The following is a 57,262-nucleotide window of genomic DNA, read 5'->3' on the forward strand; positions in this document are numbered from 1 at the left end:
GGAGGATGAAAAAGACAAAGGGCACGGCCTGTCGAAAACAGGACCGTGCCCGATGTTAACCGCCTGCCCCACAAGGAGCCAGACAGTCAGCGCAGCTTAGGCAGCTACGACGACCACGCGTACGGTGGCTTCAACGTCGCTGTGCAGGTGCACGGCTACGTCGTATTCGCCAACCTGACGGATGGTGCCGTTCGGCAGACGAACTTCAGCCTTGGCCACTTCAACGCCAGAGGCGGTCAGGGCGTCAGCGATGTCGTGGGTGCCGATCGAACCGAACAGCTTGCCTTCATCGCCAGCGGTGGCAGTGATGGTCACTTCCAGCTCGGCCAGTTGGGCAGCGCGGCTTTCAGCCGAAGCTTTCTTGTCAGCAGCTGCTTTTTCCAGCTCGGCGCGACGCTCTTCGAACGCAGCCAGGTTGGCGGCGTTGGCAACGGTGGCCTTGCCGAATGGCAGCAGGAAGTTACGGCCGTAACCAGCCTTAACTTTTACTTTGTCGCCCAGGTTGCCCAGGTTAGCGACTTTTTCCAGCAGGATCAGTTCCATTTGGTAAAACCTCTTAACTTTTAACCTTCACCGTTCGCGGAGTCATTCCCCTTGGGGGACTTGCGACCGCGAAAATCAATCAGGCTGTCGACAATGGCCAGAACCACCAGCAACGGATAAATCAGCTGCATGATCAGCGGCAGCGTCACGTACATGCCCACCAGCCAGAACCCGGCCAGTCGACCCTGTGCCACCAGCCCATGCATCAAGGCGATGCCGGCCAGTACCAGTACCAGGCTCGAGGCCGATGCCAGGACGATGAACTGCGGCCCGATGAACGGGGCCACCACCATCACTGCCACCAAGACCGCCATGGTCTGTTTCGGCAACTTCAGGGCGCGAAACTCGCGACCGAAGCCTCCAGGGTTGTACAACGCCGCCTGCCAGTAGCGCGCCAGCACCAAGGCCAGCACACTGAACAATTGCACCGTCACTGCTGTGGAAGCGACCAGCACAGGGCGGATCAGCTCACCGGAGAGCACCGGCTGCCCCTCGATTTTCGGCATGGCTTCGGCAAAGGCCTTGGCCAGTACATCGAAGGTTTGCGCCAGCGCCAGATCGAGCACGAGGCTGAAAGCCACGGCGAACACGGCACTGACCAGCAACACCCGGCTCCAGGGATGCTCGGCGCGCAATAGCGCAGCCAAGCCCAGGGCACCCGCGATCACCAGAAAGGTGATGGGATCGCCCATGACCCACACGGCCAGCCCGGCCAGCAGGCCGCCGGCGATGACCGTTGTAGCATCCTTGAACCCACGCCGCAGCAGCACAAGGCTGCCGGCAGCGGCACTCAACCAGAACAGCAGCGGCAGTACCGCGCTGATGACCACCACCAGGGTGGCCTGCACACGACCGCGCATGATGAAACTTGCTAACGCTCGCATGCTAATCCCTTACTGCTTGTCGACGACCCGGTCTCAGCGGCCGTGGCTGTCGGTGTAGGGCAGCAGGGCCAGGAAGCGGGCGCGCTTGATAGCGGTAGCCAGCTGACGCTGATAACGAGCTTTGGTACCGGTGATACGGCTTGGAACGATCTTGCCGGTTTCGGATACGTAAGCTTTCAGGGTGTTGAGATCTTTGAAGTCGATCTCTTTCACGTCTTCAGCAGTGAAGCGGCAGAATTTACGACGACGGAAGAAACGTGCCATTTAATAGGTTCCTCTAAAGGTCCGTGGATTACTCGTCAGCGTTATCGCTGGAGTCGCTGTCATTGCTGTCGTCGCCGTCGGCGGATTCAGCATGCTCAGGACGCTCACGACGCTCACGGCGCTCGCTGCGGTTTTCTTCAGCCTTCAGCATCTCGGACTGACCGGTAACGGCTTCGTCACGACGGATGACCAGGTTACGGATAACGGCATCGTTGTAGCGGAAGTTGTCTTCCAGCTCGGCCAGGGCCTTGCCGGTGCACTCAACGTTCAGCATCACGTAGTGAGCCTTGTGAACATTGTTGATTGCGTAGGCCAGTTGACGACGGCCCCAGTCTTCCAGGCGGTGGATCTTGCCACCATCTTCTTCGATCAGCTTGGTGTAACGCTCAACCATGCCGCCGACTTGCTCGCTCTGGTCCGGGTGAACCAGGAAGATGATTTCGTAATGACGCATGAATGCTCCTTACGGGTTAGTAGTCTGCCAGCGAATCTGGTCAGACAAGGAGTGAATGACACTGTATGTCTTGCACGGAGGGGAGGCACATGCGCGCCTGCCAGCTCGGCAAGGGGCGCAATTGTAGAGAAGGCGAGGCGTACAAGCAAGGTGATTGGTGAATATTTGAACAGCCTGAAACACATTACAGACTGCCGGCCCTTTCGCGGGTAAACCCGCTCCCACAGATACCCCACATGGCTTAGGCCTTGTGCGATCCCTGTGGGAGCGGGTTTACCCGCGAAGAGGCCGGTACAGGCCGAAGATCAGCGCTTGGCCTGACGCTGACGCACAGCCTCGAACAGGCACACGCCAGTCGCCACCGACACGTTCAGGCTGCTGACACTACCGCCCATCGGCAACTTAACCAGGAAATCGCAATGCTCGCGGGTCAACCGGCGCATGCCCTTGCCTTCCGCGCCCATGATCATCACCAGCGGCCCGGTCAGGTCCTGCTGGTAGATCTCCTGCTCGGCCTCGCCGGCGGTACCTACCACCCACAGGCCACGCTGCTGCAGTTTTTCCAGGGTACGCGCCAGGTTGGTCACCGCCACCAGCGGGATCACCTCCGCCGCGCCGCAGGCCACCTTGCGCACGACCGGCGTCAGGGTTGCGGACTTGTCCTTGGGCACCACCACTGCCGTGGCACCGGCGGCATCGGCGGTACGCAGGCAGGCGCCAAGGTTGTGCGGGTCGGTCACGCCATCCAGCACCAGGATCAGCGGGGGTGTTTCGGTGCGTTCGAGCAACTCCTCGAGCATCAACTCGCCCCAGACCTGGCTCGGGCTCACCTCGGCGACCACACCCTGGTGCACGCCTTCTACCCAGGCATCCATCTCACGACGCTCGGCCTGGCCGACCGCCACGCGATTTTCCGCAGCCAGCGCCAGCAACGCCTGCAGGCGAGGCTCGCTGCGCCCTTCCGACAGCCAGATCTGCTTGACCCGCTTCGGATGGTGCTGCAGCAATGCCTGCACGGCGTGCACGCCGTAGATCTTTTCCAGCTGACTCATGACTTGCTCTTGCTCTTGCGTGGCGCGCCGGACTTCGACGGGCCTTTACGGTGCTTGGTCGGCTTGCCGGAGGCCTTGCCGCCCTTGTCCGACTTGCTGCTGGCATGGCCGCCACTGCGCGCCTCGCTCATCAGCGCCTTCTTCATTTCGCGGCTCTTGCGCACTTCGGCGTTACGCTGCACAGCGTCTTTCGGGAAGTACGCCTCGGCGGTCTCGCTCTTGCGGCTGCGCGGCTTCGGCGTGGCCTTGGCCTCGACCGGGGCCTGCTCGGCCTGGCCGGCAGCCGGTGCGGCACCACGCTGCTTGCGGCCGATCGGGGCGGCGAGGGTCTTTTCCGACACTTCGAAGTCGATCTTGCGTTCGTCCAGGTCGACGCGCATGACCTTGACCTCGATCGTGTCGCCCAGTCGGAAGCTGCGACCGGTACGCTCGCCAGACAGGCGGTGGTGCACCGGGTCGAAGTGGTAGTAGTCGCCCGGCAGCGCACTGACGTGCACCAGGCCTTCCACATAGATATCGGTCAGCTCGACGAACAGGCCGAAACCGGTTACCGCAGTGATCACACCCGGGAAGGTTTCGCCGACGCGGTCCTTCATGAACTCACACTTGAGCCAGTTGACCACGTCACGGGTGGCTTCATCGGCCCGGCGCTCGGTCATCGAGCACTGCTCGCCGAGCTGCTCGAGAGTGTTCTCGTCGTACGGGTAGATACGCGCCTTGGGAATGCTCATGGCGCCAGCACGCTTGACGTGCGGGGTGTCGACCCTGGAACGGATGATGCTGCGGATGGCGCGGTGCACCAGCAGGTCCGGGTAGCGACGGATCGGCGAGGTGAAGTGGGTGTACGCCTCGTAGTTCAGGCCGAAGTGGCCGTTGTTGTCGGTGCTGTACACCGCCTGGCTCAGCGAACGCAGCATCACGGTCTGGATCAGGTGGAAGTCCGGGCGCCCGGCGATGCTCGCCAGCAGTGCCTGGTAATCCTTCGGCGACGGGTCCTTGCCCTTGTGCAGGGTCAGGCCCAGTTCGCCCAGGAAGGCGCGCAGCTTTTCCAGACGCTCCGGCGGCGGGCCGTCGTGCACGCGGTACAGGGCCGGCACGCCATGCTTCTGCAGGAATTCGGCGGTGGCCACGTTGGCCGCCAGCATGCATTCTTCGATCAGCTTGTGGGCGTCGTTGCGCACGGTCGGGCGGATTTCCGCGATCTTGCGCTCGTCACCGAAGATGATGCGGGTTTCCTGAGTCTCGAAGTCGATCGCGCCACGGGTGTGACGGGCCTCCACCAGCACCTTGTACAGGTTGTACAGGTTCTTCAGGTCCGGCACGACTGCCTTGTACTCCTCGCGCAGCGCCTTGCCCTCACGGGTGCGGGAGTGCTCGAGCATGCTGCTGACCTTGTTGTAGGTCAGGCGGGCGTGGGAGTGAATGACGCCTTCGTAAAACTGATAGTCGACCATCTGGCCGGCTTTGTTCATGGTCATTTCGCAGACCATGGCCAGGCGATCGACATGCGGGTTCAGCGAGCACAGGCCGTTGGACAGCTCTTCGGGGAGCATCGGTACCACGCGCTCGGGGAAGTACACCGAGTTGCCGCGCTGCTGGGCCTCGACGTCCAGGGCCGAACCCAGGCGCACATAGCTGGACACGTCGGCAATGGCCACATACAGGCGCCAGCCACCGGAGAACAGGCGCAGCTTGCCCAGCGGCTCGCAATAGACGGCATCGTCGAAGTCGCGGGCGTCCTCGCCGTCGATGGTGACGAACGGCAGGTGGCGCAGGTCGACGCGCTTCTCCTTGTCCTTCTCTTCGACTTCGGAGCGGAACTTGCGCGCTTCCTTGATCACCTCTTTGGGCCAGACGTGCGGGATATCGTAGCTGCGCAGGGCAACGTCGATTTCCATGCCCGGCGCCATGTAGTTGCCGATGACCTCGACCACATCGCCTTGCGGCTGGAAGCGCGGGGTCGGCCAGTGGGTGATCTTGATCTCGACGAACTGGCCGATCTTGGCACCGCCGTTGCGCCCGGCAGTGACCAGCACTTCCTGCTGGATCTTCGGGTTGTCCGGGGTCACGTAGCCGATACCGCCTTCTTCGAAGTAACGGCCGACCACGCTTTCATGGGCGCGGGAGATGATTTCGACCAGCACGCCTTCACGGCGGCCACGGCGGTCGACGCCAGAGACGCGGGCCAGGCCGCGGTCACCGTCGAACACCAGGCGCATTTGCGACGGGCTGAGGAACAGATCTTCGCTGCCGTCGTCCGGAATAAGGAAGCCGAAGCCGTCGCGGTGACCGGAGACGCGGCCGCAGATCAGGTCCAGCTTGTCTACCGGGGCATAAGTGCCGCGCCGGGTATAGATAAGCTGGCCATCGCGCTCCATGGCACGCAGGCGGCGGCGCAGGGCTTCGATCTGGTCTTCGTCGTACAGACCGAACTCGGCCGCCAGCTCCTCGCGTGCGGCCGGTTCGCCACGGTCGGCGAGGCGCTGCAGGATCAGCTCACGGCTGGGAATGGGGTTGTCGTATTTTTCCGCTTCGCGAGCGGCCTCGGGATCGAGGGATTGCCAATCGGCCATCAGAAGGGGTTCACCTTGGGGTATATAGATAGGAATTCTGGCATAGGCGTATTGAAACCGGAAATGTCAGCCTTGGACAGCCCCACCGGCGTGTCTGGCGAGGACGAATAGGCCTGCGGAATCAACAAGTTGAATTTTTTGAAATTTTTTTTGCTTGGGGGGTTTACAGCCCCCCGGACCGTCCGTATAGTGCGCACCACAACGACGGACAACCCCGAAGTTGTAGTAGAGATGAGCGGCGCTGTAAAGCATCAAGTAATCTCGAATGTGTGCCCAGGTGGCGGAATTGGTAGACGCGCTGGTTTCAGGTATCAGTGGCTTAACGGCCGTGGAAGTTCGAGTCTTCTCCTGGGCACCAAATATTTTCAAGTAACAGATGACCAAGGATCTGTTACTACTGTGTGAAAGCGAACGATAGTCGCCTTCCTCAGATGATGTAAAGCTTTGCCCAGGTGGCGGAATTGGTAGACGCGCTGGTTTCAGGTATCAGTGACTTAACGGTCGTGGAAGTTCGAGTCTTCTCCTGGGCACCATACAAAAACCCACTAGCTTGCTAGTGGGTTTTTTCTTGCCTGCGATTTTTGTATCCCTCCTCTTTTCGGTCATAGGTGCAAACCTGTGCCGGCCTCTTCGCGGGCGCGCCCGCTCCCACAGAATCATCACAGGCCTTCCGGCTAGTGAAATACCTGACACCTTCAGACTCTTGCACCATGGTCTGACCATGAATTTCTCGTCACCCGGCCACTTGAGAAACGATTTCGTTTACCATTGTTTCCAAATATGTAGCCGTAAGCGAGGAAGTACCCGCATGACGATCCGCCCGCAACCGCTGATGCGTACCTTGGCCGCCGCCGTGCTGAGCCTGGCCATCGGCGCTCCGGCCGCCATGGCAGACGCACCGGTCACCCTGACCATGTACAACGGTCAGCACAAGGAAATCGGCGAGGCCATCGCCAAGGCCTACGAGGCCAAGACCGGCATCCACATCGATATCCGCAAGGGCAGCAGCAACCAGCTGGCCAGCCAGATCATCGAGGAAGGCGAACGCTCGCCGGCCGACATCATCTACACCGAAGAGTCCCCTCCCCTGAACAACCTGGGCGAACTGGGCCTGCTGGCGAAGATCGATGACGCCACCGCGAACATGATGCCCAAGGAGTATGTAGGCGCCAACGGCACCTGGATGGGCATTACCGCCCGTACGCGCATCGTCGTGTTCAACCCGAAGAAGGTCGACGAGAAAGACTTGCCGACCACAGTGATGGACTTTGCCAACCCCGAGTGGGAAGGCCGCGTCGGCTATGTGCCCACCAGCGGCGCCTTCCAGGAACAGGCCGTGGCTATCCTGAAGATGCACGGGCGAGAAGCCACCGAAGAATGGCTGACCGGCCTGAAGGCATTCGGCAAGACCTACACCAACAACATGGTCGCCCTCAAAGCCGTGGAAAAAGGCGAAGTGGCTGCGGTACTGGTGAACAACTACTACTGGTATGCGCTCGAGCGCGAGCGCGGCAAGCTGGACACCAAGCTCTACTACCTGGCCGATGGCGATGCCGGCAACCTGGTCACCATTTCCGGCGCAGCCGTGGTCAAGGCCAGCAAGCACCCGAAAGAAGCCCAGGCCCTGCTCAACTGGATGGCCAGCGAAGAAGGTCAGCGCGTGATCACCCAGACCACCGCCGAGTACCCGCTGCACAAAGGCATGGTCTCCGACCGCGGCCTGAAGCCGTTCGAAGACCTGCGCCCACCGAAGATCTCACCAGCCGACCTGGGCAATGCCGAGGAAGCCATCGAGCTTGAGCGCGAGGTCGGCCTGCTCTGATGACTGCCGCCCTGTCCGAACCGGTGCCGGTTCGCTTCGTACCACACCGCAAGCGCCCTTCCGCCTGGGTTGTGTTGCCTGTGCTGTTCCTGGTAGCGATGAGCTTGCTGCCTTTGCTGTACGTTGCCATGAAAGCCTGGGAGGCCGGCTGGCGCGAAGCCTTGCACCTGCTGTGGCGGCCGTTTGTCTGGGGGCTGATGCGCAACACCCTGATGCTGATGGTCGGGGTAACGCTGACCTGCATGGTGGTCGGCCTGGCCCTGGCCTGGCTGCTGGAGCGCAGCAACCTGGCCGGCCGCCGGTTGTGGGGCGTGGTGCTGTGCCTGCCGTTCGCCGTGCCGTCGTTCGTCAGCAGCTTCACCTGGGTGTCGCTGAGCTCGGACTTCGAAGGGCTGGGCGGGGCGATCATGGTCATGGCCCTGTCCAAGTACCCACTGGTGTTCCTGCCGGTGGCCGCGACCCTGCGCAACCTCGATACCTCGCTGGAGGAATCGGCACGTACGCTGGGTTGCAGCCGCTGGGGTGTATTCATCAAGGTCACCCTGCCGCTGCTATGGCCATCGATGCTGGGCGGCGCGCTGCTGATCGCCCTGCACATGCTGGTGGAGTTCGGCGCCTTGTCGATCCTCGGCTTGCAAACCTTCACCACGGCGATTTACCAGCAGTTCGAACTGGAGTTCAGCAATGCCAACGCAGCCATGCTGTCCGCCGTACTGTTGGCGATGTGCCTGGTGATGCTGTGGCTTGAACTGCGGGTACGCGGCAAAGCCCGTCATGTGCGCATCGGCCAAGGTGTGGCGCGGCGAGCCCATCCGGTGCGGCTGCGTGGCTGGGCAGTGCTGGCGCAACTGTTCTGCGTGGGCCTGGCGGTGTTGGGCAGCGGTATTCCGCTGGCCATGCTCGGCTACTGGTTGAGCGTGGGTTCATCGGCGGCATTCCCTGTGGCAGCCATTTCCAAGGCGCTGTTCACCTCGTTATCGGTGTCGCTGGGGGGGGCCGGTTTCTGCGTGTTGCTAGCCCTGCCAATCAGCTTCCTGGTGGTGCGCTACAAGGGCCGCCTGGCAATCTGGGCCGAGCGCCTGCCATATCTGTTGCACGCCCTGCCCGGCCTGGTGATTGCCCTGACCCTGGTGTTCTTCGCCCTGCATTACGTGCCAGCGCTGTACCAGACCACGGCACTGTTGCTGCTGGCCTATGCGCTGCTGTTCCTGCCGCTGGCGCAGTCGCCGGTGCGCACCGCACTGAACAAGGCTTCACCTACCCTGGAGGAAGCGGCACGGACCCTGGGCGCGAGCAGCTTTGCCGCGTTCTGCCGGGTGACCCTGCCGATCATCTTCCCGGCCATGGCGGCAGCTTTTGCCCTGGTGTTCCTGGATGCCATGAAGGAACTGACAGCTACCTTGCTGCTCAGCCCGACCGGCATGACCACCCTGGCCACCGAGGTGTGGGCGCATACGGCCAACGTCGAGTTCGCGGCGGCAGCGCCTTATGCGGCGTTGCTGATCGTAGTGTCGGGGTTGCCGGTTTATCTGCTGACTACGCGGATGTATTTGAACAAGGCTTGAAAGCTTGCCCAGGCCGCCATGCGGCCTGGGCATTAAGCCAGCTGGGCAACTCACTTCTTGGACATGATCCGCAAGACCCGCAGAAACAGATTGATAATGTCTAGATACAGCGATGCAGCGCTGTCTATTGCATTATCCACGGTACGCTCAATCTGGTTCGCACGCCCCCAATCAACCCCGATATAGCCACAGAAGATCAGTGCAGTGATCCAATCCATTACCCCGAGATGGATACCGAATAACCAAACCTGCGCCAATTCAACGAAGATCACAGCTATTAAAGCTATGCATAATGACGCCTTGATGCGCTTGAAGAAGCGGGGGAATACAGACCCCAGCAACATCATGGTAACGGTTAGCAAGACGGTCGCCTGCAAGGCATTCACGATGTTTTCATGTGAGTACTTTGGGAGGACGATGACAAGCAGCAACCCGACCGGAATCACGATTAGGTTGTAGCCGAGGAAACTGTACAACGGCTTTTCAGATTTGAAGATGATCGCGACACCCGCTAGCGCGGTGATCAAGTAGCCAACCAGGAACAGCATCATGGGGATGGACCGAACAATATCGGGCGGCACCGTGATTACCAGACACCAGTTGACGAAGAAGCCCCACAGCAGTACTGCGCCGAGGATCAGATTGTAGATGCACGCCGATATTTTATGATTGGTTCCGAGTCGATTGAAGGTTTCGTTCTCCAGCATGTCTGTTACGCCCCCTGGCGTCTATGCTTGTAAATACTGCCCGCGATAACGTGCGCTCAACGCCATCCGGCTAAGCACCTGCTGTTTCGCGGCGGCGGCGCCTTATGCGGCGTTGTAGATCGTGGCATCGGGTTACCGGTGTATTTGCTGACTATACGGATGTATTTGAATAAGGCGGAGAACGAGTCCAGACTGGTGACCAACCCGATTTCATTAATATATACCCGTCATCTCAGAAACCTTATCCAAACACAGAACATAGCCAGCAAGACAAAAAGCAGCACGTGAGCATGCCATAACCAAACCAGTAGCTTTTTAAGGCTTTGAGGGGCATTGCGGACATCTTCACTGTTCAACATACCTTTGCGAATGCAAAAACCCTTCATTGATAGCATCGCGGAAACTGACCCCAAACGCATAATCTGCCCAAGCATACCAGCACGGGCATACATTGCTTTGTTTCCCACAACCATGGGACTATTTGAGAAGCTTGCCTCGACCTTATCAAGGAAGCGGTATGCAATTACAATCCACGTTCCAAACATTAAAAATGGTGATGCAAACAAACACACTCCGAGCACCGCGACCTGCACATTGGTCATTACAGCACCTCATATAAAACTTCTCCAAGAAACTCGCCACCCATTTCTCCTAACGCCCCACCTACACTACCTCCAGCCACCCCGCCGAGCACCACGCAAGCGACAGCCCCTGCACCTGCTGTGATGCAGTTGATCAATCTCCTCTAGCGTTTTCTTGATAGCCTCAAGATGCTTGTTCCAGGCATCACTGGCTGCACCTGCACCTATAGACGCACGGGTCAACAAGCTCTGCAACAGGTCATAGTTCTCTAGGAAGAATCCATCGATTCCCCATCCGTTCAACTCGATATCAAGGTGTATCCCAGCCGCCTTACCCATGAGAAAAGCTTCATGACAAGTGCAGGAGGGGGTGCTTGGATCACCCACGATCACGAGTTCGCCAGGGAAAACGACGCTATTGGCAATATGCGCATTCAACACATCAAACTTGACCCGCTGATTGGCCGACATCGGCGTGCCGGCCTTCAGCGACTCATACGATTGCGCCTGGAGATTGCACTTGCTCCACCGCCGCCGGCACCGTGCTGCCGGCGATCGGCGCAAACTCGCCTACCCACACACCAAATTAATAGCCTTCCAATTTCAACCAACTCCAAAGACCTATGAGCGACAAAAAAATAGCGACATGAACAAACCACAAGCCCACAAGCATACGGCGCAAACCACCAGGAAATTTCTTTACATCCTGAAGATCCAAAAGGCCTTTACGAATGCAAATCGCCCTCATCGACAACATTACGGATGCGGAGCCGGTACGCATCACTTTACCCAGCAAACCCGCCTGACCAAAAATCTTTTTATTACCAGAGACCATTGAACTATTAGAAAGCAACGACTCTATGTAACTCACATAGCGAACTGAAATATAAACCCATATAAATATGACCATGAACATAGCCATCATTAAAGGAAGACCTAACCACCTGGCGTCGAAGCCAATCATTGCGTCACCTCATATAACAACTCACCAAACATCTCACCGATATCACCTACGACCGAACCGCCTGCAGCACCACCCACGGCGCCTCCAATGACAGTACACGCGAGGGCCCCCGGACCGCCTGTCGTCACTCCGAGGAAAAGCACGCATCCAGTTCCCCCTAGAAATCCACCAATCGACCCGCCCGCGATCGAGCCCCCCGTACTGCCGACCAGAGAGACTCCTTCCACATACTTGGCCTTTCTGCAATCTTCAGAGCGTCCAAAGGTACATGCATGATGGATACCTAGCCCTGTTGAAGCCACGTCGAGCCCCAAGCCGATATAAGTGCCCTTCTTAATCAGACTTGCCGCTTTCGAGACGCCAGCAATCTTTTCGGCATATCCAGCAATCTCACCTGTATGTAGGTAGCTCTTGGTAGATATCTCGAGCGCTCTTTTCACCGATCCCTTATTTTTCAGGCCCGAACCATACGCAGCCATGTTGTTCAACTGCCCTTCCAACTTCATAAACAATGCCATTCTCTTGGCATAAAATTCGTCACGCGCTTTTAGCGTGCCGTTTTTCAAATACTCCCGATGTAATATCTCGATTTCTTCCAACGTCCTCTTGATCGCATCGAGGTATCTGCTCCAACCATCGCTCACAACGCCTGCCCCCATGGAGGTATGAGAGAGCAAGCCTTTCAACATCTCATAGTTATCCAGAAAGAAGTCATCCACCCCAGCGCCATTGATCTCAAGCTGATGGTGTATCCCCGCCGCCTCTGCCATCAAATATGCTTCATGGCTCGTACACGATAGGGTACTGGGATCTCCAACAATCACCAGCTCCCCTCCGACAACCACGCTATTGACGATATGCGCATTCAACACATCAAACTTGGCCCGCTGATTGGCCGACATCGGCGTGCCGGCCTTCAACGACTCATAGGATTGTGCCTGGGGATTGATGAAGCTACGTGCCTCGGACATGGTCGCACCTCACGCATATTTCTTGTTGCTGATGCGATCCCAGCCGCCGGTCACATTGCCGCCGGCACCGCCATCGAGGCGTTTCTGACGCGTGTAGGTGGTCTTGATGCGGCCATAGTTCAGTTGCACCACCTCCATCGGCACGCCGGCACTGGCGCTCTGGGTGTAGTCGGCGATAATCACTTCTTCGAGGACGACCTCGTAGTACTTGAACTTGTCGCCGCCCGCTCGGCACAGCACCAACTTCACTTCTTTCAGGTGCTGGCCGGCACAACTGGCTTCCAGCAACTTGCAGCTGGCGCTGTCCAGGTGCTTGGTGAAAGAGAAGTTGGTGAGGGTGGTGCGGCCTGATGATGCGCCGCCCGCAGAACTGGCGGTGGCAGAGGTGCTCTGGTTGGCACCAAACTTATAGCCAGCGATCTCGATCCAGTTAGTGAACTGCTCGTCCAGCGCCTCACCAGCGATTTCGTTGATTTGAATATAAGCATCGAAAGCCATGCTTACCTCTCCCTGGTAATGTTTGGGCTGATAACGACAACGCTCTGACATTGTCGTCTTGCGGTTGTGCCTGAAAAGCTCACGGCGGATTAGCGCTGTCGCCTCAAGGCCTGGTTGACACTAGTTCCCTGTGCCAAGCCACGCAATAGCACGCGCTCACCAAGGCAGACTTTGGGAAGTTACCTACAACATCAGGTAAGAATTCTGATTTATCAGGTAAGAATCTGCTGCTTATCGACGCTCGAAACGATGGCCCTGCAAGTTGCTCAGCATCCGCCGCACGATCACGCCATGAACCCATCCAACCGGTACCATGTACAAACGCCCAAAGGTGTTGAAGCACTTCACCGAGGTGGTCACGTTCAACTGCGGGAAGCCGCACTCCCCTGTCGACACATCCATGCAGACCATGACGGCTAGGTGCGTATCGCGCGAGGTCAGCACCAGTTGCTGGTCGCTGATGGCCTCGACAGTGAAGAAGTCCAGACCCTCGCCGACGGCTGGTACATGCTCTGGATCGCGGCGAGTGAAGCCGTGGATATCGGCGACATTGAAACGACGTGAGATGAAGTCGCGAATGTGAAAAGCCAAGGCCAGCCAGCCGGGGACGTCCGAGGTCATGGCGCAGTAGGCTTGCAGGGCGGTCAGCGGTACCGTCAGCTGCACGCTGTCAGTGTGGAGAAAATCAAGGCATGCCTTGGCGGCGACCAGTTGGGCGGACATGAGCAACTCCCTTTGTCATGTGTCGCCGACAGCTTAGCAACATGACTCGCTGTAGGAGCGGCCTTGTGTCGCGAAAGGGCTGCGCAGCGGCCCCGGCAATTTCAGCATTCAAGCAGATATCCCGGGGCTGCTGCGCAGCCCTTTCGCGACACAAGGCCGCTCCTACAGGGACCGCATCAAGCTCTGAATTGGCCCAGGCTGGCACGCAGCTGTGCCGCCAGGTCATCCAGCACCTTGCTACTGGCCGTTGTCTGCATCACCACCTCGGCCGAGCGTTCGGCCTGGGCGTGTATGGTTTCCACCCGTCCACGCACTGCCTGCGCCCCGCTCGCCTGCTGCTCGGCCGCTCGGGTGGCCAGGCCGATGGCTGCATGCACCTGCTCCACCGCCGCCTGCACCGACTGCTGGCGACGTTCGTTGTCGCGCAGCACCAGCAGGCCTTCGCTGGCCTTGAGCCCGGCCTGGCTGATAGTTGCCACAGCTTCCTTGGCGCCCTTTTGCAGCGCGGCGATATGCGCCTGGATATCTCCCGTGGAACTTTGCGTCTTGCTCGCCAGCGCCCGCACCTCATCGGCCACCACGGCAAACCCGCGCCCGGTTTCGCCAGCACGGGCGGCTTCGATGGCCGCGTTCAAGGCCAGCAGGTTGGTCTGTTCGGCGATGCCGTGGATAACCGTCAGCACCACTTCGATCTGCTCGCTCTGCTTGGCCAGGCGCTCGATCACCTGGGAGCCGGCCTCCACCTGCCCAGCCAGGTTCTCGATCAGACCGGCTAGCTGGGTCGATGTGCGGCTGTTCTCGTCAGTTGCCTGGCGGATATCCACCACCTGCTGCAGGGCTGCCTGCATCGCGTGGCTTTCAGCCTGGGCCTCGTCGGCCATGCTCGACAGGTCGCGCAGGCTGGCCGCCACTTCGTCGCGTTGCAGTGCAGCGGCAGCATCGGCGCCGGCATTGCGCTGGGCCATCGCGCCAATCTCAACGCCGGTGCGCTGCGCCACCTCGCCCGCCTCGCGCACGATGGGTTGCAGCTTGTCGACAAAGCGGTTCACCGCCGAAGCCATGTCGCCAATTTCGTCGCGGCTGTCGAGGGGCACACGCTTGGTCAGGTCGCCTTCGCCAGCCGCCAGGTCATCGAGGGCGGCAATAAGCAGGCGCAGCTTGCTCAGCACCCGGTGGCCAAGCACCACGGCCACCACCACCAGCACACCCAGGCCGACCAGCATCAGGCCCAGGCCGATACGCCAGCGCAGTTCGGCGGCAGCATCACGCACGGTCTGTGCGGTATTGGCCTGCATCGCGGCTGCGCTGCCCTGCGCCTTTTCCAGGCGCTCGCGCAAGGTCTTGCCACTGTCAGCTGCAGCACCGACCAGGCTGTCGCCGACCAGTTGCTCGCCGCTGGCGATCAGTGCGGCGAAGCGCTGGTCGAGGGCCTTGAGCTCCTGGTCAATGCCGGCGGTGGAAACGCCCATCACCACTTTGCCGATCTCTGCACCATTGGGGTTGATCGAGGCCTCGACGAAGTACACCGCCGGGTCGCGCCGGGCCGCGTCGATCACCTTGTCCAGCGCACGTTCGCCCTGGCCCTTGTCCATCAATGCCTGGTTGATCGGGTTTTGCCGGTTCAGGTAGCGAGTCAGGTGCTGGCCCTGGGCGTCGTCGTATACCACGAACAGCACGTTGGGGTTGCGCTGCGCACGCCGGGCGAAGTCGGAGAGCACCGGCACGTCGTTGTCCCATATCGCCCGCGGTGCGACCGACGCCAGCAGCTCGGCCATATCGTTGGCGGAATCCTTGAGGTTCTTTTCCAACGTGCTGCGCAGCTGCTGCTGCTCGCTTTGCAGGCGCGCCGACAAACCTGCGCTCAAGCGCTGGCGGGTGCTGCTGGAGAGGCTGTCGAGGCCTGAGCGCACGTCTTGCCCGGCTTGCTCCAGCTCACTGGCGAGCTGGCGGCTGTCATTGCCCAGGCGTTCGCCCAGGTCGGCTTCCAAGGCGGTGACCGTGCTTCGGGTAAGCGCAACGGCGACCAGCACCTGCACCAAAAGAGCGATACCAAGGGCAACAAACACAGGCCGCAAAAGGCGGCTTCGTAACAGTGAGAGGATGGCAGACACGGTGTAACCCTCGTGTTTTCTGGCGCCACTATTTTGATGGCATCTTCAGAAACTTCTTACAGCAAGGGTTGTGCCGGGGTCAGCAGGGAAATGTGCCAAGGTCTAGCAATGAGGTTGCCCGCACGGGCCTCTTCGCGGGTGAACCCGCTCCCACATGGACCGCGCAGGTCCTGAGGACTTTGCGGTACCTGTGGGAGCGGGTTTACCCGCGAAAGGGCCGGGACAGGCATACCCCACAAATGAAAACGCCGCAGCCCCTTTCAGGGCCACGGCGTCAGATCAGCCTGGAAGGCAGATCAGGCGAACGGATGACGCAGAACGATGGTCTCGTTGCGGTCCGGGCCGGTGGAGATGATGTCGATCGGCGCGCCGATCAGCGCTTCGATGCGCTTGATGTAGGCGCGAGCGTTGGCTGGCAGATCTTCCAGGGTTTTCACGCCCAGGGTCGACTCGCTCCAGCCTGGCATCTCTTCGTACACCGGCTCCAGGCCGATGTAGCTGTCGGCATCGGAAGGCGCGTCGATGACGGCACCGTTCTCGTTCTTGTAGCCAACGCAGATGTTGATGGTTTCCAGGCCATCCAGTACGTCCAGCTTGGTCAGGCAGATGCCCGAAATGCTGTTGACGTCGATGGCGCGACGCAGGATCACGGCATCGAACCAGCCGCAACGGCGCGCACGGCCGGTGGTGGAGCCGAACTCATGGCCACGCTTGGCCAGGGTAGCGCCAGTCTCGTCGAACAGTTCGGTCGGGAACGGACCGGAACCTACGCGAGTGGTGTAGGCCTTGGTGATACCCAGGATGTAGTCCAGGTACATCGGGCCAACGCCAGAACCAGTGGAGATACCGCCAGCGGTGGTGTTGGAGCTGGTGACGTACGGGTAGGTACCGTGGTCGATGTCCAGCAGCGAGCCCTGGGCGCCTTCGAACATGATGTCCTTGCCGGCGCGACGCAGGTTGTGCAGCTCGGCAGTGACGTCGAGCATCATCGGCTTGAGCTGTTCGGCGTAGGCCATGCATTCGTCCAGGGTCTGCTGGAAGTCGATGGCCGGCTCTTTGTAGTAGTTCACCAGCTGGAAGTTGTGGTAGTCCAGCAGCTCACCCAGCTTGGCGGCGAAACGCTCGCGGTGGAACAGGTCGCCCACGCGCAGGCCGCGGCGTGCGACCTTGTCTTCGTAGGCTGGGCCGATACCGCGGCCGGTGGTACCGATCTTGGCTTCGCCGCGGGCTTTTTCGCGGGCCTGGTCCAGGGCAACGTGGTACGACAGGATCAGCGGTGCAGCCGGGCTGATGCGCAGACGCTCACGCACCGGTACGCCCTTCTCTTCCAGCTTGGTGATTTCACGCATCAGGGCATCCGGGGCAACGACCACGCCATTGCCGATCAGGCACTGTACGCCTTCACGCAGGATGCCGGACGGAATCAGGTGCAGAACGGTCTTTTCACCGTTGATCACCAGGGTGTGACCCGCGTTGTGGCCACCCTGGTAGCGCACTACGGCGGCAGCATGTTCGGTCAGCAGATCGACGATCTTGCCTTTGCCCTCATCACCCCACTGGGTGCCCAGGACGACGACATTCTTACCCATTACATTGGTCCTCATTCACGCAAACTTGGTTGCCGGCCTACTGCCGGCGCAGAAACTCACTGGGCCAGCGGCAGAACCTGCCAGCGCCCGTCTTGCTGAATCAATTGCCGATCACAATCCGCCTCGAGAGCAGCACTCAACGGCTGGCCAGGCAGGGCCTGGACCACACGCTGGCCCTCGTTGCGCAACTGGCAGACTTGCTGCCAGAGGGCCGCGTCGCCACTGTCCGGCATCCAGATGCCGCCAGTTGGCAATACGACCTCCGCTCGCCCCAGTGTGACCAGGGTCTTCAAATCCGTGGAGAAACCGGTGGCCGGGCGGGCCCGGCCGAAATCGGCGCCGATGTCGTCGTAGCGCCCGCCCTGGGCGATCGATTGGCCTTCGCCCGGCACGAACACGGCGAACACCACGCCTGTGTGATAGTGGTAACCGCGCAGCTCGCCGAGGTCGAAGTACAGCGGCAGGTCCGGGAAGCGCGACGCCAGGCGATCGGCGATCGCCAGCAGGTCGTCCAGCGCCGCCAGCACGCTGGCCGGGGCTCGGCCCAGGCGCACGCGGGCTTCGGCCAGCACTTCGCGACCACCGCACAGTTCCACCAGCGCGCGCAGCATGTTGCCCAGGTCCTTCGGCAGGTCGGCGGTCAGCACCTGAACCTCATCCACGGCCTTGCGCTGCAGGGCGTCGAACAACTGCTGCTCGACCGCGCCGGACAGGCCGGCAGCACGGGCCAGGCCGCGGTAGATACCGACGTGGCCCAGGTCCATGTGCACATCCGGCACATCGGTCAGCTGCAGCGTGGCGAGCATCAGGCTGATGACTTCGACATCGCTGGTGGGGCTGGCATCGCCGTACAGCTCGGCACCCAGCTGGATCGGGCTGCGCGAGGTGGACAGGGCACGCGGCTGGGCGTGCAGCACGCTGCCGGCATAGCACAGGCGGCTCGGGCCTTCACGGCGCAGGGTGTGGGCGTCAATGCGCGCCACTTGCGGGGTGAAGTCGGCGCGGAAGCCCATCAGGCGACCGGACTGCGGGTCTACTACCTTGAAGGTGCGCTGATCCAGGTCCTGGCCGGCGCCGGTGAGCAGCGACTCCAGGTACTCGATATGCGGGGTGACGACCAGCTCGTAGCCCCAACTCTGGAACAGGTCCAACACCTGGCGGCGCGCGATCTCGATTCGCGCGGCCTCAGGTGGCAGTACTTCCTCGATGCCATCTGGCAGCAGCCAGCGGTCTACCGTTGCCATTACGCCATTTCCCCTCTGGTCCGGGCGGCTTGCCAGCAGGCGAGCCGTCAGTAAAGCCGGTATCGCGCACAGCAGCGGGCAGCACTGATCCCAGCGCAGCCACCGTACCCGACACCCTCGAATTGCCTTGCGACCTGACCAATCCGCCAACTGGCGGTTTGCCAATCAACCTTGCAGACGCAAAAAAGCCGGGAAATTTCCCGGCTGCCTCATCATACACCCCTTTTCATTCAGGATGCACCCCGCCTGGCGTTTTAGCTGCCAGGCGGGGCGCCGCCGCATGAAAATCAGGGCCTGAGCATCACGGCCTGCTCTTGTCCAGGAAGCGGAAGAACTCGTTCTTCGGATCCAGGACCAGCACGTCGCTCTTGCTCGAGAAGCTCTCGCGGTACGCCTGCAGACTACGGTAGAACGCATAGAAATCAGCGTCCTGGGTGTAGGCCTTGGCGTAGATGGCAGCCGCCTGGGCATCGCCGTCACCGCGGGTTTCCTCTGCTTCGCGATAGGCCTCAGCCAGCAGTACGCGGCGCTGACGATCGGCATCGGCACGGATACCTTCAGCCAACTCGTTACCCTTGGCGCGGTGCTCGCGGGCTTCACGTTCACGCTCGGTGCTCATGCGGTCGAACACGCTGCGGTTAACTTCCTTCGGCAGGTCAATGGCCTTGACGCGCACGTCGACCACCTCGATACCCAGCTCCTTGGCGGCCATGCGGTTCAGCGAAGCAGTGATGTCAGCCATCAGCGCGTCACGTTCACCGGAAACCACTTCGTGCAGGGTACGTTTACCGAACTGGTCACGCAGGCCGCTTTCCAGACGACGCGACAGACGCTCGTCGGCGATCTGTTTCATGCCGGATGTGGCGGTGTAGAAACGTTCGGCGTCCTTGACGCGCCACTTGGCGTAGGCGTCGACCATCACCGCTTTCTTCTCCAGGGTCAGGAACCGCTGGGTCGGGGCGTCGAGGGTCATCAGGCGGGCGTCGAACTTGCGCACCTGGTTCACGTACGGAATCTTCACGTGCATGCCCGGCTGTACATCCGCCTGGACCACCTTACCGAAGCGCAGCAGTACCGCACGTTCGGTCTGGGACACGATGTAGAAGCTGTTCCAGGCCACGATGGCCAGGACCACGGCGGCGATCAGGGCGATCAGCGATCTGTTGCTCATCAGCGGCTCTCCCTAGTGCGCAGCGGCTGCTGTTGCTGTTGCAGGTCCTGCGCCGCACGGGCGGCCGCATCGTTGACCGATGGCGACACGCTGGTGGTCGGCGCGGACGGGTTGCGGCTGCCTTCGACCATCTTGTCCAGCGGCAGGTAGAGCAGGTTGTTCTGCCCGTCCTTGGTTGCCACCATGACCTTGCTCGAATTGCTGTAGACCTCTTGCATGGTCTCCAGGTACAGGCGCTGACGGGTCACGTCAGGTGCCTTGCGGTACTCGGCGACCAGCTTGGTGAAGCGATCGGCCTCACCCTTCGCGCGGGCAATGACTTCGTCGCGGTAACCGTTGGCGTCCTCGATGATGCGCTGGGCCTGACCGCGGGCTTCCGGCACCACGCCATTGGCGTAGGACTCGGCCTGGTTGCGGGCACGCTGCTCGTCTTCACGGGCTCGGATCACGTCGTCGAAGGCTTCCTGCACTTCACGCGGGGCAGCCGCGCTCTGTACGTTGACCTGGGTGACAGTGATACCGGTACGGTAGGTGTCGAGGAAACGCTGCAGGCGCTCGCGGATATCCACGGCCATCTGCTCACGACCTTCGGTCAGCACCTGGTCCATCGAGGTGGAGCCCACCACATGGCGCAGGGCACTGTCGGTCGCGTGCTGCAGGCTGACCTCAGGCTGGTCGACGTTGAGCACGAAGTCCTGCAGGTTGCTGATCTTGTACTGGACGGTCAGCGGTACCTCGACGATGTTCTCGTCTTCGGTCAGCATCTGGCCCTGCTTGGTATAGGCACGCTCGCGCGTGACGTTCTCCATGTACTTGCGATCGATCGGCGGGAAGTAGATGTTCAGGCCGGGACCGACCGTCTCATAGTACTTGCCGAAGCGCAGCACCACGGCCTGCTCCTGCTCGTCGACCACGTACACGGCGCTGTACAGCCAGATAGCAGCCAGCACCGCCAGGCCGATGCCCAGCAGGCCCAGGCCACCGCCCTTGCCGACATTGCGGCCACCGCCGCCACGTTTCTTGCCACTGCCGAACATGCCGTTCAGGCTGTCCTGCAATTTGCGGAAGGCCTCGTCCAGGTCCGGTGGACCTTTCTTGTCACCACCGCCGCCACCGCCATTCCGGCGACCGCCCCAGGGATCCTGATTGTTCGAGTTGCCACCCGGCTCGTTCCAAGCCATAGCGCTCTCCATCTGATAAAGCAAAGACGCGCCCACGGCGCGCCGTCCAATGCTACAGAATGCCTGTCACTGCTGCCCGGCGACCTCGACGAGCATTTATTGCAAAGTGTGTTGCTCGACAAACACTTGCGGCTCCATGCCTTCGCGGCTGACCAGGCGATTCAGTTCGACCATGGGCAGTCGCACGCTCAGCAGGCTGCGCCCTTCTTCATCATGCTCTTCACTCTGCACGGCACCCAAGGCAAAGAATTGCGCGCGCAAGCGGGCAAAACGCTGCTCCAGACACAGGGTACCGACAAACAGATCATCCCCCAGCAACTCGGCAATCGCCTGGCCGACCAACTCCAGGCCACGCCCATCGCGTGCCGATACCCAGACCCGTTCCGGCTTGCCATCGGCATTGCGCTGGATCTGCGGCTCGACATCTTCGAGCAAGTCGAGTTTGTTATACACCTCGAGGATCGGCAACCCTTCGGCGCCAATCTCGCCCAACACCGCCAGCACCTGCTCGATCTGCTCCATGCGCTCCGGCTCATGGGCGTCGATCACATGCAGCAACAAGTCGGAGTTGCTCGACTCTTCGAGCGTAGCCCGAAATGCCTCGACCAGCTTGTGCGGCAGGTGCCGAATGAAGCCCACGGTGTCGGCCAGCACGATCGGCCCCAGGTCGTTCAGCTCGAGCCGGCGCAGGGTCGGGTCGAGGGTGGCGAACAGTTGGTCCGCGGCATACACCTCGGATTCTGTCAGGGCGTTGAACAGCGTGGACTTGCCGGCGTTGGTATAACCCACCAGCGATACCGACGGAATGTCCGCACGCTTGCGCCCGCGGCGTGCCTGCTCGCGCTGGCTGCGCACCTTCTCCAGGCGTGACTTGATCTGGCGAATGCGTACCCGCAACAGGCGGCGGTCGGTTTCCAGCTGGGTTTCACCCGGGCCGCGCAGGCCGATACCACCCTTCTGTCGCTCAAGGTGGGTCCAGCCGCGCACCAGCCGCGTGCTCATGTGCTCGAGCTGGGCCAGTTCGACCTGCAGCTTGCCTTCATGGGTACGCGCCCGTTGGGCGAAGATATCGAGGATCAGCCCGGTGCGGTCGAGCACACGACACTCGAACACACGTTCGAGGTTGCGCTCCTGACTGGGCGTGAGGGTGTGATTGAAAATCACCAGGTCTACCTGTTCGGCATGGACCAGGTCGTGCAACTCTTCGACCTTGCCACTGCCAATCAGGTATTTGGCGGAAGGCTGATGCCTTGCCACCGTGACCAGCGAGACGATGTCGGCACCGGCCGACAATGCCAGTTCCTGAAACTCCTGCGGGTCTTCGCGCGCCTCAGGGTTCTGACCTTCCAAGTGAACGAGCAACGCCCGCTCACCACCACCGTGGCGCTCAAAGAACAATGCAGGCTCCTATCAGGCGTTGCCTGGCTCGCTGTCGCCATGTTCGGAATCGGACGGGCTTGGCAGACGAACCGGACGGGCAGGAACCACGGTCGAGATGGCGTGCTTGTAGACCATCTGGCTGACGGTGTTCTTCAGCAGTACCACGAACTGGTCGAACGACTCGATCGAACCCTGCAGTTTGATGCCGTTGACCAGATAGATGGATACCGGGACCTTTTCTTTTCTCAAGGTGTTCAAGTAAGGGTCTTGTAGCGAATGCCCTTTTGACATATGCCGCACTCCTGTAAGGATAAATAATAGAAAATCAAGAAAATCGATAAATTAGGCCGCCCCTTCGCAAGAATAGACGGCAATCAGCAGGGACTCAGCTCAATATGGAGATGGCCCCAAGGTATTTCAAGGTGCGGGACAGATTGTCGCAGGCCAGGCTGTCAAGCCAGTGTACTTCAGGCCAGCCACGCAACCAGGTGAACTGCCGCTTGGCCAGCTGCCTGGTGGCAATGATACCGCGTTCACGCATCTCATTCTCAGTCAGCTTGCCGTCCAGGTAATCCCAGACCTGCCGATACCCCACTGCCCGTATAGACGGCAGCCCGGCGTGCAAGTCACTTCTGGCTCGCAGCGATCGGACCTCGTCGACGAAGCCCTGTTCCAGCATCTGTGAAAATCGTAACGCAATTCGCTGATGCAAAATGTGACGATCTGTAGGAGCAATCGCCAAACTCGCGACAGTATAGGGCAAATGTCCGCCAGCGCCTGCGTCTGCGCCGCGACTTTCCGCGAATTGACGCTGTCGATGTGCCGTCATGCTCTCGCCACTCACCCGGTACACCTCCAACGCCCTGATTAATCGCTGCGGGTCATTGGGGTGGATGCGCGCCGCCGACTCAGGGTCAACCTCGGCCAACTGGCGGTGCAACTCGGCCAGGCCCAGCGCTTCGGCCTGGGCTTCCAGCTCGGAACGCACCGCGGCATCGGCCGCCGGCATGTCGGCCAGGCCATCGATCAACGCCTTGTAATAGAGCATGGTGCCGCCCACCAGCAGCGGGATCTTGCCGCGCGCGGTGATCTCGGCCATGGCCTCCAGGGCATCGGCACGGAACTGCGCAGCCGAATAGCTCTCGGCCGGGTCGCGAATGTCGATCAGCCGGTGCGGGTGAGCGGCGAGGATTTCTTTGGAGGGCTTGGCCGAACCGATGTCCATGCCGCGGTAGACCAGCGCCGAATCGACGCTGATCAGCTCGCACGGCAGTACTTTGGTCAGCTCGATGGCCAGGTCGGTCTTGCCGGCCGCCGTCGGGCCCATCAGGAATATTGCAGGGGGCTTGCCGCTCATTTCATCGACCGCGCAGGAAGAGTTTGTCCAGGTCGTCCAGGCCCATCTGTGTCCAGGTGGGGCGACCATGGTTGCACTGGCCGCTGCGCTCGGTGTTTTCCATGTCACGCAGCAGGGCGTTCATCTCGGGGATCGCCAGGCGCCGGTTGGCGCGCACGGCACCGTGACAGGCCATGGTACCGAGCAGCTCGTTGAGGTGCGCCTGGATACGGTCGCTGGTGCCGTATTCCATCAGGTCGGCGAGTACATCCTGCACCAGGCGGTTGGCCTCGGCCTGCTTGAGCAAAGCCGGGATCTGGCGGATAGCCAAGGTCTCGGGGCCCAGACGCTGCAGTTCGAAACCCAGCCGCTGGAACCACTGCGCGTGCTCTTCGGCGCAGTCTGCTTCACGCTGGCTCAGGGCCAGGGTCTCGGGCACCAGCAGCGGCTGGCCGCTGAGGCCTTCGCTGGCCATGGCCACCTTGAGGCGCTCGTACATGATGCGCTCGTGAGCGGCGTGCATGTCTACCAGCACCAGGCCAATGGCATTCTCGGCCAGGATGTAGATACCCTTGAGCTGCGCCAACGCGTAGCCCAGCGGGGGAATATCGCCCTGGCTTTCAGGCAGCGTCGTCGGCACCGCGCCTTCATCCAGCGGTTTGTAGAACTCGCGATACACCGCCTGTGCCTCGGCGGCCGGCAGCGGCTGCGAGGGGCGCGGCGTGTACTGGTACTGGTAACCCGCACCACTACCACCGCTGGAGAATGACTGCTGCGGGCCACGCGGGAGCTCGAGCACCGGCGAGGCCAGGCGCATTTCGCCCTGGGGGCCGAACTCACCGGCCTGCGGGCCCGTGGGGCGGACCACTTCGGGTACGGCAACTGGCGCCGCCACCTGGTCTTCCGGGCGCACATCGGCCAGGGCGCGATGCAGGGTGCCATACAAGAAGTCGTGCACCGAGCGCCCCTCGCGGAAACGCACTTCGTGCTTGGTCGGGTGCACGTTGACGTCGACGCCGTTGGGCTCCAGCTCCAGGAACAACACAAAAGTCGGGTGCCGACCATTGAACAGCACGTCGCGGTAGGCCTGGCGCACGGCGTGGGCGACCAGCTTGTCGCGCACCGCACGGCCGTTGACGAAGAAATACTGCAGGTCTGCCTGGCTGCGCGAGAACGTCGGCAGGCCGACCCAGCCCCAAAGGCGCAGGCCGTTGCGTTCCACGTCGATCGGCAGCGCCTGCTCCATGAAGCCCGGGCCGCAGATGGCGCCCACCCGCCGCGCACGGGCGGTTTCATCGTGGGCCTCGTGCAGGCTGAGGATGCTCTTGCCGTTGTGGCGCAGGTGGAAGCCGACATCGAAGCGCGCCAGCGCCAGGCGCCGTATCACTTCCTGCAGGTGATCGAATTCGGTTTTCTCGGCCTTGAGGAACTTGCGCCGGGCCGGAGTATTGAAGAACAGGTCGCGCACTTCCACCGAAGTACCCACCGGGTGCGCCGCCGGCTGCACCCGCGGGGTCATGTCCCGGCCTTCGGTTTCCACCTGCCAGGCCTCGGTAGCGCTGGCGGTACGCGAGGTCAGGGTCAGCCGCGCCACCGAGCTGATCGAGGCCAGGGCCTCACCACGAAAGCCCAGGCTCAAGACCCCTTCCAGATCCTCCAACTCACGGATCTTGCTGGTAGCGTGACGGGCCAGGGCCAGCGGCAGGTCGTCGGCGGAGATGCCGCTGCCATCGTCTCGTACTCGCAGCAGCTTGACGCCGCCCTGCTCAACTTCCACGTCGATACGCCGGGCGCCGGAGTCCAGGCTGTTCTCCAGCAACTCTTTGGCGACAGAGGCCGGCCGCTCGACAACCTCGCCGGCGGCAATCTGGTTGGCCAGCCGCGGGCTGAGCAGCTGGATGCGCGAACCGCCACTCATTGCGAGGCCAACGTGGTAGCAGGGATATCGAGGCGCTGGCCGACCTTCAGCTCATCGGTCTTGAGGCTGTTGGTGCTGCGCAGGCTGGTGACGCTGACCTGGTAGCGAACGGCAAGCATCGCCAGGGTCTCGCCAGGGCGCACCGTGTGCTCACGCGGGCCAGCGGCGATCTTGCCGGTATCGCGCAGCCAGGCGATGTAGGTGCCTGGCGGCGGGTTCTGCTGGAAGTACTGGCGCACACCGGTATGGATCGAACGGGCCAGGGCCTGCTGATGGCTGGCGGTGGCCAGCTTGGCAGCTTCGTTGTTGTTCGAGATGAACCCGGTTTCAACGAGGATCGACGGAATATCCGGCGACTTCAGCACCATGAAGCCGGCCTGTTCCACCCGCTGCTTGTGCAGGGAGGTAATGCGGCCCATGTTGCCCAGCACCTTCTGCCCGACATTGAGGCTGGAGCTGAGCGTGGCGGTCATCGACAGGTCGAGCAGCACGCCGGCCAGCATGCGGTCCTTGTCGTCGAGGCTGACGTTACCGGCACCACCGATCAGGTCGGAACGGTTTTCCGTGTCGGCCAGCCAGCGCGCGGTCTCGGAGGTAGCGCCGCGGTCGGACAATGCGAACACCGAGGCGCCAAAGGCGGCGCGGGACGGCGCGGCGTCGGCATGGATCGAGATGAACAGGTCGGCGCCCTTCTTGCGGGCGATTTCCGTGCGCTTGCGCAGTGGGATGAAGTAGTCGCCGGTACGGGTCAGCTCGGCCCGGAAGCCTTTTTCGCTGTTGATCTGGCGCTGCAGTTCCTTGGCGATCTGCAGCACGATGTCTTTTTCATGCTGGCCACGCGAGCCGGACGCACCCGGGTCTTCGCCGCCGTGACCGGCGTCGATGGCAACCACGATGTCACGCTTGCCGTTGGGAACCGGCGGCAGCTTGATGGCAGGCTGGGCCGGGGTCACCGGTACTGCTGGCGTGGTTGCAGGCGTTGGTGCCGGAGTCGGGGCCGGAGTCGGCGCGCTGGCCGCGATGGCGTCAGCCTCCTGATCGTACAGGTCGACCACCAGCCGGTTGCCGTACTGGGCATTGGGCGCCAGGGTGAAGCTTTTTGGGGTGACCGACTTTTTCAGGTCGACCACCACGCGCAGGTCGGTCGGGGTGCGCTGAGCCGAACGCACGCTGCTGATCGGCGTATTGGAGGTAGCCACGTTCAGTGGCGCGGCCAAGGTCGCGCCATTGATGTCGATAACCAGGCGATCAGGTGCGCTCAGGGTGAAGACGCTGTGCTGCACGGGGCCAGACAGGTCGAAGACCAGCCGCGTGTTGTCCGGCGCGCGCCACAGGCGCATGCTCTTGACTTGAGTGACGGCCAGAGCGTCAACGGTCACCGTTGTCAGCAGCAGCCCAACGATGGCGACCAGTGCGCGTATGCGCATACCTACCCCACTTACTGTTTATAGTGTTCGGCCAGTGCCACGCACCAGGCCTCGCCGCGAGCCCCCTGCGGCGAAAGGTTCAGCGAGCGTCCGCCCGCTTGGGGGCTTATGGTAATGGTCAGGTCGGGCTTTGGCAAAACGCCCGCACCCTTTTGTGGCCACTCGAACAGGCACAGCGGGTCGCCCTCGAAATAGTCACGAATGCCCATGAACTCCAGCTCTTCCGGATCGACCAGGCGATACAGGTCAAAATGGAACGCCCGCACCTCACCGATCTCGTAAGGCTCGACTACGGTGAAGGTCGGACTTTTCACTGCACCAGTATGGCCCAGGCCACGAATCAGGCCACGCGACAGCGTGGTTTTGCCCGCGCCCAGGTCACCTTCCAGAAAAATCACGCCGTGACCGCTGGTCACCTCGGCCAGTTGTGCGCCGAATTTGACCGTGGCCGCTTCATCGGCCAGAAACAGGTTTAAGCCAGACACGCAGAATGCTCCTCCAACAACTCACGAATGACCGGCGCCAGATCGCTGGCAGCCAGGCCTCTACCTTTTACGCCCAGACGCTCGCCGGCACATGCGTGCAGCCATACCCCCAGCCCCGCGGCATGCCAGGCATCCAGGCCTTGGGCCAACAGCGCCGCCAGCACGCCGGTCAGCACATCGCCCAGGCCGGCACCGGCCATGGCCGGGTGGCCACGTTCGCACAACAGCAGTTGCCCGGCCGGGTCGGCTACCAGAGTGCCGGCCCCCTTGAGCACGCATACGCTGTTGTAACGCCGCGCCAGCTTGCGTGCAGCGCCCGGGCGATCCGCCTGTACAGCCTCGGTGGAAATGCCCAGCAGCCGCGCTGCCTCCCCTGGGTGCGGGGTAAGGATGCTGCCACTGGGCAGGGCCAGCGGGGTGCGCGCCAGCAAGTTCAGGGCATCGGCGTCCCACACCTGTGGGCGCTCGGTATTGGCCACCGCCGACAGCAGGCTGCGGCCCCAGGCTGCCTGGCCCAGGCCAGGGCCGACCACCAGCACCGAAGCGCGCTCCAGCACGCCCATCAGCTGGTTGGCCGAAGTGGCGCCCAGGCACATGACCTCGGGCAGGCGCGCCAGGCTGGCAGTCACGTGTTCAGGCCGGGTCGCCACGCTGACCAGCCCCGCGCCACAGCGCAGGGCGGCCTCGGCACTGAGCAGCACCGCGCCGCCGGTACCGAGGTCGCCACCGACCACCAGTACATGGCCGAAGTCGCCTTTATGGGCATGCGCATGCCGTGCCGGCAGGTGCGCGACAGTCACGCTGCTGAGCAATTGAGGGGTATGGCTGGGGTGTTTGGTCTGCGGCATGGGGTCAAAGGCTCCAATGTCTGGCAGAATTATACGCACCTGAGCCCGTATTGCCTTGCCCATCCATGTCCGCCTGTACGCCTGACCTCGCCCAACTGGCCCAATCCATCAAGATTTGGGGCCAAGAACTCGGTTTTGCCCATGTTGGCATCGCCGGGGTAGACCTTGGCGAACACGAACACCATTTGCAGCGCTGGCTCGACGCCGGCTACCAGGGCGAGATGGATTACCTGGGTGCCCACGGCAGCAAGCGTGCACACCCAGAGCAACTGATCCCTGGCACGGTACGCGTGGTATCGCTGCGCATGGACTACCTGCCGGGCGACACACAGATGGCGCAGCGCCTGGCACAGCCCGAAAAAGCCTACGTATCGCGCTACGCCCTGGGCCGGGATTACCACAAGCTGGTGCGCAAGCGCGTGCAGTTCCTGGCCGATCGCATTCAGGAAGCCATCGGCCCGTTCGGCTACCGCGCCTTCGTCGACAGCGCTCCTGTGCTGGAAAAGGCCCTGGCCGAGCAGGCCGGGCTGGGCTGGATCGGCAAGAACACCCTGCTGCTCAACCGCAAGGCGGGCAGTTATTTCTTCCTCGCCGAGCTTTTCGTCGACCTGCCGCTGCCGGTGGACGAAGCCACCACCAGCGAACATTGCGGGCGCTGCCAGGCCTGCCTGGACATCTGCCCGACCCAGGCCTTCGTCGGGCCGTACGTGCTGGATGCTCGGCGCTGCATCTCCTACCTGACCATCGAACTGCGGGGGCCGATCCCCGTCGAGTTGCGTTCGAAGATGGGCAACCGGGTGTTCGGTTGCGATGACTGCCAGATCGTCTGCCCGTGGAACCGCTTTGCCAGGCACAGCCAGGAGCAGGACTTCCAGCCACGACACGGGCTGGAGAATGCCGAGCTGGCGGAGATGTTCCTGTGGGATGAAAGGACCTTCCTGCGCAAGACCGAAGGCGGGCCATTGCGCCGGGCCGGGTATGAGCGCTGGTTGCGCAACCTGGCGGTGGGGCTTGGCAATGCGCCATCGACAATCCCGGTGATCGAAGCGCTGAAGGCGCGGCGCGAGGATGCCTCGGAGCTGGTAAGGGAGCATGTGGAGTGGGCGCTGGCGCAGCACGGCGTTCGATAGCGACCCAGCCCCAGAGCTTGCGCCGCTCCCACAGAGGCCATGTTGTGCCGGAACTGCGTTACTGCTGGTCGTTGTAGTGGAACTTGGGCATTTCCCAATGGAACCGAATCGCCAGCAGCCGCACCAGGAACCCGCCAAACAAGGTCAGCAGCATCGCCTGCTCCGCCGGCACCTTGAAATACACGCAGCCCAGGTAGAACCAAGCCGCGGCAAACGACACGCTGGCGTACAGCTCGCGGCGGAACACCAAGGGAATGTCGTTGCAGAAGATATCCCGCAGGATCCCGCCGAATACCCCGGTGATCACCCCGCTGATCGACGCCACCAGCATGCCCTGCCCCATCTCCAGCGCGGTCATGCAGCCGATCAGGGTAAAGGCCACCAGCCCCAGGGCATCGAGCACCAGGAACAGCGAGCGCAGGCGGCGCATCATCGGCGCGATGAAAATGGTCAGCAGCGCCGCACAGCTGGTCAGCACCAGATATTCAGGATGCTTCACCCAGGTCAGCGGGTAATGCCCGAGAAGCACGTCACGCACCGAGCCGCCACCCAGGGCGGTGACGCAGGCAATCAGCACCACGCCGAACCAGTCCATGCCGCGGCGGCCTGCAGACAATGCGCCGGTCATGGCTTCGGCGGTGATGGCGATGAGGTAGAGCATCAACAACATGGTGCGGGGTCCGTGCGGGCGTGCGAGAAAGGCGCGCAGTCTAACCAGTTGCCCATGGCACCAAAAGAGGGCGCAGATACAATATCTGCGCCTTTTCGGCTCACACCTTGATGAAGTGCTCGCGATAGTGGCGCAGTTCGGCGATCGATTCGCGGATGTCGTCCAGCGCCAGGTGGGTGTTGCCCTTCTTGAAGCTGTCGCGCACATCAGGTGCCCAGCGTGCAGCCAGTTCCTTCAGGGTCGAAACATCGAGATTGCGGTAATGGAAGTAGTTTTCCAGGTTGCGCATGTGTCGGTACAGGAAACGGCGGTCCTGGCAGATGCTGTTGCCACAGATCGGGGACTTGCCTTTCGGTACCCACTGCTCGAGGAAGGCAATGGTCTGCGCCTCGGCCTCGGCCATGCCGACCTTGCTCTCGCGAACGCGCTGGGTCAGGCCCGAAGCGCCATGGGTGCGGGTGTTCCACTCGTCCATGCGCGCCAGCACTTCGTCACTGTGGTGGATGGCAATCACCGGCCCTTCGGCCAGGGTGTTCAGTTCGCTATCAGTGACGATGGTGGCCATCTCGATGATGACGTCGCTGTCCGGATCCAGGCCGGTCATTTCCAGGTCGATCCAGATCAGGTTCTGTGGGTTTTGCATGCGGGGGCTCCTCGTATAGGCCGTCATAGTAGCGTAGTGGCCAAGGCACGCCCATTCACGGTGCGAAGGTAAGCCAAATGGTCCGGCGCCTGGCGTGCTAAACTGCCTGCCGTTTTCAACCTGCCCCCACGCACGGAACCTTCATGGCCAAACGCCAGCTCAATCGCCGCCAGAACTGGCGCATCGAAAAAATCCAGAACGAGCGCGCCGCGCGTGCGGCCAAACGCGAACAGCACGTGCTGCAGGAACTGGAGGGTGGCGACCTTGGGCCAGAGCAACTGGGCCTGGTGATTGCGCACTTCGGTGTGCAGGTAGAAGTGGAAGCCCAGGACGGCGAAGCCGCGGGCCAGGTGTTCCGTTGCCACTTGCGCGCCAACCTGCCGGCGCTGGTTACCGGCGACCGCGTGGTATGGCGGGCGGGCAACCAGGGCATTGGTGTGATCGTCGCGCAGATGCCGCGCAGCACCGAGCTGTGCCGGCCTAACAACCACGGCCAGCTGAAGCCGGTGGCGGCCAACGTCGACCTGATCGTGATCGTCTTTGCCCCCGCGCCCGAACCGCACCCCAACCTGATCGACCGTTACCTGGTGGCCGCGGAGCACGCTGGCATTCGCCCGCTGCTGCTGCTGAACAAGGCCGACCTGATCAACGAAGAGAACGGCCCGGGCCTGCATGCGCTGCTGGAGGTTTACCGCGAGCTCGGCTACCCGCTGCTCGAGGTCTCGGCACATCACGGTGACGGCATGCAACGCCTGCAGCAGATGCTCGACGGCCACATCAGCGTGTTCGTCGGCCAGTCGGGGGTGGGCAAGTCGTCGCTGGTCAACAGCCTGCTGCCGGAGGCCGGCACCCGTGTCGGCGACCTGTCGGAATGGTCTGGCCAGGGTACCCACACCACCACCACCGCGCGGCTGTACCACTTCCCCAATGGTGGCGACCTGATCGACTCACCGGGCATCCGCGAGTTCGGCTTGGGTCACGTCAGCCGCAGTGATGTGGAGGATGGTTTCATCGAGTTCCGCGACCTGTTCGGCACCTGCCGCTTCCGCGACTGCAAGCATGATCGCGAACCGGGCTGCGCGCTGCTCAAGGCGCTGGACGAGGGGCGTATAAAGCAGCAACGGATGAACAGCTACCGCTCGATCATTGCCAGTTTGCCGGAAGACGCTTACTGACCGCTTGCACCCCAGGTTCTGCACAAGACTCGAGGGCTACGCCAATCCTGTGGGAGCGGGCGTGCCCGCGAAGCAGGCACCTCGGTGGTTGGCACGGGCTTCGCCCGTGTTAGCGGGCAAGCCCGCTCCCACAGGGTACGCGCTGGCTTCAGCTACAGCGCGATCCTGCAAGGTTTACTGGTCCTTAGCCTCATCCATCTTCAGCGTCCCCTCTTCGAAGATGTTCAGCTTCTGGCGCAATTCACGCGGCTGCATGGGGGCCTGCCCGGCCTCCCCTGGCGCCGCCGGTGCCGCAGCGGCCGGCGGCGCGGGCTCGGCAGCCGGTGCTTCCGGCGCGCCCTGCTCGCCTTCGATATTGCGCTGGGCTTTTTTGGTCAGCACGATGATGTCGATGCGGCGGTTGACCGGGTTGAACGGGTCCTTGCGGTCGAACAGCGACGACGAGGCATAACCCACCACCCGCGCCACCTGGCCATCCGGGTAGCCGCCGGCCACCAGTGCACGGCGCGCGGCGTTGGCGCGGTTGGCCGACAATTCCCAGTTGCCGAACTCGCCACTGCCGGCATAGGGCTTGGCGTCGGTGTGGCCACTGATGCTGATCTTGTTCGGCACCGCCTTGATGGTGTCGGCCATCGCCAGCAGGATGTCCTCGAAGTACGGCTGCAGGCGCGCGCTGCCAATGTCGAACATCGGCCGGTTCTCGGCGTCCATGATCTGGATGCGCAGGCCGTCCTGGGTGATCTCGAACAGGATCTGGTCCTTGAACTTCTGCAGTTGCGGGTTCTCTTCCACCTTGTTCTGCAGTTCCTGCAGCAGCAACTCCAGGCGCTCACGCTCGACCTGCTCGGCCATGGTCTCCACCTGGTCCTTGTCCAGCTGAATGCTGGTATCAGGCGTCGGCTCCGACTTGGCTTCGGGGTTGATGGTCTTTTCCGGCGCCAGCTGAGGCGAGCCGCCCAGGTCGATGACGTAGGGCGTTCCGCTTTCCGAGAAGCCGATCGGGTCCTTGAAGTAGCCGGCAATGGCGATCTTCTGTTCCGGGGTGGCCGTGGACAACAGCCACAGCACCAGGAAGAACGCCATCATCGCCGTGGCGAAGTCGGCGAAGGCGATTTTCCAGGCGCCGCCGTGGTGGCCGCCGCCAAAGCGCTTGACGCGCTTGACGATGATGGGCTGATTGTTCTCCATGACTCAGCGACCGCGAACCGCTTGTTCCAGTTCGGCGAAGCTTGGGCGGTGCTTGGGGTACAGCACCTTGCGCCCGAACTCGACCGCCAGCGAAGGCGGCATGCCCGAGGCCGAGGCCACCAGCGAAGCCTTGATCGATTCGTAGAGGTTCAGCTCTTCCTTGGCATCGTGCTCCAGGCACTTGGCCAACGGGCCGAAGAAGCCGTAGGCCGCCAGAATACCGAAGAAGGTACCCACCAGCGCCGCACCCACATGGAGGCCGATGGAGGCCTGGTCGCCATCGCCGAGCGAGGCCATGGTCACCACGATACCCAGTACCGCCGCAACGATACCGAAGCCGGGCATGCCGTCGGCGATGCCGGTCACCGCATGGGACGGGTGCTCCAGTTCTTCCTTCATGCTCAGCAGTTCCATGTCGAACAGGCCCTCGAGTTCGTGCGGGGCCATGTTGCCGGTGGACATAATGCGCAGATAGTCGCAGACGAACGCGGTCATGCGCTCATCGGCCAGCACCGTCGGGTACTTGGCGAAGATCGGGCTGGCGGCGGCATCCTCGATATCGGCCTCGATGGCCATCATGCCTTCGCGCCGGCTCTTGTTGAGAATTTCGTACACCAGGCCCAGCACTTCCAGGTAGAAGGCGTGAGTGAAGCGCGAGCCGAACATCTTCATCGACTTCTTGATGACGTGCATGGTCATGTGGCCAGGGTTGGCCTGCAGGAATGCACCAAAGGCCGCACCGCCGATGATCAGTACTTCGAACGGCTGGATCAGTGCCGCGATCTTGCCGTGGGAAAGCACGTATCCGCCGAGCACGCTCGCGAATACGACGATGATGCCGATAATTTTAGCCATAGGTTCAAAGCACTTGCTGTCGTGGTCAGGGGAAGAGACGGGAGCTTTAAAACTCTTCTTCTACTTATCGGCAGAACTGCGCCAGACTATAGCCACTCAATGCGAAAAGCCAGTTCGGACTGATGTCAAAATGCCAATTGAAACCAAGGTGCCCGCTCAGGCTCCACGTACGCTAGAGGCCTGGGTAAAGCTGCTCGAGAGTGTTCGCATCCCCGTGCCGAAGCACAGCTACGACCGGGTCATGGCCGCCATCCACGATAGCCGCCGCTCGCTGCGCGATATCGCCGAACTGATGCAGGATAGCCCGGCACTGGTGCTGTCGGTGATGCGCGAAGCCAATCACCCCACCAATGCCAGCCTGGCCGAGCCCGCCGAAAGCCTGGAAGTCGCCCTCAACCGCCTGGGCCTGGAGCGCAGCGAACAGCTGCTCAAGCGCCTGCCAGCAGTGCCCGTCGAAGAGATCCCGCCGGTACTGTGCCAGTTCCAGCTGATCAGCCAGCACGCCTCGCAGCAGGCCAACGGCCTGTTCGCCAGCCGCCTGGCACGGCTGTGGCAGGAAATCCACTGGGGCAGCCTGTTGTTCCTGTCGCCACTCTGGCCGCTGGCGCTGGCCTACCCCAAGCTGCTCGATACCTGGGAGCTGCGGGTTATCCACAAGGGCGAAGACGCCGCCCATGTCGAGGAAGAACTGTTTGGCGTGCGCATCATGGAGCTGTGCCAGACCATGGCGGAGTACTGGCGCCTGCCACAATGGGTGACCCAGGGTTACCGCCTGCTGCTGGAAGAGCGCGAACAACTGGCCCAGGTGCTCAGTATCGCCCGCGACCCGGACCTGCTCAGCCAGCAACACCGCCTGGACGCCGAGCCTGGCCTGCGCCGCTGGTTCAACCAGCCGGCCAACACCGTGCTGCTGGCAAACAACCTGGCCCTGGCGGCACAAGTGGGCTGGGACAACCCGCACCTGTTGCGCTGGCAGCTGCTGACCGCACTGTACCTGCAGACCTCGCTGGACGACGTGCAGCAGCAGGTGCACCAGCAGGCTGCGGCCAGCGCCCGCCGCCATGCCCAGCATGCCTTGTTCCACCCGGCCGAAGCGCTGATCTGGCCCTGGCACCAGCGCCGTCCGCACCCAGACATGCTGGCTCCGCCACCTCCCACAAGCGACGAACTGGCGCGCTGGCGCAAGCTGTGCCAAGACCTTCTGGCCCAGCCCAGCCCGTTCACCAACAGCGTGCACCTGGCCACGCAGGTTATCGAGGCCCTTCTGGCCTCTGGCATGCAGCGGATACTGCTGCTGAGCCTGGACAAGGCCAACGACCAGCTGCGCGTGCAGCAGATGGCCGGCCTGCCCAAGGAAGCCGGGGCGCTGGTACTGCCGGTGGCGCAGAACAAACTGCTGCAAAAGCTGCTGGCCAAGGCCGGGCAATTGCGTATCACCCCGGAAAACCACAGCCAGTTCTCGGCCCTGCTGCCGGCCCCGCTGCGTGCCCTGTTCCGCAGCGAGCACGTGCTGCTACGCTCGCTGGCGGTGACGGACCAGGTGCTGATGCTGATGGTGGCAGACCAAGGCTGCCGGCCGCTGGCCGATATCAGCGTGCAAGCCTTCGGCAAGACCGCACAGTGCACCGAACGGGCGCTATCGGTGTTTGCCAACCGCAAGGCCTGAGCCTTGCGCTACAATCGCCCCTCTTTCCACACTGGAGACCGTGGATGACTGACTTTTCCGGCCTGCCCCTGGTGATCGAAGCCGCGGACCTGCTGCCGCGCCTGGATTCGCCACAGCTGATCCTGGTCGACCTGAGCAGCGCCAACCGCTATGTCAGCGGGCATATCCCCGGCGCACGCTTTGTCGAAGGCAAGCGTACTCAGCTCGGCCAGCCGCCTGCGCCCGGCTTGCTGCCGGCCCAGGCCGATCTGGAGAAGCTGTTCAGTGAACTCGGCCACCGCGAGGATGCGGTGTATGTGGTGTACGACGATGAAGGTGGCGGCTGGGCCGGGCGCTTCATCTGGCTGCTCGATGTGATCGGGCACAAGCGCTATCACTACCTGAACGGCGGCATCCAGGCTTGGCCGGCCGACAAGCTCTCCACCGAAGCGCCCGCCAGAGCTAATTCCCCCGTGCAGCTGCGCATCGACACGGCACCCACAGCCACCCGAGAGTACCTGCAAAGCCGCCTGGGCGCGGAAGATCTGGTCATCTGGGATGCTCGTGGCCCGCAGGAATTCCGCGGCGAGAAAGTACTGGCAGCCAGGGGCGGCCACATTCCCGGCGCGATCAACTTCGAGTGGACGTCCGGCATGGACCTCAATGACCACCTGCGCATACGCACGGACATCGCCGAAGTTCTGCAGAAACTGGGCATCACTCCTGACAAGGAAGTCATTACCCACTGCCAATCCCACCGTCGCTCCGGTTTCACCTACCTGGTGGCCAAGGCCCTCGGCTATCCACGGGTCAAGGCCTACGCCGGCTCGTGGAGCGAATGGGGCAACCACCCGGACACGCCTGTAGAAGTCTAAGGAACCTGCATGAAATCCCGTTTGTTCATCATCAGCCAGTACCTGCTGCCGCACCACTTGCTGTCGCGGCTGGCCGGCTGCATAGCCGAGTGCCGCGTGCGCTGGTTCAAGAATGCCTTCACCGCCTGGTTCGCCAAGCGTTACCAGGTCAACATGAGCGAAGCGCTGGTCGAGGACCTGAGCGCCTACGAGCACTTCAATGCATTCTTCACCCGCGCCCTGAAGCCGGGTGCCCGCCCGCTGGACGAGACCCCGGGCGCCATCCTGTGCCCCGCCGACGGTGCCGTCAGCCAGCTTGGCCCGATCGAGCACGGCCGCATTTTCCAGGCCAAGGGCCACGGTTTCAGCGCGCAGGAGCTGCTGGGCGGTGACCCGGCCATGGCCGCGCCGTTCATGGGCGGCGAGTTCGCCACCATCTACCTGTCGCCCAAGGACTACCACCGCGTGCACATGCCGCTGGCCGGTACCCTGCGTGAAATGGTCTACGTGCCGGGCCGCCTGTTCTCGGTCAACCAGACCACCGCAGAGAACGTCCCCGAGCTGTTCGCCCGCAACGAGCGCGTGGTCTGCCTGTTCGATACCGAGCGCGGGCCGATGGCCGTGGTGCTGGTGGGCGCGATGATCGTCGCTTCGATCGAAACCGTATGGGCCGGGCTGGTGACGCCACCCAAGCGTGAACTGAAGACCTTCCGCTACGACGAAGCCAGCCGCGCGCCGATCCACCTGGAGAAAGGTGCCGAACTAGGCCGCTTCAAGCTGGGGTCGACTGCTATCGTGCTGTTCGGGCCGGAGCAGGTGAAGTGGGCGGAGAACCTGGGGGCTGGTTCCGCGGTGCGCATGGGCCAGCAGTTGGCGGCGCCTGTGCAGGCTTGATTGCCTGATGGAACCTGGGTCCGCTTTGCGGCCCTTTCGCGACACAAGGCCGCTCCCACAGGAGATATGCGATTCCCTGTAGGAGCGGCCTTGTGTCGCGAAAGGGCTGCGAAGCAGCCCCAAATTTGCAGATCAGCCGCGCGCGTCGCGGTCACGCAGGCCCAGCAGATACAACACCCCATCCAGCCCCAGGGTAGAAATCGCCTGCTTGGCCGACTGGCGCACCAGCGGCTTGGCGCGGAACGCCACGCCCAGGCCGGCCAGCGACAACATCGGCAGGTCGTTGGCACCGTCACCAACGGCAATGGTCTGCTCCATCTGCAAGCCTTCTTCGCTGGCCAGCTTCTGCAGCAGCTCGGCCTTGCGCTGGGCATCGACGATCGGCTCCACAGCCACGCCGGTCACCTTGCCATCGACCACTTCCAGCTCGTTGGCGAACACATAGTCGATGCCCAGGCGCGCCTGCACCTGGCGGGCAAAGTAAGTGAAGCCACCGGACAGGATCGCGGTCTTGTAACCCAGGCGCTTGAGCTCGGCAAACAGGTTCTCGGCACCTTCAGTCAGACGCAGCGTCGCCCCGATCTCATCCAACACGCCCACATCCAGGCCCTTGAGCAGCGCCATGCGCTCCTTGAAGCTGGCGCGGAAGTCCAGCTCGCCGCGCATGGCGCGCTCGGTGATGGCGGCAACCTGCTCACCCACGCCAGCGGCCTTTGCCAGTTCGTCGATGACCTCGGCTTCGATCAGCGTCGAGTCCATGTCGAAGACCGCCAGGCGACGGTTGCGGCGGAACAGGTCGTCCTTCTGGAAGGCAATGTCGATGCTCAGCTCTTCGGCCAGGGCGAAGAAGTCGGCACGCAGAGCCTCGGCATCGCTCGGCACGCCGCGCACAGAGATCTCGATGGCCGCCTTGCCCTTGTCGGTCTCGGCATCCAGCGCCACACGGGCCGACAGGCGCTCGATGCGCTCGATGGTCAGGCCGTACCGGCTGATCACCGCACTCACCCGCTGCAGTTGCTCTGGAGTGATCTTGCGGCTGAGCAAGGTGACGATGTGGCGCGCCTCGCCCTGGCCATCGGCCCAGTGCTGGTAGTCCGCCTCGGAAATCGGCGTGTAGCGGGCCTGCAGGTTCAGTTCGTGGGCCTTGGCCTGCACGCTCTGCAGCAGGGAGGTGGCCACTTCGTTGTCCGGGATATCGACCAGGATGCCGAACGACAAGGTACCGTGCATGACTGCCAGGCCAATGTCGAGGATGCTCACACCGCCCTGCAGCAGGACGCCGGTGATAGCCGCAGTGAGACCGGGACGGTCCTCACCGGTGATGTTGATCAGGACGATTTCGCGCACAACCTGGCTCCGACTTCGATGAAAAATGCGCATTCTACCGATTTTCCGTGACCGTCGGGCGCCAACGATACTTTGCCGACAAAACCCGGCTCGCTATACTGCCCCACACTTTCATGCCATTAAGAGCCGAGCTCAGTGAACCGGCCCACGCCCGTCAAAGCAGACAACTTCTTCCTGATGATCTATCGCGCCCTGAGTCAACGTCGCGTGCCGCTGGCACTACGCATCGCCTGCACCAACATTTTCCTGGTGGCGCTGGCGTTGGTGATCTACGCCTGCGTGATGGGCCTGCAGTTCAAGCAGGCCATGCACGAGCAGGCCGATGCCCTGGGCCAGAGCCTGACCACCCAGACCGCCACCTCGGCGACCGAGTTGCTGGTGGCCAACGACATCCTCAGCCTCAACGTTCTGCTCGGCAACCTGGTGAAAAACCCACTGGTGGCCCATGCGGCGATCTACAGCGTGGACAACCGCATCCTCGCGGAAGCCGGCCAGCGCCCGCGCAACAGCCTGCTGGGCGAGGCCGAAGGCCTGTACCAGACCAAGATCACCTTCCAGGACGTGACCGCCGGGCAACTGCGCATCAGCCTGGACATGAGCCAGTTCCAGCAGCCGATGCTGATCAGTCTGCAGAGCATGGGCATCCTTGCCGCCATCCTGCTGGTGCTGGCGCTGACCCTGAGCCTGCGCCAGGGCCGCTTCATCACCCTGCCGTTGCTGCAGCTGCGGGTGTGGCTGCGCGACCCGCAACCCTATACCCCGGCCACCGACCGCCAGGACGAGATCGGCGACATCGCCCGCCAGCTGCACGCGCGCCTGGCCCCGCCGCCGCCACCTGAGCCGGAGCCCGAAGAAGAAGACGAGCAGTTCGACGACCTGCACGATGCTGCCCCGGCAGCCAAGGTCGCACCGCGCGCCAAGCTTGCCGCCCAGGCGGACGAGGATGACGATGAAGCCTTCGCCGGCCTGCTGGACGACGAAAGCGCGCCCAAGGCCGCCGTGGTCGAATCCGACGAGCCGCAGTACAGCGCCGTGCTTGCCGTGCAACTGGGCTCGCAGGAGCAGCTGCGTCGCCTGCCGCGCACGCGCCTGACCGAACTGACCGAGCGCTACCGCGATTGCCTGGAACATGCCGCCTCACTCTACGACGGTGAAACTCACACGCTCAACGACGGCAGCACCCTGGTGCTGTTCCACAGCCGCGACTGCGGCGAGGACTACCTGACCAACGCCATCTGCTGCGGCGAGCTGTTGCGCGCCTTGGGCCATGCCCTGCAGATCGAGGTAGCGGACAGCGGCATTACCCTGCAGCTGCAGCTGGGCCTTGCCCTGGGTAACGACCTGCAAGGGCTGGAGCTGGTAGACCTGCTGATGGCCGAAAAGGCCCAGGACGCTCTGGCACTGTCGCAGCACAGTCGCAACTTGTTGCTGGTAGAACGGCAGATCAGCGATGACACGCTGATTCGCCAGCGCGCCCGCATTCGCCCGATTGCCAGCCCCGAGGGTGCCTGCTGCGTGGAGCGCCTGATGGAACCCTACCCGTCGATGCTGGAGCGTCAGCTGGCGCGGATGCACGAACGCCGGGCCTGATACCGGGCTGGCTTCTTCGCGGGTAAACCCGCTCCCACAGGGCCTGCACCAACCTGTGGGAGCGGGTTTACCCGCGAAGAGGCCAGCACAGACAGTACAAAAACAGCAGATACGAAAAAGCCCGCAATGATGCGGGCTTTTTCGTATCTGGCAGTTGGATCAGAACCGGTAGACTTCCATATCGGTTCGAATCGGCGCAGCCATCGGGATCTTGGATTTCTCAGGCGTCTTCTTCACCTGCACCGGAGCAGCCGATTTTTTAGGCGACTCTTCGGCAATCGCCGGCTGGTTAGCCAGAGGCTTGACCGCTGTGCTCAGCTGTTCGGCCAGTTTCTGAAGCAACTGGCCCTGGGCCTGCACCTGCGACGCCTCGCTGCCCGCGTGTGGCTGTTCGAGGTGAACGATGCGGTTGTCACGCACATGGCCACGGCGGTCCAACAGGCGCCACTGGGCATCCAGGACGGCCGGCTGGTCCTTGCCCGAGTCCAGGCGAGTGATCGACAGCAGCACTTGTACATCCGGGTTGAACCCGGCAGCCGCCGGGGCCAGCACCACGCGCTGGCTGTCCAGGCGCCAGGCGAGCTGGCGCACCAGCAGCTGGTCGATATCCGACGAAAGGCTGCCGGCCCAACGACCGTCGGTCGCCGAACTCAGGCTGCCATCGGCCTGACGCTGCAGGAACGTCTCACGTTGCAGGTAATCGGCAACCGATACCGGGCCGAGCACCACGGCCATGCCCGCACTCTGCGAAGGCTGGCCAGGATCACCACTGTCGAGCTGGTACAGGGCAACCGGCTGGTGCATGGTGCACCCGCCAAGGCCCAGCAGGCCAGTCATCAACAGCGCAAATGGAAGGCGCAGAAATTTCATCATCCCATCCAGGCGGTCGCCAAAAGGCCAACCGCAGTGATACACATAAATTCAAACGGGCACACGGCCACGCCGGCACCGCAAGGGCCATATCATCCGCGAAATAACCGTCCGACTCCAGCATTTCTGCCCGGAACGACGCTGAAATTGCCGCTCCAGACATTTCAACCGCTTACGCCGGCACTTCAACCTGCAACCCATCGACCCGCTGGAACCCGCGTGGCAGCTTGCTGCCGCGCCGTCCGCGCTCGCCCTTGTAATGCTCCAGGTCGTCCGCTTTCAGAGATAGGGTACGCTTGCCGGCTTGCAATACAAGCGTCGCGCCATCTGCAATCACGGCCAGATCGGTAACAAATTCTTCACGGCTCGCCACCCGGTCGCCCGGCACCCCGATAATCTTGTTGCCCTTGCCTTTGCCCAACTGAGGGAGGTCGCTGACCTTGAATACCAGCAGACGGCCTTCGGTGGTAACCGCCGCCAGCCAGTCCTGCTCGCGGTTGGCCACCGGGCGCGGGGTCATGACCTTGGCACCGTTGGGCAGGCTGAGCAAGCCCTTGCCGGCCTTGTTCTTGGCCTGCAGGTCTTCACCCTTGACCACGAAGCCATAGCCGGCGTCCGAAGCCACCACGTACAGCGCATCGTCGTCCGGCAACAGCACGCACTCGAAGGTGGCCCCCGGTGGGGGCGTCAGGCGGCCGGTCAGCGGTTCGCCCTGACCACGCGCCGACGGCAGGCTGTGAGCGGCCAGCGAGTAGCTGCGGCCAGTGGAGTCGATAAGCACGGCAAATTGGTTGGAGCGCCCGGCGGCTGCGGCCTTGAAGCCATCGCCGGCCTTGTACGACAGGCCGGTGGCATCAATGTCGTGGCCCTTGGCGCAGCGCACCCAGCCCTTCTCCGACAGCACAACGGTAACCGGCTCGGTCGGCATCAGCTCGTTTTCCGACAGCGCCTTGGCCTCGGCACGCTCGACGATCGGCGAGCGGCGGTCGTCGCCATAGGTTTCAGCATCCTTGATCAGCTCGCTGCGTACCAGCTTGCGCAGCTTGGCATCGCTGCCCAGCAGGGCGAGCAGCTTGGCCTGCTCCTTCAGCAATTCATCCTGCTCGCCGCGGATCTTCATCTCTTCCAGGCGTGCCAGCTGCCGCAGGCGGGTCTCGAGAATGTAGTCGGCCTGGATTTCGGTCAGGTCGAAACGGGCGATCAGGGCCTGCTTGGGCTGGTCTTCGGTACGGATGATGTGGATAACTTCATCCAGGTTGAGGAACGCGGTCAGCAAGCCTTCCAACAGGTGCAGGCGCTTCTCCACCTTGTCCAGGCGGTGCTGCAGGCGGCGACGGACGGTAGCGGTACGGAACTCCAGCCATTCCAGCAGCAGCGCTCGCAGGTTCTTCAGCTGTGGCCGCCCGTCCAGGCCGATGATGTTGACGTTGACCCGGTAGCTGCTCTCCAGGTCGGTCGTGGCAAACAGGTGCTGCATCAGCTCATCGGTATCCACACGGTTGGAGCGCGGGATGATGACGATGCGGCACGGGTTCTCGTGGTCCGACTCGTCACGCAGGTCGGCGACCATAGGCAGCTTCTTGGCCTGCATCTGCGCAGCGATCTGCTCCAGCACCTTGGCCCCGGAGACCTGGTGCGGCAGCGCGGTGACGACGATGTCGCCATCCTCGACGCGGTAGACGGCGCGCATACGGATGGAGCCGCGACCGCTTTCGTACATCTTGAGGATTTCTGCCCGCGGCGTGACGATCTCGGCCTCGGTCGGGTAGTCCGGCCCCTGGATGTGCTCGCACAGCTGCTCGATGGTGGCCTTGGGCTCGTCGAGCAGGCGCACACAGGCCGTGGCCACTTCACGCAGGTTGTGCGGCGGTACGTCAGTGGCCATGCCAACGGCGATACCAGTGGTGCCGTTGAGCAGGATGTTGGGCAGGCGCGCAGGCAGCACGGCCGGCTCCTGCAGGGTGCCGTCGAAGTTGGGCACCCAGTCCACGGTGCCCTGGCCGACTTCGCTGAGCAGCACTTCGGCGTAGCGCGAAAGACGCGCTTCGGTATAACGCATGGCGGCGAACGACTTCGGATCGTCTGGCGCACCCCAGTTGCCCTGGCCGTCGACCAGGGTATAGCGGTAGCTGAACGGCTGGGCCATCAGCACCATGGCCTCGTAGCAGGCCGAGTCGCCGTGGGGGTGGAACTTGCCGAGCACGTCACCGACGGTACGCGCCGACTTCTTGTGCTTGGCATCGGCATCGAGCCCCAACTCGCTCATGGCGTAGACGATGCGTCGCTGCACCGGCTTCAGGCCATCGCCGATGTGCGGCAAGGCGCGGTCCATGATCACGTACATGGAGTAGTTGAGGTAGGCCTGTTCGGTGAAGTCAGCCAGCGAGCGGCGTTCTACGCCATCCAGGCTGAGTTCCAGTGAGTCGCTCATGCGGGCCTCGTCATTTCAGGTTCTGGCGCAGCAGCATGGTGCCGCCGCGCTGGGTAAATTCAAGTTGTTTCAGGGCACTCATGCCCAGCAATACGGTCTGCCCGTCCAGGCCCGGCACCACGATGGCGCGCACGTCCTGCAGGCGGATATCCCCCAGCTGCAGGCTGGTCAGGCGCGTGCGGTAGCCTTCGGTACGGCCGTTGGCGGTACTGAGCTGCACCGGGCTGCCACGCTCCAGGCCCAGCTCGCGGCCCAGCGCCTCGGGGATGGCCACGTCGGTAGCACCTGTGTCGAGCATGAAATGCACCCTCTGGCCGTTGATTGCGCCATCCATCACGAAGTGGCCCTGCCCGTTGCCCAGCAGGCGCACCTCGATAAAGCCTTCGCCATGCGTCGACTGCACCTGGGCATTGGGGTTGCGCTGGCTGTCTTCCCATTGGCCGAAAAAACGCGTGGCAAGGAACAGCGCCGCCGCCCAGGCGACGATCATCAATACCTTGCCAGCCCGCTTGCCCGGTGCCTGGCTCATGGCTTGGCGCTCCATCCGCCTTCCGGCGCATCGAAGCGCCAGACGATCGGGCGTGCTTCGCCATCAGCGCGGGCGCCGTTGTTGTTGTCCACGCCTATCCAGGCGCCCTTGGCATCGATCACCAGAGCCTCGGCCAGACCGAACGGCTGCTGGTAGCGACGCGACTCGACCAGGGCATCGGCAGCGAACGACCAGCAGCGCTCGACCATGCCGCTGTCGGTATCCCGACGACAGACGCGGTAGGCATTGCGTTCGAGAGTGAACAGCTTGCCTTCGAACCAGGCCAGGTCGGCGAAGTCGCGCGACAGTGCCTGGGCATTGGGCATCTGTGCCGGTTGCATTTCGACCCCTGCCTCGCTCAGCAACACGCAGCTGCGGCCGCAGGTCCACACCGACTGCTGGCGCTCGATGGCCACCAGGCCACGGCGCTCGCGCTCGGCGGCCAGCCACAGGCGGTCACCCGCCGGGTTGATCGCCAGGCCTTCGAACAAGGCGTTGAAGTTCAGCAGCATGCCGCTGGCCCGGGCCTGACGAACCATGGCCGGGTCGATCTTCAACCAGTCCGCCTCGCCTTCCTGCGGCAGTTGCAGCACAGCGGCATGAGCTTCGCTGACCAGGTACAGGTTGCCCGCCTGGTCACAGCTGATGCCTTCGAAATCCAGCTCGCCACCACGAATATACGACGCCGCCCAGTTGCGCGACTTCAGGCCCCACGGCAAGCCACTTTCCGGCACCGCTGGCGGGGTGAAGGTGAGCGGCTGCGCGCGCCAGGTCGGGTTTTGCTGGTCAAAGCGGTAGATGCGGTCGTCGTCGCGGTCGGATACGCCCCACAGCGCGCCCCGGCATTCCACCAGGCCAGACAGGTTGCCACCGCGCATGCCTTCGATCGGGTGCTCGGCGCTCAGCTTCAACTCTGGCCAGTTGCCCGCCAGGCTCGGCAGGGCAACCAGCGCCAGGCAGGCAGCCAGAAGCCGCCGAATCAAACCATGACCTCGGCCAGGTTGCCCTTGGTTTCCAGCCAGCTCTTGCGGTCGCCCGCGCGCTTCTTGGCCAGCAGCTTGTCCATCAGCTCGCAGGTGGCCTGCACGTCGTCCAGGGTCAGTTGCACCAGGCGCCGGGTATTCGGGTCCATGGTGGTCTCGCGCAGCTGTGGCGGGTTCATCTCGCCCAGGCCCTTGAAGCGGGTGACCTGTGGCTTGCCGCGCTTCTTCTCGGCAACTAGACGATCGAGGATACCGTCACGCTCGGCCTCGTCGAGGGCGTAGTAGATTTCCTTGCCCAGGTCGATGCGGTACAGCGGCGGCATGGCCACGTACACATGCCCGGCCTCGACCAGGGCGCGGAAGTGCTGGACAAACAGTGCGCACAGCAGCGTGGCGATGTGCAGGCCGTCGGAGTCGGCGTCGGCGAGGATGCAGATCTTGCCGTAGCGCAGCTGCGCAAGGTCGGTGGCCCCCGGGTCGACGCCAATGGCCACGGCGATGTTGTGCACTTCCTGGCTGGCCAGGACTTCGCCACCGTCCACTTCCCAAGTGTTGAGGATCTTGCCACGCAGCGGCAGGATCGCCTGGAATTCCTTGTCGCGAGCCTGCTTGGCCGAGCCACCGGCCGAGTCACCCTCGACCAGGAACAGTTCGGCGCGCATCGGGTCCTGGCCGGCGCAATCGGCCAGTTTGCCGGGAAGTGCCGGGCCCTGGGTTATGCGCTTGCGCTCGACCTTCTTGCTGGCCTTCAGGCGGCGCCCGGCGTTGCTGATGGCCAGCTCCGCCAGTTGCATGCCCAGCTCGGGGTGGGCGTTGAGCCACAGGCTGAACGCGTCCTTGACCACGCCGGAAACGAAGGCAGCCGCCTCGCGCGACGACAGGCGCTCCTTGGTCTGCCCGGAGAACTGCGGGTCCTGCATCTTCATCGACAGCACGAAGGTGATGCGCTCCCAGACGTCTTCCGGCGCCAGCTTCACACCGCGCGGCAGCAGGTTGCGGAACTCGCAGAATTCACGCATGGCATCCAGCAGGCCCTGGCGCAGGCCGTTGACATGAGTGCCGCCCTGGGCGGTAGGGATCAGGTTGACGTAGCTTTCCTGGATGCTGTCGCCGCCTTCGGGCAGCCACAGCAAGGCCCAGTCCACCGCTTCCTTGTTACCGGCCAGGCTGCCGCAGAACGGCTCGTCGGGCAGGCGCTGGAACTCGTTTACCGAGTCGACCAGGTAGGAGCGCAGGCCGTCCTCGTAGTGCCATTCGACCTTCTCGCCGCTGGCCTTGTCCTCGAAGCTGACCAGCAGGCCCGGGCACAGCACGGCCTTGGCCTTGAGCACATGCTTGAGGCGGCTGATGGAGAACTTCGGCGAATCGAAGTACTTGGGGTCGGGGCTGAAGTACACGCTGGTACCGGTGTTGCGCTTGCCGACCGAGCCGACCACTTCCAGCTCGCTGGCCTTGAAGCCATCGGCGAAAGTCATCTGGTATTCGTTGCCGTCACGTTTTACGCGCACGCGCACCTGGGTCGACAGGGCGTTGACCACAGAGATGCCCACGCCGTGAAGGCCACCGGAGAACTGATAGTTCTTGTTGGAGAACTTGCCGCCGGCGTGCAGCTTGGTGAGGATCAGCTCGACCCCGGACACGCCCTCTTCCGGGTGGATGTCCACCGGCATGCCGCGGCCATCGTCGCTGACTTCCAGCGAGTGGTCGGCATGGAGGATGACCTGCACCGAACGGGCGTGACCGGCCAGGGCTTCGTCGACACTGTTGTCGATGACTTCCTGGGCCAGGTGGTTGGGGCGGCTGGTATCGGTGTACATGCCCGGCCGCTTGCGGACCGGGTCAAGGCCCGAGAGGACTTCGATGGCGTCTGCGTTATAGGCGCTAGCGCTGGGAGTGGCCATAGGGTCTCGTCGTCAGTCTGGTGAATGCAAAAAAGTCAAAATACAGAAAAATCGAGCGCTGCGTACTGCCCACGGGCAATGCCGGCGAAGGCCAGCAGTGCCGGCAGGCGCTCGGCGAAGCCCTGGAAGCTGTGGTCGCCACCGGCCTGGATGCGCAGGGCACAAGCACGGTAATAGCGCTCGGCATGGCGATAGTCCAGGGTTTCATCGGCGGTCTGCAGCCACACTTGGTAGCGGCTGGCATCCACCGGGGCTGGTACCTCCAACTCGGCCAGGGCCTGCACATGATCGTGGGTCAGCTCCCACGCTTCACCGGTGTAGTGATTGTGCTGGGTGCCCAGGTAGCCGTCGAAATGCTTGTGCGGTGTTACCGCCGGGTTCACCAGCAAGGCCTTGAGGCCGTGGCGCTCGGCCAGATAGGTGGCATAGTAGCCGCCGAGCGAACTACCTACCAACAATGGTGCGCCCAGTTCGGCGATGGCCGCTTCGAGCTGGGCGATGGCCTGCCGTGGGTGGTGGTGCAAGGCGGGCACCCGCAGTTGGGCCGACAGGCCCAGTTGCTGCATCACGGCCTCGAGTTGGCGCGCCTTGGTCGAAAGTGGCGAGCTGTTGAAGCCATGGATATAGAGGATGGAACCCGACATGCTGCCCCCGGAATCTGTGGCTTCGCGCCCGGTCATTTGGGCGCAGGGACGCGCAGTGTAGCGCGTTCGCCGGGTTTTGGCGCCGCACAGGGGTTTTAGCAACAAATTCTTCAACAGCTTTGAGAGTGCCGGGGGCGCTTTGCGCCCCTATCGCGACACAAGGCCGCTCCCACAGGAGATCGCGTACCCCTGTGGGAGCGGCCTTGTGTCGCGATAGGGCTGCGCAGCGGCCCCAAAATCCTCAATAACCAGGGCTATCGAAGTCGAGCTTCACTTCGAAGTCCAGTGCCCGCTCCACCCCGGTCTCCAACCGCCCGTCGGCGTGCAGGCGCAGCCAGCGGTATCCAGGCTGCTCCTCACTCACCTTGAAATCCTCGCTGCGCGCCGCGAACTGGATGCAGGTCGACGGAGTGGCCAGCAGGCGACGACCGTCGCGCACTTCATCCCATTCCTGGTGCACATGCCCCCAGAGCAGCGCCCGCACCTGTGGATAACCCTCGACGATATCGAACAGCGCCTGGGCATTGCGCAAGCCGATCGGCGCAATCCAGGCACAGCCGATATCCACCGGCTGATGGTGGAAGCACACCAGGCAATGCCGTTCACCCGCCTCTCGCAAGGCCGTTTTCAGCACTGCCAGCTGGTCATCCTCCAGCAGCCCATGCGTCGCCCCGGGTACGGCCGTGTTGAGCATGACGATGCGCCACGCACCGATATCGGTCACCGCCTGTACCAGCTCCGGCGCCACTTGCGCCATGACTCGGGCCTCGTCATGGTTGCCAGGCAACCAGCGGGTGGGCACGGCAAACGGTGCGGTCAGCTCACGGAATGCTTCATAGGACGCCACACTGGCGTCCTGGGACAGGTCGCCAGTGCACAGCAGCAGGTCGACAAGCGGTTGCTCCCGCCGCACCTGGGCCACTACATGGCGCAGGCTGTCACGGGTCTTGAGGCCCAGCATGCTGCCGGCCGGGTCGGCGAACAGGTGGGCATCGGTCAGTTGCACCACATGCACGGGGCGCGATTGGTCTGGCTGCGGCAACGGCCGTCTCCTCGAACGGATTCAGCGCGAATTATGGCTGTACAACGGGTGCGAGCAAACACCCGTACCCAAACCACGTCACAATTCAGCGAACGCTTGCCAGCTCGTGGCCACAGGCCAGGCAATGGCTCAGCCATTCACCGAGGAACAGGTTGAGCTGGGCCTTTTCGTCCGGCTGGTGCATGGCTTCGTTGGGATAGGGGTATATGCTGCGCAGGCGTCGGGTGTGTTCGGCACTGACCACTTCGGCCATGCGCGCATCGTGGTACACCTGCACTTCCAGGTGCGGTACCGGCAACCACGGCAGGCTGTGCTCCTGGCGCACGTGCAGGGTGGTGGTGTACGGGCAGGCCAGCACCACGTCGAGCACCAGCACGCCAAGCATCTGGTCGCCCTGGGTCATGCCGATGCGGCGCGAACTCTGGGTGGTGCGCATGTCGGGCAACAGGCGCATCAGCCGGGCGTAGTTGGCCTCGCAGGCTGCCTGCAGCCCGACCAGGTCGACCCGATAACGCTCGCGCAGCAGGTTCACTTCCACATACCTCGTACTTCATCACGGTTCAGCGCCAGCCATTGCAGGCCGATGATGGTCGCCGCATTGCAGATGCGCCCGTCGCGCACCGCCTGCATGGCATCCTCGAACGACCACACGCGCACGCGAATGTCCTCGCCCTCTTCTTCCAGGCCATGCAGGCCGCCCGCCCCTTCACTGCTGCAACGGCCGAGGAACAGGTGAACGTATTCGTCACTGCCGCCGGGCGACGGGAAGTAACGGGTCATCGGCCACAGAGCGCTAAAGGCCAGGCCGGCTTCTTCTTCGGCTTCGCGGTGGGCGACTTCCTCGGGTTGTTCGTCCTTGTCGATAAGCCCTGCCACCATCTCGATCAGCCAGGGGTTGTCGACCTTGTCCAGTGCACCGACGCGGAACTGCTCGATCAGCACCACTTCATCGCGCAACGGGTCGTACGGCAGCACGCACACCGCATCATGGCGCACGAACAGTTCACGGCTGATCTCGCGGCCCATGCCCCCGGCAAACAACTCGTGGCGCAGGCGTAGCTTGTCGAGCTTGTAAAAGCCCTGGAAGCAGTTGGCCCGTTCAATGATTTCGAAGCCCTTGGGCACTGAGTTCAACGCGTCTGACATGGAAATCCTCATTACCTCGAATACCGCATCGCGCCATCCTACTCTGCACGCCTGCCGGTTTCACCCCTTTCCGGCAACCGTTCGCGCACTCGGGACAGCGCGCCTTCTCTCTGTTAGCTTAGTGGCGAACTGAAGGCCGCGCAGACGGTCAAAGGCCGACTTTTCCCTGTTCTGCAAGGATCCTCATGACACTTGTCAAACTGACTTCCGTGGCTGTGCTGGCCCTGGCCCTGGGTGCCTGCCAAAGCCTGTTCACGCCTAACTACCGGGCGCCGCTCGAGGTCAAGCGTGATGCCTGGGAGCATGTCAAACCCGGCTGCAGCGAAAGCGACTGCCCGCTGGTGAACATCGACATGATCCACTTCCCGGCCTTGCCCAAGCTCGATGGCATCGTCGAGAAACGCCTGCTGCAACTGACCGAAGACAACCAGCGCGGCAACGCACCGACCACCCTGCAAGCCTACGAGCAGCAGTACCTGGCCAGTGCCGACAAGCGCAACAGCAGCTACCTGCAGGCCAAGGTACGCGAGCAGCATGACGGACTGGTGATCATCGAATTGTCCAGCTACCTGGACAGCGGCGGCGCCCACGGCATGCCCGGGCGTGGCTTCATCAACTATTCGCGCAAGCTGGACAAGGTGCTGACCCTGCAGGACATGCTGGTGCCCGGCCAGGAAGACACCTTCTGGAAAACCGTCGAGGAATCGCACCGCGCCTGGCTGATCAGCGTAGGCATGGACAAGGATGCCGAGTTCATCAAGACCTGGCCGTTCAAGCAGTCGCCGCACGTCGCCCTGACGTACGGCGCGGTGGTGGTCAAGTACGAGGTCTATACCATCGCGCCCTACTCCATGGGCCACGTGGAGTTGAAGATCCCCTACCCGCGCCTGAATGGCGTGCTCAAGCCCGAGCTGTTTCCCGGCCGCGGCTGAAGCTCAGCAGCCCGTGCAGTAGCCCTGCCAGCAGCAATGCCGGCAGGGTCGCACCCAGGTCCGGCGCTTGCGCGGCGATCAGATGGTACGCGGCAACGCCCACCGCCCAGGCCAGCAGTGCCTGCCAGTGCAAGCCATGCACCTGTGCTGGCAAGCGGCGGCGACGGATCACGTAATGGTCCATCAATACCACACCGAACAGCGGTGCAAACACCGAGCCGATCAGCAGCAGGAAGTTCTCGTACTGTGCCAGTGGCGCCAGCAAGGCGATCAGCGTGCACAGCACGCCAATGGCCAGCGCCAGGTGCTCGACCTTCAGGCGCACCAGCACGCCGGTGGAAACGGCCGCCGAGTGAATGTCGGCAAAAGCCTTTTCCGACTCGTCCAGCAGAATCAGCAGCAGTGGAATGCCCATGCCGGCGCCCGCCAGGGCCAGCAGCAGGGCGTTGGCTTCGCCACTGCCGGCGAAGGCCAGGGTGTAACCCACGCCCAGGCTCATCAGCCAGGTGTTGCCGATGAAGTAACCCAGCACCGTACCACCGAATACACGTTTGCCGTTACGGGCAAAACGCGAGTAGTCGGCGATCAGCGGCAACCAGGACAGCGGCATGGCGATGGCGATGTCGAAGCCCACGGCCAACGACATCGATCCGTCGCCGGCACGGTCCCACAGTGCCGCCAGGTCGGCCTTGGCGAACAGGTTCCAGGTCAGCCAAACGCAAGCGCCCAGCAGCAGCCAGATGCCCCAGGTGCGTAGCACCTTGCGCACGAACGCCAGCGGCCCACCGACCGCGAGCAAGGTGGCCAGGGCGCCGAAGCACAGGGTCCAGAGCACAGGGCTGTTCCAGGCGCTGGCTTCGCCGAACGCCCGCGTGCCCAGCAGGCTGGCAGCATCGCGCATGACGATGATCTCGAACGCGCCCCAGCCCACCAGTTGCAGCAGGTTGAGCAGCGCCGGCAAGCGAGCGCCATGGCCACCCAGGCTCAGTTTCAGCGTGCCCATGGCCGACAGGCCGGTATCGCTGCCGATGACACCGGCAGCCCCCAGCAGCAGCACACCCACACCGGTGCCCAGGGCGATGGCCAGCACCGCGCCAGCAAGGCCCAGGCCAGGGGCCAGCATGGCGCCGACCTGCAGCACCATCAGGCCGATGCCGAGGGAGAACCATAGCGAGAACAGGTCGCGGGCGCCGAAGATGCGCTGGGCGGTGGGGACCGGGTGGTCGGGGGAGAATTGGCTGGGTGATGTCATGGTTGGCGCTCGCCGGCAATGTTGTTGGTGTTCCTGGCGAGGACTGCGTCCTCGTATCGCGACACAAGGCCGCTCCCACAGAAACCGCGCTGGCCTCAAGCCGTGCGCGGTCCCTGTGGGAGCGGCCTTGCGTCGCGAAAGGGCCGCAAAGCGGCCCCAGCGGTCTTAGACTTTGTGATACAGCTGGCTGCCTTCCTGGCGGAACCGCTCGGCCTGCTCACGCATGCCTTGCTCGACCGTCACATCCACGGTTTCGATCTTGGCGGCGTATTCACGCACTTCCTGGGTGATCTTCATCGAGCAGAACTTCGGCCCGCACATCGAGCAGAAGTGCGCGACCTTGGCCGATTCCTTAGGCAGGGTCTCGTCGTGGTAGGCACGGGCAGTGTCCGGGTCCAGGCCGAGGTTGAACTGGTCTTCCCAACGGAACTCGAAGCGTGCCTTGGACAAGGCGTTGTCACGAATCTGCGCACCCGGGTGGCCCTTGGCAAGGTCGGCGGCATGAGCGGCGATCTTGTAGGTGATGATGCCGGTCTTCACGTCATCCTTGTTTGGCAGGCCCAGGTGTTCCTTGGGCGTGACGTAGCAGAGCATCGCGCAACCGAACCAGCCGATCATAGCCGCACCAATGCCCGAGGTGATGTGGTCGTAGCCAGGAGCGATATCGGTGGTCAGCGGGCCGAGGGTATAGAACGGCGCCTCGTCGCAGCATTCCAGCTGCTTGTCCATGTTCTCCTTGATCAGTTGCATCGGCACGTGGCCGGGGCCTTCGATCATGCACTGCACGTCGTGCTTCCAGGCGATCTTGGTCAGCTCGCCGAGGGTCTCCAGTTCACCGAACTGCGCGGCATCGTTGGCGTCGGCAATCGAGCCGGGGCGCAGGCCGTCGCCCAGCGAGAAGCTGACGTCGTAGGCCTTCATGATTTCGCAGATTTCTTCGAAGTGGGTGTACAGGAAGTTTTCCTTGTGGTGTGCCAGGCACCACTTGGCCATGATCGAGCCACCACGGCTGACGATACCGGTGACACGCTTGGCAGTCAGCGGCACATAACGCAGCAGTACGCCGGCATGGATGGTGAAGTAGTCCACGCCCTGCTCGGCCTGCTCGATCAGGGTGTCACGGAACAGCTCCCAAGTCAGGTCCTCGGCCACGCCGTTGACTTTTTCCAGGGCCTGGTAGATCGGCACGGTACCAATCGGCACCGGCGAGTTGCGGATGATCCACTCACGGGTTTCGTGAATGTGCTTGCCGGTGGACAGATCCATGACCGTGTCCGAACCCCAGCGGATGCCCCAGGTCAGCTTGGCCACTTCTTCCTCGATCGAGGAACCCAGGGCGCTGTTGCCGATGTTGCCGTTGATCTTCACCAGGAAGTTGCGGCCGATGATCATCGGTTCCACTTCCGGGTGGTTGATGTTGGCTGGGATGATCGCGCGGCCACGGGCGATTTCCTGGCGGACGAACTCAGGAGTGATTTCTTTCGGGATGTTGGCCCCGAAGCTATGGCCGGCGTGCTGCTCGTCAAGCAGACCAGCGGCACGTGCCTCTTGCAGCTTCATGTTTTCGCGGATGGCCACGTACTCCATCTCGGCAGTGATGATGCCTCGGCGGGCATAGTGCATCTGCGAGACGTTGGCACCAGCCTTGGCCCGACGCGGGTTGCGCACGTGGGCGAAACGCAGCTTGGCCAGTTCGGCATCGTTCAGGCGCTGCTGGCCGAAGTCGGAGCTCAGGCCGGCCAGGCGCTCGGTGTCACCGCGTGCCTCGATCCACGCCGAACGCACATCGGCCAGGCCCTTGCGCACGTCGATGACAACGTTGGGGTCGGTGTACGGGCCGGAAGTATCGTAGACCAGCACCGGGGCATTGGACTCGCCACCGAAATCGGTAGGGGTGTCGTCCAGGCTGATTTCACGCATGGGCACGCGGATGTCCGGGCGCGAGCCTTCGACATACACCTTGCGCGAACGCGGGAATGGTTGCACGGACTGCTGATCGACTTGTGCCGATTCGCTGAGGTTGATCGCTTTTTCTTGTTTGGTCATCACAGGCTCTCCAGACGGCTTCCTAGCAGTGGAATGTCGGGGTGAACCTGAAAGGCGCGGACGCACCCTTGATGGGTGCAGTGCCGGATATGGGGGTGCCTGAAGCTGCATGCAGCTGCGACATTCCCGGACCTGGCACAAGAGGCTCCCCGGGAAGGCGAGCAATCTTGTTCCCTACGCAGGCGCTAACCTGATCAGGTTCAACGGGATCCGCAACTTTGCGATCTCAGCCTTTGCTTCAAGGCACCCCGACAAGAACATGCGCAGTCTAGACTGGAGTGGTCGGCAAAGCCAAGCAGGTAAATGCGCGGATGATGAAAGGCACCCCGAGCGATTGTTGCCGGGTGCGCATGGCACTACACTGGCCCGTCGCTCGATACTCAACAGTTCAGTAATTAAATTTCGTACAAGGATTGCCTCTATGCTGCGCAAACTCTCACTGGCAATAGCCGTGTCTTGTGCGTCCAACGGAGTGGTCTGGGCAGCGGACGTGCCCACTACAGTGAAAACCGACCTGGTCAGCGTCTATCAGGAAGCGGTCGACAACAACGCTGACCTGGCTGCGGCCCGCGCCGATTACGGCGCCCGCCGCGAAGTGGTACCGCGGGCTCGCGCCGGGTTGCTGCCTAACCTGTCGGCCGGTGCCGAAATGCTGAACACCCGCACCAAGCTGGACGAACCATCGGCCACCAGCAACCGCAGCGGCAACACCTGGAGCGCAACCCTGGCGCAACCTATATTCCGCGCTGATCGCTGGTTCCAGTTGCAGGCGGCCGAGGCGGTCAACGAACAGGCGGCGCTGGAGCTGTCGGCGACCGAGCAGAACCTGATTCTGCAAACCGCACAGAACTACTTCGCCGTGCTCCGTGCCCAGGACAACCTGGCCGCGACCAAGGCCGAGGAAGCGGCCTTCAAGCGCCAGCTGGACCAGTCCAACGAACGATTCGACGTCGGCCTCTCCGACAAGACCGACGTGCTGCAATCCCAGGCCAGCTACGACACGGCGCGGGCCAACCGAATCATTGCCGAGCGCCAGGTACAGGATGCCTTCGAGGCCCTGGTGACCCTGACCAACCGGGAATACACGTCGATTCAAGGCGTGGTCCATACCTTGCCAGTGCAGGTGCCTACGCCCAACGACGCCAAGGCCTGGGTCGAAACCGCCGGGCGCCAGAACCTCAACCTGCTGGCCACCAACCACGCGGTCGTCGCTGCCGAGGAAACCCTGCGCCAGCGCAAGGCCGGCCACGCGCCGACCCTGGACGCAGTTGCCAAGTATCAGAAGGGTGACAACGACAACTTCGGTTTCACCAACCCCGCACCGGCCCCCGTTACGCGCTATAGCGGCGACGTCGAGCAGACCAGCATCGGCCTGCAGTTGAACATCCCGATCTACAGCGGCGGCCTGACCAGTTCGCAGGTGCGCGAGGCCTACCAGCGCCTGAGCCAGACCGAGCAGCAGCGTGAAAGCCTGCGCCGCCAGGTGGTGGAAAACACCCGCAACCTGCACCGCGCAGTGAATACCGACGTGGAACAGGTGCAGGCGCGCAAGCAGTCGATCATCTCCAACCAGAGCGCGCTGGAAGCCACCGAGATCGGCTACCAGGTGGGTACCCGCAATATCGTCGACGTGCTTGACGCCCAACGTCAGCTGTACACCTCGGTGCGCGACTACAACAACAGCCGCTATGACTACATCCTCGACAACCTGAGCCTCAAGCAGGCAGCCGGCACCTTGAGCCCGCAGGACCTGCAGGACCTCAAGCGGTACCTCAAACCGGACTACAACCCGGACAAGGACTTCCTGCCGCCGGACCTGGCGGCTGCAGCGGCGAAGAACTTCGAGCGTCGCCCCTGAGATAGGGATGTATTTTCCGCAGGGTGGGTTGCTTTTGATGGCCTCATCGCCGGCAAGCCAGCTTCCACAGGTTCTCCAATGGCCTTAAGCCTCGTGCAGTACCTGTGGGAGCTGGCTTGCCGGCGATGAGGCCAGAAAATCCAACACCAGACTCAGCGGATAAGTGCACCCAGGCCATCGAGCAAGCGCTGCAATGCCCCTTGATTGGCCCACATTACCGCCCTGCCCGCCTCGCCCATGCGCTGTGCATCCTGCGGCAACTCGACCAGCCGCCGCACCGCTTCGGCCAGCCCGTCGGCATCGTCCACCTGCTGCAACGCCCCTGCCTCGCGTAGCATCGCGCTGATTTCGAGGAAGTTGAACACATGCGGCCCCATCAGCACCGGCAAGGCCAGCGCCGCGGGCTCCAGCGGGTTGTGCCCGCCGGTCGCCACCAGGCTGCCACCGACAAAGGCAATGTCGGCCAGGGCATAGAGGAACAGCAGTTCGCCCATGGTATCGCCGAGCAATACGCGAGTCTGCGCATCAACCGGCGTGCCGGCAGAGCGCCGCACGGTGGTGAACTGTTCGCTGCACAGCGCATGCACCGCAGCGAATCGCTCGGGGTGGCGCGGCACCAGGATCAGCAGGGCATCACCATGCACCTGCAACAATTGCCGATGTGCCTGCAGGATCAACGCATCTTCACCTTCGTGGGTGCTGGCCGCGATCCACACCGGGCGCTGTGCAGCCCCCCACTGTTCACGCAATGCCTTGGCACGCGGCAACAGTTGCTCATCGATCTTCAGGTCGAACTTGATCGAACCGGTGACCTGTACGCAATCCGGACGCGCGCCCAGGTCACGGAAGCGCTGGGCCTCGGTTTCGGTCTGCACGGCAATCAGGCTCATCTCGGCCAGCATCGGCCGGGTCAGCCTGGCAAAGCGCCCATAGCCACGGGCCGAGCGCTCAGACAAGCGTGCGTTTGCCAGCGCTACCGGAATGCCGCGCTTCGCACACTGGTGGATGTGGTTGGGCCACAGCTCGGTTTCCATGATGATGCCCAGCTTCGGCTGCACATGGTCGAGAAAGCGCCCTGCCGCCCAAGGCAGGTCGTAGGGCAGGTAGCAATGCTGCACGCGTGGTTCGTCGGCGAACATGGCACGAATGCGCTCTGAACCGGTCGGAGTCATGCAGGTAAGCGTGATCGGCAATTCCGGGTAGGCCTTGAGCAAGGCGCGCACCATCGGTGCCGCCGCAATGCTCTCGCCCACCGATACCGCATGCACCCAGATGCCGCCCCGGCGCATGACCGGCAGCCTGAAAGCAAAGCGCTCGCCAATGCGTTGACCATAGGCCGGCGCCTT

At 62.8% G+C, this 57,262-nt stretch carries 52 protein-coding genes, 2 tRNA genes and 1 riboswitch (1 of these 55 only partly in view); of the genes, 12 read left to right on the top strand and 42 right to left on the bottom strand.

Annotated features, from left to right (window positions below):
* Positions 1-96 precede the first annotated feature (96 nt).
* The 6 genes from rplI to rnr form a co-directional block, all read right to left on the bottom strand.
* Complete coding sequence (rplI, locus tag E5221_RS25330; protein ID WP_003249568.1) at positions 97-543, bottom strand: 50S ribosomal protein L9; 447 nt, start codon at positions 541-543, stop codon at positions 97-99.
* A gap of 20 nt (positions 544-563) precedes the next feature.
* Positions 564-1,427 (bottom strand): hypothetical protein, encoded by an 864-nt coding sequence (locus tag E5221_RS25335; protein WP_003259010.1) that lies wholly within the window; start codon positions 1,425-1,427, stop codon positions 564-566.
* Positions 1,428-1,460: 33 nt separating this feature from the next.
* The gene (gene rpsR, locus E5221_RS25340) at positions 1,461-1,691 is read right to left on the bottom strand and encodes a 30S ribosomal protein S18 (RefSeq protein ID WP_003249563.1); all 231 of its coding nucleotides are present in this window, start codon (positions 1,689-1,691) and stop codon (positions 1,461-1,463) included.
* A 28-nt stretch (positions 1,692-1,719) separates the two neighbouring features.
* Entirely contained in the window at positions 1,720-2,145 is a 426-nt protein-coding gene (gene rpsF / locus E5221_RS25345) for a 30S ribosomal protein S6 (protein WP_013974420.1), read from the bottom strand.
* Positions 2,146-2,450: 305 nt separating this feature from the next.
* Positions 2,451-3,197, bottom strand: coding sequence for a 23S rRNA (guanosine(2251)-2'-O)-methyltransferase RlmB (gene rlmB, locus E5221_RS25350; protein WP_003259007.1), 747 nt, complete (start codon positions 3,195-3,197; stop codon positions 2,451-2,453).
* The gene (rnr, locus tag E5221_RS25355; protein WP_015271993.1) at positions 3,194-5,770 is read right to left on the bottom strand and encodes a ribonuclease R; all 2,577 of its coding nucleotides are present in this window, start codon (positions 5,768-5,770) and stop codon (positions 3,194-3,196) included. Before rnr ends, rlmB begins: the two co-directional genes overlap by 4 nt.
* 271 nt (positions 5,771-6,041) lie before the next feature.
* On the opposite strand from rnr, the gene E5221_RS25360 reads away from it, so the two are divergent.
* From E5221_RS25360 to E5221_RS25375, 4 genes are all read left to right on the top strand, one after another.
* A tRNA-Leu gene (locus E5221_RS25360) sits at positions 6,042-6,128 on the top strand.
* Between the two features lie 88 nt (positions 6,129-6,216).
* A tRNA-Leu gene (locus tag E5221_RS25365) sits at positions 6,217-6,303 on the top strand.
* Between the two features lie 275 nt (positions 6,304-6,578).
* Positions 6,579-7,592 (top strand): extracellular solute-binding protein, encoded by a 1,014-nt coding sequence (locus E5221_RS25370; protein WP_013974422.1) that lies wholly within the window; start codon positions 6,579-6,581, stop codon positions 7,590-7,592.
* On the top strand, positions 7,592-9,157 hold the full coding sequence (locus tag E5221_RS25375; RefSeq protein ID WP_247846614.1) for an iron ABC transporter permease: 1,566 nt from the start codon (positions 7,592-7,594) through the stop codon (positions 9,155-9,157). The genes E5221_RS25370 and E5221_RS25375 overlap by 1 nt, the downstream gene beginning before the upstream one ends.
* 50 nt (positions 9,158-9,207) lie before the next feature.
* On the opposite strand, the gene E5221_RS25380 is transcribed toward E5221_RS25375, so the two are convergent.
* The 19 genes from E5221_RS25380 to E5221_RS25470 all read right to left on the bottom strand — a co-directional run bounded on the left by E5221_RS25380 (position 9,208) and on the right by E5221_RS25470 (position 28,291).
* On the bottom strand, positions 9,208-9,864 hold the full coding sequence (locus E5221_RS25380) for a Bax inhibitor-1 family protein (RefSeq protein WP_247846615.1): 657 nt from the start codon (positions 9,862-9,864) through the stop codon (positions 9,208-9,210).
* 227 nt (positions 9,865-10,091) lie between these two features.
* Positions 10,092-10,466, bottom strand: a complete 375-nt coding sequence (locus tag E5221_RS25385; protein ID WP_247846616.1) for a hypothetical protein — start codon at positions 10,464-10,466, stop codon at positions 10,092-10,094.
* A 66-nt stretch (positions 10,467-10,532) separates the two neighbouring features.
* On the bottom strand, positions 10,533-10,916 hold the full coding sequence (locus E5221_RS25390; RefSeq protein ID WP_247846617.1) for a hypothetical protein: 384 nt from the start codon (positions 10,914-10,916) through the stop codon (positions 10,533-10,535).
* Between the two features lie 115 nt (positions 10,917-11,031).
* Positions 11,032-11,409: a hypothetical protein gene (locus tag E5221_RS25395; protein ID WP_015271999.1), complete on the bottom strand. Its 378-nt coding sequence runs from the start codon at positions 11,407-11,409 to the stop codon at positions 11,032-11,034.
* Positions 11,406-12,380 (bottom strand): hypothetical protein, encoded by a 975-nt coding sequence (locus tag E5221_RS25400; protein ID WP_247846618.1) that lies wholly within the window; start codon positions 12,378-12,380, stop codon positions 11,406-11,408. The genes E5221_RS25395 and E5221_RS25400 overlap by 4 nt, the downstream gene beginning before the upstream one ends.
* 9 nt (positions 12,381-12,389) lie before the next feature.
* On the bottom strand, positions 12,390-12,878 hold the full coding sequence (locus E5221_RS25405) for a type VI secretion system tube protein Hcp (RefSeq protein WP_123084749.1): 489 nt from the start codon (positions 12,876-12,878) through the stop codon (positions 12,390-12,392).
* A 231-nt stretch (positions 12,879-13,109) separates the two neighbouring features.
* Positions 13,110-13,601 carry a DUF2867 domain-containing protein gene (locus tag E5221_RS25410; RefSeq protein ID WP_061550607.1) on the bottom strand — a complete coding sequence of 164 codons (492 nt, stop codon included), beginning with the start codon at positions 13,599-13,601 and terminating at the stop codon, positions 13,110-13,112.
* Positions 13,602-13,777: 176 nt separating this feature from the next.
* Positions 13,778-15,712 carry a methyl-accepting chemotaxis protein gene (locus E5221_RS25415; protein ID WP_247846619.1) on the bottom strand — a complete coding sequence of 645 codons (1,935 nt, stop codon included), beginning with the start codon at positions 15,710-15,712 and terminating at the stop codon, positions 13,778-13,780.
* A gap of 296 nt (positions 15,713-16,008) precedes the next feature.
* A complete protein-coding gene (locus tag E5221_RS25420) occupies positions 16,009-17,301 on the bottom strand; it encodes an adenylosuccinate synthase (RefSeq protein ID WP_061550605.1) in 1,293 nt (430 codons plus the stop codon).
* Between the two features lie 56 nt (positions 17,302-17,357).
* Positions 17,358-18,545, bottom strand: a complete 1,188-nt coding sequence (locus E5221_RS25425) for an ATP phosphoribosyltransferase regulatory subunit (protein ID WP_013974431.1) — start codon at positions 18,543-18,545, stop codon at positions 17,358-17,360.
* A 301-nt stretch (positions 18,546-18,846) separates the two neighbouring features.
* Complete coding sequence (hflC, locus tag E5221_RS25430; protein ID WP_013974432.1) at positions 18,847-19,716, bottom strand: protease modulator HflC; 870 nt, start codon at positions 19,714-19,716, stop codon at positions 18,847-18,849.
* Complete coding sequence (hflK, locus tag E5221_RS25435) at positions 19,716-20,897, bottom strand: FtsH protease activity modulator HflK (RefSeq protein ID WP_247846620.1); 1,182 nt, start codon at positions 20,895-20,897, stop codon at positions 19,716-19,718. The genes hflC and hflK overlap by 1 nt, the downstream gene beginning before the upstream one ends.
* A gap of 96 nt (positions 20,898-20,993) precedes the next feature.
* Complete coding sequence (hflX, locus tag E5221_RS25440) at positions 20,994-22,295, bottom strand: ribosome rescue GTPase HflX (RefSeq protein ID WP_015272005.1); 1,302 nt, start codon at positions 22,293-22,295, stop codon at positions 20,994-20,996.
* A 12-nt stretch (positions 22,296-22,307) separates the two neighbouring features.
* Positions 22,308-22,568: an RNA chaperone Hfq gene (gene hfq, locus E5221_RS25445; protein ID WP_003258160.1), complete on the bottom strand. Its 261-nt coding sequence runs from the start codon at positions 22,566-22,568 to the stop codon at positions 22,308-22,310.
* A 94-nt stretch (positions 22,569-22,662) separates the two neighbouring features.
* Positions 22,663-23,634 (bottom strand): tRNA (adenosine(37)-N6)-dimethylallyltransferase MiaA, encoded by a 972-nt coding sequence (gene miaA / locus E5221_RS25450; protein WP_061550603.1) that lies wholly within the window; start codon positions 23,632-23,634, stop codon positions 22,663-22,665.
* Position 23,635: 1 nt separating this feature from the next.
* Positions 23,636-25,531, bottom strand: a complete 1,896-nt coding sequence (gene mutL / locus E5221_RS25455; RefSeq protein ID WP_247846621.1) for a DNA mismatch repair endonuclease MutL — start codon at positions 25,529-25,531, stop codon at positions 23,636-23,638.
* Positions 25,528-26,958, bottom strand: a complete 1,431-nt coding sequence (locus E5221_RS25460) for an N-acetylmuramoyl-L-alanine amidase (protein ID WP_013974438.1) — start codon at positions 26,956-26,958, stop codon at positions 25,528-25,530. Before E5221_RS25460 ends, mutL begins: the two co-directional genes overlap by 4 nt.
* 11 nt (positions 26,959-26,969) lie before the next feature.
* Positions 26,970-27,443 (bottom strand): tRNA (adenosine(37)-N6)-threonylcarbamoyltransferase complex ATPase subunit type 1 TsaE, encoded by a 474-nt coding sequence (gene tsaE, locus E5221_RS25465; protein WP_039612440.1) that lies wholly within the window; start codon positions 27,441-27,443, stop codon positions 26,970-26,972.
* Positions 27,431-28,291 carry an NAD(P)H-hydrate dehydratase gene (locus E5221_RS25470; protein WP_247846622.1) on the bottom strand — a complete coding sequence of 287 codons (861 nt, stop codon included), beginning with the start codon at positions 28,289-28,291 and terminating at the stop codon, positions 27,431-27,433. Before E5221_RS25470 ends, tsaE begins: the two co-directional genes overlap by 13 nt.
* 65 nt (positions 28,292-28,356) lie before the next feature.
* Between E5221_RS25470 and queG the strand changes: the two genes are divergently transcribed.
* Positions 28,357-29,421 carry a tRNA epoxyqueuosine(34) reductase QueG gene (gene queG, locus E5221_RS25475; protein ID WP_061550601.1) on the top strand — a complete coding sequence of 355 codons (1,065 nt, stop codon included), beginning with the start codon at positions 28,357-28,359 and terminating at the stop codon, positions 29,419-29,421.
* Positions 29,422-29,479: 58 nt separating this feature from the next.
* On the opposite strand, the gene E5221_RS25480 is transcribed toward queG, so the two are convergent.
* Entirely contained in the window at positions 29,480-30,091 is a 612-nt protein-coding gene (locus E5221_RS25480) for a trimeric intracellular cation channel family protein (RefSeq protein ID WP_013974442.1), read from the bottom strand.
* A gap of 100 nt (positions 30,092-30,191) precedes the next feature.
* Positions 30,192-30,734, bottom strand: a complete 543-nt coding sequence (orn, locus tag E5221_RS25485; RefSeq protein WP_003258152.1) for an oligoribonuclease — start codon at positions 30,732-30,734, stop codon at positions 30,192-30,194.
* A gap of 143 nt (positions 30,735-30,877) precedes the next feature.
* Here orn and rsgA point away from each other — a divergent pair, with 143 nt between their 5' ends.
* Positions 30,878-31,909, top strand: a complete 1,032-nt coding sequence (gene rsgA / locus E5221_RS25490) for a small ribosomal subunit biogenesis GTPase RsgA (protein ID WP_013974444.1) — start codon at positions 30,878-30,880, stop codon at positions 31,907-31,909.
* Positions 31,910-32,083: 174 nt separating this feature from the next.
* On the opposite strand, the gene motB is transcribed toward rsgA, so the two are convergent.
* Positions 32,084-33,097, bottom strand: a complete 1,014-nt coding sequence (motB, locus tag E5221_RS25495) for a flagellar motor protein MotB (protein ID WP_013974445.1) — start codon at positions 33,095-33,097, stop codon at positions 32,084-32,086.
* 3 nt (positions 33,098-33,100) lie between these two features.
* Positions 33,101-33,952 carry a flagellar motor stator protein MotA gene (gene motA / locus E5221_RS25500; protein WP_015272014.1) on the bottom strand — a complete coding sequence of 284 codons (852 nt, stop codon included), beginning with the start codon at positions 33,950-33,952 and terminating at the stop codon, positions 33,101-33,103.
* A gap of 130 nt (positions 33,953-34,082) precedes the next feature.
* Between motA and E5221_RS25505 the strand changes: the two genes are divergently transcribed.
* Genes E5221_RS25505 through asd form a run of 3 tightly spaced genes read left to right on the top strand, consistent with a single transcriptional unit; the run spans position 34,083 to position 37,345 of the window.
* A complete protein-coding gene (locus E5221_RS25505; protein ID WP_247846623.1) occupies positions 34,083-35,618 on the top strand; it encodes an HDOD domain-containing protein in 1,536 nt (511 codons plus the stop codon).
* A 44-nt stretch (positions 35,619-35,662) separates the two neighbouring features.
* Positions 35,663-36,472 (top strand): rhodanese-like domain-containing protein, encoded by an 810-nt coding sequence (locus tag E5221_RS25510; RefSeq protein ID WP_061550599.1) that lies wholly within the window; start codon positions 35,663-35,665, stop codon positions 36,470-36,472.
* A gap of 9 nt (positions 36,473-36,481) precedes the next feature.
* A complete protein-coding gene (gene asd, locus E5221_RS25515; protein ID WP_013974449.1) occupies positions 36,482-37,345 on the top strand; it encodes an archaetidylserine decarboxylase in 864 nt (287 codons plus the stop codon).
* A gap of 132 nt (positions 37,346-37,477) precedes the next feature.
* Here asd and serB read toward each other — a convergent pair whose 3' ends face one another.
* A complete protein-coding gene (gene serB, locus E5221_RS25520) occupies positions 37,478-38,692 on the bottom strand; it encodes a phosphoserine phosphatase SerB (protein ID WP_247846624.1) in 1,215 nt (404 codons plus the stop codon).
* A gap of 135 nt (positions 38,693-38,827) precedes the next feature.
* Between serB and E5221_RS25525 the strand changes: the two genes are divergently transcribed.
* Positions 38,828-40,282, top strand: coding sequence for an AhpA/YtjB family protein (locus E5221_RS25525; RefSeq protein WP_015272017.1), 1,455 nt, complete (start codon positions 38,828-38,830; stop codon positions 40,280-40,282).
* A 159-nt stretch (positions 40,283-40,441) separates the two neighbouring features.
* Here E5221_RS25525 and E5221_RS25530 read toward each other — a convergent pair whose 3' ends face one another.
* From E5221_RS25530 to E5221_RS25570, 9 genes are all read right to left on the bottom strand, one after another.
* Positions 40,442-41,152 carry a PqiC family protein gene (locus tag E5221_RS25530; protein ID WP_031324184.1) on the bottom strand — a complete coding sequence of 237 codons (711 nt, stop codon included), beginning with the start codon at positions 41,150-41,152 and terminating at the stop codon, positions 40,442-40,444.
* Positions 41,153-41,324: 172 nt separating this feature from the next.
* Positions 41,325-43,583 (bottom strand): DNA topoisomerase IV subunit A, encoded by a 2,259-nt coding sequence (parC, locus tag E5221_RS25535; RefSeq protein WP_061550598.1) that lies wholly within the window; start codon positions 43,581-43,583, stop codon positions 41,325-41,327.
* Positions 43,584-43,593: 10 nt separating this feature from the next.
* Positions 43,594-44,112: a TIGR02281 family clan AA aspartic protease gene (locus tag E5221_RS25540; RefSeq protein WP_247846625.1), complete on the bottom strand. Its 519-nt coding sequence runs from the start codon at positions 44,110-44,112 to the stop codon at positions 43,594-43,596.
* The gene (locus E5221_RS25545) at positions 44,109-45,095 is read right to left on the bottom strand and encodes an esterase-like activity of phytase family protein (protein WP_247846626.1); all 987 of its coding nucleotides are present in this window, start codon (positions 45,093-45,095) and stop codon (positions 44,109-44,111) included. Before E5221_RS25545 ends, E5221_RS25540 begins: the two co-directional genes overlap by 4 nt.
* The gene (gene parE / locus E5221_RS25550; RefSeq protein ID WP_015272020.1) at positions 45,092-46,996 is read right to left on the bottom strand and encodes a DNA topoisomerase IV subunit B; all 1,905 of its coding nucleotides are present in this window, start codon (positions 46,994-46,996) and stop codon (positions 45,092-45,094) included. The genes E5221_RS25545 and parE overlap by 4 nt, the downstream gene beginning before the upstream one ends.
* A gap of 35 nt (positions 46,997-47,031) precedes the next feature.
* Positions 47,032-47,640, bottom strand: coding sequence for a YqiA/YcfP family alpha/beta fold hydrolase (locus E5221_RS25555; RefSeq protein ID WP_003258136.1), 609 nt, complete (start codon positions 47,638-47,640; stop codon positions 47,032-47,034).
* Positions 47,641-47,881: 241 nt separating this feature from the next.
* Positions 47,882-48,682 (bottom strand): 3',5'-cyclic-AMP phosphodiesterase, encoded by an 801-nt coding sequence (gene cpdA, locus E5221_RS25560; protein ID WP_247846627.1) that lies wholly within the window; start codon positions 48,680-48,682, stop codon positions 47,882-47,884.
* An 85-nt stretch (positions 48,683-48,767) separates the two neighbouring features.
* Positions 48,768-49,220 carry a DUF1249 domain-containing protein gene (locus E5221_RS25565; protein ID WP_016501905.1) on the bottom strand — a complete coding sequence of 151 codons (453 nt, stop codon included), beginning with the start codon at positions 49,218-49,220 and terminating at the stop codon, positions 48,768-48,770.
* A complete protein-coding gene (locus E5221_RS25570; protein ID WP_015272022.1) occupies positions 49,211-49,828 on the bottom strand; it encodes an NUDIX domain-containing protein in 618 nt (205 codons plus the stop codon). Before E5221_RS25570 ends, E5221_RS25565 begins: the two co-directional genes overlap by 10 nt.
* 185 nt (positions 49,829-50,013) lie before the next feature.
* Here E5221_RS25570 and E5221_RS25575 point away from each other — a divergent pair, with 185 nt between their 5' ends.
* Positions 50,014-50,760, top strand: coding sequence for an RsiV family protein (locus tag E5221_RS25575; RefSeq protein ID WP_039612449.1), 747 nt, complete (start codon positions 50,014-50,016; stop codon positions 50,758-50,760).
* Here the strand turns inward: E5221_RS25575 and cytX are convergent.
* Together cytX and thiC are read right to left on the bottom strand one after the other, a co-directional pair.
* Positions 50,729-52,012: a putative hydroxymethylpyrimidine transporter CytX gene (gene cytX / locus E5221_RS25580; protein ID WP_247846628.1), complete on the bottom strand. Its 1,284-nt coding sequence runs from the start codon at positions 52,010-52,012 to the stop codon at positions 50,729-50,731. The two genes, E5221_RS25575 and cytX, sit on opposite strands and share 32 nt — an antisense overlap.
* Positions 52,013-52,177: 165 nt before the next feature.
* Entirely contained in the window at positions 52,178-54,058 is a 1,881-nt protein-coding gene (thiC, locus tag E5221_RS25585; RefSeq protein WP_247846629.1) for a phosphomethylpyrimidine synthase ThiC, read from the bottom strand.
* Positions 54,059-54,212: 154 nt separating this feature from the next.
* Positions 54,213-54,319, bottom strand: a riboswitch (TPP riboswitch).
* Between the two features lie 160 nt (positions 54,320-54,479).
* Between thiC and E5221_RS25590 the strand changes: the two genes are divergently transcribed.
* The gene (locus E5221_RS25590; protein WP_247846630.1) at positions 54,480-55,916 is read left to right on the top strand and encodes a TolC family outer membrane protein; all 1,437 of its coding nucleotides are present in this window, start codon (positions 54,480-54,482) and stop codon (positions 55,914-55,916) included.
* 152 nt (positions 55,917-56,068) lie between these two features.
* Here the strand turns inward: E5221_RS25590 and waaA are convergent, their stop codons facing one another.
* Positions 56,069-57,262, bottom strand: the 3' portion of a protein-coding gene (gene waaA / locus E5221_RS25595) for a lipid IV(A) 3-deoxy-D-manno-octulosonic acid transferase (protein ID WP_247846631.1). The gene runs 78 nt beyond the window's last position; only the last 1,194 of its 1,272 coding nucleotides appear in the window; the start codon falls outside the window, past its right edge; it ends in the stop codon at positions 56,069-56,071.

Source organism: Pseudomonas sp. A2, assembly GCF_023100865.1.
In the GTDB taxonomy this organism is placed as follows: Bacteria; Pseudomonadota; Gammaproteobacteria; order Pseudomonadales; family Pseudomonadaceae; genus Aquipseudomonas; species Aquipseudomonas asiatica.

Coding starts and splice junctions, on each gene's coding strand:
- rplI (WP_003249568.1), bottom strand. CDS start 543: ATGGAACTGATCCTGCTGGAAAAAGTCGCTAACCTGGGCAACCTGGGC.
- E5221_RS25335 (WP_003259010.1), bottom strand. CDS start 1,427: ATGCGAGCGTTAGCAAGTTTCATCATGCGCGGTCGTGTGCAGGCCACC.
- rpsR (WP_003249563.1), bottom strand. CDS start 1,691: ATGGCACGTTTCTTCCGTCGTCGTAAATTCTGCCGCTTCACTGCTGAA.
- rpsF (WP_013974420.1), bottom strand. CDS start 2,145: ATGCGTCATTACGAAATCATCTTCCTGGTTCACCCGGACCAGAGCGAG.
- rlmB (WP_003259007.1), bottom strand. CDS start 3,197: ATGAGTCAGCTGGAAAAGATCTACGGCGTGCACGCCGTGCAGGCATTG.
- rnr (WP_015271993.1), bottom strand. CDS start 5,770: ATGGCCGATTGGCAATCCCTCGATCCCGAGGCCGCTCGCGAAGCGGAA.
- E5221_RS25370 (WP_013974422.1), top strand. CDS start 6,579: ATGACGATCCGCCCGCAACCGCTGATGCGTACCTTGGCCGCCGCCGTG.
- E5221_RS25375 (WP_247846614.1), top strand. CDS start 7,592: ATGACTGCCGCCCTGTCCGAACCGGTGCCGGTTCGCTTCGTACCACAC.
- E5221_RS25380 (WP_247846615.1), bottom strand. CDS start 9,864: ATGCTGGAGAACGAAACCTTCAATCGACTCGGAACCAATCATAAAATA.
- E5221_RS25385 (WP_247846616.1), bottom strand. CDS start 10,466: ATGACCAATGTGCAGGTCGCGGTGCTCGGAGTGTGTTTGTTTGCATCA.
- E5221_RS25390 (WP_247846617.1), bottom strand. CDS start 10,916: ATGTCGGCCAATCAGCGGGTCAAGTTTGATGTGTTGAATGCGCATATT.
- E5221_RS25395 (WP_015271999.1), bottom strand. CDS start 11,409: ATGATTGGCTTCGACGCCAGGTGGTTAGGTCTTCCTTTAATGATGGCT.
- E5221_RS25400 (WP_247846618.1), bottom strand. CDS start 12,380: ATGTCCGAGGCACGTAGCTTCATCAATCCCCAGGCACAATCCTATGAG.
- E5221_RS25405 (WP_123084749.1), bottom strand. CDS start 12,878: ATGGCTTTCGATGCTTATATTCAAATCAACGAAATCGCTGGTGAGGCG.
- E5221_RS25410 (WP_061550607.1), bottom strand. CDS start 13,601: ATGTCCGCCCAACTGGTCGCCGCCAAGGCATGCCTTGATTTTCTCCAC.
- E5221_RS25420 (WP_061550605.1), bottom strand. CDS start 17,301: ATGGGTAAGAATGTCGTCGTCCTGGGCACCCAGTGGGGTGATGAGGGC.
- E5221_RS25425 (WP_013974431.1), bottom strand. CDS start 18,545: ATGGCAACGGTAGACCGCTGGCTGCTGCCAGATGGCATCGAGGAAGTA.
- hflC (WP_013974432.1), bottom strand. CDS start 19,716: ATGAGCAACAGATCGCTGATCGCCCTGATCGCCGCCGTGGTCCTGGCC.
- hflK (WP_247846620.1), bottom strand. CDS start 20,897: ATGGCTTGGAACGAGCCGGGTGGCAACTCGAACAATCAGGATCCCTGG.
- hfq (WP_003258160.1), bottom strand. CDS start 22,568: ATGTCAAAAGGGCATTCGCTACAAGACCCTTACTTGAACACCTTGAGA.
- miaA (WP_061550603.1), bottom strand. CDS start 23,634: ATGAGCGGCAAGCCCCCTGCAATATTCCTGATGGGCCCGACGGCGGCC.
- mutL (WP_247846621.1), bottom strand. CDS start 25,531: ATGAGTGGCGGTTCGCGCATCCAGCTGCTCAGCCCGCGGCTGGCCAAC.
- E5221_RS25460 (WP_013974438.1), bottom strand. CDS start 26,958: ATGCGCATACGCGCACTGGTCGCCATCGTTGGGCTGCTGCTGACAACG.
- E5221_RS25470 (WP_247846622.1), bottom strand. CDS start 28,291: ATGCCGCAGACCAAACACCCCAGCCATACCCCTCAATTGCTCAGCAGC.
- queG (WP_061550601.1), top strand. CDS start 28,357: ATGTCCGCCTGTACGCCTGACCTCGCCCAACTGGCCCAATCCATCAAG.
- E5221_RS25480 (WP_013974442.1), bottom strand. CDS start 30,091: ATGTTGTTGATGCTCTACCTCATCGCCATCACCGCCGAAGCCATGACC.
- orn (WP_003258152.1), bottom strand. CDS start 30,734: ATGCAAAACCCACAGAACCTGATCTGGATCGACCTGGAAATGACCGGC.
- rsgA (WP_013974444.1), top strand. CDS start 30,878: ATGGCCAAACGCCAGCTCAATCGCCGCCAGAACTGGCGCATCGAAAAA.
- motB (WP_013974445.1), bottom strand. CDS start 33,097: ATGGAGAACAATCAGCCCATCATCGTCAAGCGCGTCAAGCGCTTTGGC.
- motA (WP_015272014.1), bottom strand. CDS start 33,952: ATGGCTAAAATTATCGGCATCATCGTCGTATTCGCGAGCGTGCTCGGC.
- E5221_RS25505 (WP_247846623.1), top strand. CDS start 34,083: ATGCCAATTGAAACCAAGGTGCCCGCTCAGGCTCCACGTACGCTAGAG.
- E5221_RS25510 (WP_061550599.1), top strand. CDS start 35,663: ATGACTGACTTTTCCGGCCTGCCCCTGGTGATCGAAGCCGCGGACCTG.
- asd (WP_013974449.1), top strand. CDS start 36,482: ATGAAATCCCGTTTGTTCATCATCAGCCAGTACCTGCTGCCGCACCAC.
- E5221_RS25530 (WP_031324184.1), bottom strand. CDS start 41,152: ATGAAATTTCTGCGCCTTCCATTTGCGCTGTTGATGACTGGCCTGCTG.
- parC (WP_061550598.1), bottom strand. CDS start 43,583: ATGAGCGACTCACTGGAACTCAGCCTGGATGGCGTAGAACGCCGCTCG.
- E5221_RS25540 (WP_247846625.1), bottom strand. CDS start 44,112: ATGAGCCAGGCACCGGGCAAGCGGGCTGGCAAGGTATTGATGATCGTC.
- parE (WP_015272020.1), bottom strand. CDS start 46,996: ATGGCCACTCCCAGCGCTAGCGCCTATAACGCAGACGCCATCGAAGTC.
- E5221_RS25555 (WP_003258136.1), bottom strand. CDS start 47,640: ATGTCGGGTTCCATCCTCTATATCCATGGCTTCAACAGCTCGCCACTT.
- E5221_RS25570 (WP_015272022.1), bottom strand. CDS start 49,828: ATGTCAGACGCGTTGAACTCAGTGCCCAAGGGCTTCGAAATCATTGAA.
- E5221_RS25575 (WP_039612449.1), top strand. CDS start 50,014: ATGACACTTGTCAAACTGACTTCCGTGGCTGTGCTGGCCCTGGCCCTG.
- cytX (WP_247846628.1), bottom strand. CDS start 52,012: ATGACATCACCCAGCCAATTCTCCCCCGACCACCCGGTCCCCACCGCC.
- thiC (WP_247846629.1), bottom strand. CDS start 54,058: ATGACCAAACAAGAAAAAGCGATCAACCTCAGCGAATCGGCACAAGTC.
- E5221_RS25590 (WP_247846630.1), top strand. CDS start 54,480: ATGCTGCGCAAACTCTCACTGGCAATAGCCGTGTCTTGTGCGTCCAAC.